Annotated in this window: 49 protein-coding genes (1 of these 49 cut by a window edge); 16 read left to right on the forward strand and 33 right to left on the reverse strand. The window is 67.5% G+C overall.

The features are described from left to right. Positions 1-157: 157 nt before the first annotated feature. Both purU and aceE read right to left on the reverse strand, forming a co-directional pair. Positions 158-1,009, reverse strand: a complete 852-nt coding sequence (gene purU / locus ABE546_RS03395) for a formyltetrahydrofolate deformylase (RefSeq protein ID WP_313219882.1) — start codon at positions 1,007-1,009, stop codon at positions 158-160. 74 nt (positions 1,010-1,083) lie between these two features. Further along, positions 1,084-3,756, reverse strand: coding sequence for a pyruvate dehydrogenase (acetyl-transferring), homodimeric type (gene aceE, locus ABE546_RS03400; RefSeq protein WP_346462706.1), 2,673 nt, complete (start codon positions 3,754-3,756; stop codon positions 1,084-1,086). A gap of 223 nt (positions 3,757-3,979) precedes the next feature. Here aceE and ABE546_RS03405 point away from each other — a divergent pair, with 223 nt between their 5' ends. Further along, positions 3,980-4,912 carry a LysR substrate-binding domain-containing protein gene (locus tag ABE546_RS03405; RefSeq protein WP_313208891.1) on the forward strand — a complete coding sequence of 311 codons (933 nt, stop codon included), beginning with the start codon at positions 3,980-3,982 and terminating at the stop codon, positions 4,910-4,912. Positions 4,913-4,962: 50 nt separating this feature from the next. Here the strand turns inward: ABE546_RS03405 and ABE546_RS03410 are convergent, their stop codons facing one another. The 5 genes from ABE546_RS03410 to ABE546_RS03430 all read right to left on the reverse strand — a co-directional run bounded on the left by ABE546_RS03410 (position 4,963) and on the right by ABE546_RS03430 (position 11,478). Beyond that, a complete protein-coding gene (locus ABE546_RS03410) occupies positions 4,963-6,111 on the reverse strand; it encodes an NADH:flavin oxidoreductase/NADH oxidase (RefSeq protein WP_313208892.1) in 1,149 nt (382 codons plus the stop codon). Between the two features lie 58 nt (positions 6,112-6,169). After that, on the reverse strand, positions 6,170-6,988 hold the full coding sequence (locus ABE546_RS03415; RefSeq protein WP_346462707.1) for an NAD-dependent protein deacetylase: 819 nt from the start codon (positions 6,986-6,988) through the stop codon (positions 6,170-6,172). A 46-nt stretch (positions 6,989-7,034) separates the two neighbouring features. Then, positions 7,035-7,448 carry an acyl-CoA thioesterase gene (locus tag ABE546_RS03420; protein ID WP_019184839.1) on the reverse strand — a complete coding sequence of 138 codons (414 nt, stop codon included), beginning with the start codon at positions 7,446-7,448 and terminating at the stop codon, positions 7,035-7,037. A 515-nt stretch (positions 7,449-7,963) separates the two neighbouring features. Then, entirely contained in the window at positions 7,964-8,983 is a 1,020-nt protein-coding gene (locus ABE546_RS03425; RefSeq protein WP_313208894.1) for a ribonucleotide-diphosphate reductase subunit beta, read from the reverse strand. A 110-nt stretch (positions 8,984-9,093) separates the two neighbouring features. After that, positions 9,094-11,478, reverse strand: coding sequence for a ribonucleoside-diphosphate reductase subunit alpha (locus ABE546_RS03430; protein WP_346462708.1), 2,385 nt, complete (start codon positions 11,476-11,478; stop codon positions 9,094-9,096). Positions 11,479-12,057: 579 nt separating this feature from the next. Here ABE546_RS03430 and ABE546_RS03435 point away from each other — a divergent pair. Further along, positions 12,058-12,888, forward strand: coding sequence for a DUF2884 family protein (locus ABE546_RS03435; protein ID WP_346462709.1), 831 nt, complete (start codon positions 12,058-12,060; stop codon positions 12,886-12,888). A gap of 92 nt (positions 12,889-12,980) precedes the next feature. Here the strand turns inward: ABE546_RS03435 and zapE are convergent, their stop codons facing one another. Both zapE and ABE546_RS03445 read right to left on the reverse strand, forming a co-directional pair. Continuing rightward, positions 12,981-14,081, reverse strand: a complete 1,101-nt coding sequence (zapE, locus tag ABE546_RS03440) for a cell division protein ZapE (protein WP_313208897.1) — start codon at positions 14,079-14,081, stop codon at positions 12,981-12,983. Further along, a complete protein-coding gene (locus ABE546_RS03445) occupies positions 14,078-14,752 on the reverse strand; it encodes a CocE/NonD family hydrolase (protein WP_346462710.1) in 675 nt (224 codons plus the stop codon). The genes zapE and ABE546_RS03445 overlap by 4 nt, the downstream gene beginning before the upstream one ends. A gap of 55 nt (positions 14,753-14,807) precedes the next feature. Here ABE546_RS03445 and ABE546_RS03450 point away from each other — a divergent pair, with 55 nt between their 5' ends. Further along, positions 14,808-15,674, forward strand: coding sequence for an EamA family transporter (locus ABE546_RS03450; protein WP_346462711.1), 867 nt, complete (start codon positions 14,808-14,810; stop codon positions 15,672-15,674). Between the two features lie 83 nt (positions 15,675-15,757). Here the strand turns inward: ABE546_RS03450 and ABE546_RS03455 are convergent, their stop codons facing one another. The 3 genes from ABE546_RS03455 to ABE546_RS03465 form a co-directional block, all read right to left on the reverse strand. After that, positions 15,758-17,203: an ExeM/NucH family extracellular endonuclease gene (locus ABE546_RS03455; RefSeq protein WP_346462712.1), complete on the reverse strand. Its 1,446-nt coding sequence runs from the start codon at positions 17,201-17,203 to the stop codon at positions 15,758-15,760. Positions 17,204-17,297: 94 nt separating this feature from the next. After that, a complete protein-coding gene (locus ABE546_RS03460) occupies positions 17,298-17,816 on the reverse strand; it encodes a c-type cytochrome (protein WP_070474313.1) in 519 nt (172 codons plus the stop codon). A gap of 114 nt (positions 17,817-17,930) precedes the next feature. Continuing rightward, a complete protein-coding gene (locus ABE546_RS03465; RefSeq protein WP_121044348.1) occupies positions 17,931-18,536 on the reverse strand; it encodes a TetR/AcrR family transcriptional regulator in 606 nt (201 codons plus the stop codon). Positions 18,537-18,682: 146 nt separating this feature from the next. Here ABE546_RS03465 and ABE546_RS03470 point away from each other — a divergent pair, with 146 nt between their 5' ends. From ABE546_RS03470 to ABE546_RS03480, 3 genes are read left to right on the forward strand one after another with little or no spacing between them, the layout of a single operon-like run. Then, positions 18,683-19,846: an isovaleryl-CoA dehydrogenase gene (locus ABE546_RS03470; protein ID WP_121044350.1), complete on the forward strand. Its 1,164-nt coding sequence runs from the start codon at positions 18,683-18,685 to the stop codon at positions 19,844-19,846. A gap of 10 nt (positions 19,847-19,856) precedes the next feature. Next, positions 19,857-21,467 carry a carboxyl transferase domain-containing protein gene (locus tag ABE546_RS03475; protein ID WP_070426393.1) on the forward strand — a complete coding sequence of 537 codons (1,611 nt, stop codon included), beginning with the start codon at positions 19,857-19,859 and terminating at the stop codon, positions 21,465-21,467. A gap of 55 nt (positions 21,468-21,522) precedes the next feature. Beyond that, positions 21,523-23,511 carry an acetyl/propionyl/methylcrotonyl-CoA carboxylase subunit alpha gene (locus tag ABE546_RS03480; RefSeq protein ID WP_346462713.1) on the forward strand — a complete coding sequence of 663 codons (1,989 nt, stop codon included), beginning with the start codon at positions 21,523-21,525 and terminating at the stop codon, positions 23,509-23,511. Position 23,512: 1 nt separating this feature from the next. Here ABE546_RS03480 and ABE546_RS03485 read toward each other — a convergent pair whose 3' ends face one another. Next, positions 23,513-24,781: a putative peptide maturation dehydrogenase gene (locus tag ABE546_RS03485; RefSeq protein WP_346462714.1), complete on the reverse strand. Its 1,269-nt coding sequence runs from the start codon at positions 24,779-24,781 to the stop codon at positions 23,513-23,515. A gap of 112 nt (positions 24,782-24,893) precedes the next feature. Between ABE546_RS03485 and ABE546_RS03490 the strand changes: the two genes are divergently transcribed. After that, complete coding sequence (locus ABE546_RS03490) at positions 24,894-25,202, forward strand: NHLP-related RiPP peptide (RefSeq protein ID WP_167390353.1); 309 nt, start codon at positions 24,894-24,896, stop codon at positions 25,200-25,202. A gap of 10 nt (positions 25,203-25,212) precedes the next feature. Here ABE546_RS03490 and ABE546_RS03495 read toward each other — a convergent pair whose 3' ends face one another. The 4 genes from ABE546_RS03495 to aceB all read right to left on the reverse strand — a co-directional run bounded on the left by ABE546_RS03495 (position 25,213) and on the right by aceB (position 31,976). Then, positions 25,213-27,702: a putative peptide modification system cyclase gene (locus ABE546_RS03495; RefSeq protein ID WP_346462715.1), complete on the reverse strand. Its 2,490-nt coding sequence runs from the start codon at positions 27,700-27,702 to the stop codon at positions 25,213-25,215. A 13-nt stretch (positions 27,703-27,715) separates the two neighbouring features. Further along, a complete protein-coding gene (locus ABE546_RS03500; RefSeq protein WP_313208905.1) occupies positions 27,716-28,762 on the reverse strand; it encodes a GGDEF domain-containing protein in 1,047 nt (348 codons plus the stop codon). 222 nt (positions 28,763-28,984) lie between these two features. Beyond that, on the reverse strand, positions 28,985-30,277 hold the full coding sequence (aceA, locus tag ABE546_RS03505; protein ID WP_346462716.1) for an isocitrate lyase: 1,293 nt from the start codon (positions 30,275-30,277) through the stop codon (positions 28,985-28,987). A 52-nt stretch (positions 30,278-30,329) separates the two neighbouring features. Then, the gene (gene aceB / locus ABE546_RS03510; protein ID WP_346462717.1) at positions 30,330-31,976 is read right to left on the reverse strand and encodes a malate synthase A; all 1,647 of its coding nucleotides are present in this window, start codon (positions 31,974-31,976) and stop codon (positions 30,330-30,332) included. Positions 31,977-32,084: 108 nt separating this feature from the next. On the opposite strand from aceB, the gene ABE546_RS03515 reads away from it, so the two are divergent. Together ABE546_RS03515 and ABE546_RS03520 are read left to right on the forward strand one after the other, a co-directional pair. Next, complete coding sequence (locus ABE546_RS03515) at positions 32,085-33,050, forward strand: LysR substrate-binding domain-containing protein (protein WP_346462718.1); 966 nt, start codon at positions 32,085-32,087, stop codon at positions 33,048-33,050. Between the two features lie 10 nt (positions 33,051-33,060). After that, positions 33,061-33,963 (forward strand): LysR substrate-binding domain-containing protein, encoded by a 903-nt coding sequence (locus ABE546_RS03520; RefSeq protein ID WP_346462719.1) that lies wholly within the window; start codon positions 33,061-33,063, stop codon positions 33,961-33,963. Here the strand turns inward: ABE546_RS03520 and ABE546_RS03525 are convergent. Both ABE546_RS03525 and lepB read right to left on the reverse strand, forming a co-directional pair. After that, complete coding sequence (locus ABE546_RS03525; RefSeq protein WP_346462720.1) at positions 33,953-35,224, reverse strand: MFS transporter; 1,272 nt, start codon at positions 35,222-35,224, stop codon at positions 33,953-33,955. The two genes, ABE546_RS03520 and ABE546_RS03525, sit on opposite strands and share 11 nt — an antisense overlap. A 132-nt stretch (positions 35,225-35,356) precedes the next feature. Beyond that, positions 35,357-35,986 (reverse strand): signal peptidase I, encoded by a 630-nt coding sequence (gene lepB / locus ABE546_RS03530; protein WP_313219868.1) that lies wholly within the window; start codon positions 35,984-35,986, stop codon positions 35,357-35,359. 178 nt (positions 35,987-36,164) lie between these two features. Between lepB and ABE546_RS03535 the strand changes: the two genes are divergently transcribed. Further along, the gene (locus tag ABE546_RS03535; protein ID WP_313208910.1) at positions 36,165-36,575 is read left to right on the forward strand and encodes a hypothetical protein; all 411 of its coding nucleotides are present in this window, start codon (positions 36,165-36,167) and stop codon (positions 36,573-36,575) included. A gap of 3 nt (positions 36,576-36,578) precedes the next feature. Continuing rightward, the gene (locus ABE546_RS03540) at positions 36,579-37,028 is read left to right on the forward strand and encodes a 3-dehydroquinate dehydratase (protein WP_346462721.1); all 450 of its coding nucleotides are present in this window, start codon (positions 36,579-36,581) and stop codon (positions 37,026-37,028) included. 260 nt (positions 37,029-37,288) lie between these two features. Here ABE546_RS03540 and dcp read toward each other — a convergent pair whose 3' ends face one another. The 3 genes from dcp to arfB all read right to left on the reverse strand — a co-directional run bounded on the left by dcp (position 37,289) and on the right by arfB (position 40,630). Continuing rightward, complete coding sequence (dcp, locus tag ABE546_RS03545) at positions 37,289-39,445, reverse strand: peptidyl-dipeptidase Dcp (protein ID WP_019184865.1); 2,157 nt, start codon at positions 39,443-39,445, stop codon at positions 37,289-37,291. 146 nt (positions 39,446-39,591) lie between these two features. Further along, complete coding sequence (locus tag ABE546_RS03550; protein WP_313208918.1) at positions 39,592-40,152, reverse strand: lysophospholipid acyltransferase family protein; 561 nt, start codon at positions 40,150-40,152, stop codon at positions 39,592-39,594. A gap of 46 nt (positions 40,153-40,198) precedes the next feature. Next, the gene (arfB, locus tag ABE546_RS03555) at positions 40,199-40,630 is read right to left on the reverse strand and encodes an alternative ribosome rescue aminoacyl-tRNA hydrolase ArfB (RefSeq protein ID WP_121044396.1); all 432 of its coding nucleotides are present in this window, start codon (positions 40,628-40,630) and stop codon (positions 40,199-40,201) included. A gap of 137 nt (positions 40,631-40,767) precedes the next feature. Here arfB and ABE546_RS03560 point away from each other — a divergent pair, with 137 nt between their 5' ends. Next, positions 40,768-41,316, forward strand: coding sequence for a DUF2059 domain-containing protein (locus ABE546_RS03560; protein WP_346462722.1), 549 nt, complete (start codon positions 40,768-40,770; stop codon positions 41,314-41,316). An 89-nt stretch (positions 41,317-41,405) separates the two neighbouring features. Here ABE546_RS03560 and ABE546_RS03565 read toward each other — a convergent pair whose 3' ends face one another. Genes ABE546_RS03565 through ABE546_RS03575 form a run of 3 tightly spaced genes read right to left on the reverse strand, consistent with a single transcriptional unit; the run spans position 41,406 to position 44,445 of the window. Then, entirely contained in the window at positions 41,406-42,152 is a 747-nt protein-coding gene (locus tag ABE546_RS03565; protein ID WP_346462723.1) for a pseudouridine synthase, read from the reverse strand. Then, positions 42,149-43,807: a ubiquinone biosynthesis regulatory protein kinase UbiB gene (gene ubiB, locus ABE546_RS03570; protein ID WP_346462724.1), complete on the reverse strand. Its 1,659-nt coding sequence runs from the start codon at positions 43,805-43,807 to the stop codon at positions 42,149-42,151. The genes ABE546_RS03565 and ubiB overlap by 4 nt, the downstream gene beginning before the upstream one ends. Beyond that, a complete protein-coding gene (locus ABE546_RS03575) occupies positions 43,804-44,445 on the reverse strand; it encodes an SCP2 sterol-binding domain-containing protein (RefSeq protein ID WP_019184871.1) in 642 nt (213 codons plus the stop codon). The genes ubiB and ABE546_RS03575 overlap by 4 nt, the downstream gene beginning before the upstream one ends. Positions 44,446-44,571: 126 nt before the next feature. Here ABE546_RS03575 and ddlA point away from each other — a divergent pair, with 126 nt between their 5' ends. After that, positions 44,572-45,678 carry a D-alanine--D-alanine ligase gene (gene ddlA / locus ABE546_RS03580; RefSeq protein ID WP_313208913.1) on the forward strand — a complete coding sequence of 369 codons (1,107 nt, stop codon included), beginning with the start codon at positions 44,572-44,574 and terminating at the stop codon, positions 45,676-45,678. 81 nt (positions 45,679-45,759) lie between these two features. Here ddlA and ABE546_RS03585 read toward each other — a convergent pair whose 3' ends face one another. From ABE546_RS03585 to oleC, 3 genes are all read right to left on the reverse strand, one after another. Then, complete coding sequence (locus ABE546_RS03585) at positions 45,760-45,915, reverse strand: DUF1328 domain-containing protein (protein ID WP_019184873.1); 156 nt, start codon at positions 45,913-45,915, stop codon at positions 45,760-45,762. Positions 45,916-45,978: 63 nt separating this feature from the next. Then, the gene (gene oleD / locus ABE546_RS03590; protein WP_313208914.1) at positions 45,979-46,989 is read right to left on the reverse strand and encodes a 2-alkyl-3-oxoalkanoate reductase; all 1,011 of its coding nucleotides are present in this window, start codon (positions 46,987-46,989) and stop codon (positions 45,979-45,981) included. Continuing rightward, entirely contained in the window at positions 46,986-48,641 is a 1,656-nt protein-coding gene (gene oleC / locus ABE546_RS03595) for an olefin beta-lactone synthetase (protein ID WP_346462725.1), read from the reverse strand. The genes oleD and oleC overlap by 4 nt, the downstream gene beginning before the upstream one ends. Before the next feature lie 117 nt (positions 48,642-48,758). On the opposite strand from oleC, the gene ABE546_RS03600 reads away from it, so the two are divergent. Beyond that, entirely contained in the window at positions 48,759-49,187 is a 429-nt protein-coding gene (locus tag ABE546_RS03600) for a YkgJ family cysteine cluster protein (protein WP_152154128.1), read from the forward strand. A 114-nt stretch (positions 49,188-49,301) separates the two neighbouring features. On the opposite strand, the gene ABE546_RS03605 is transcribed toward ABE546_RS03600, so the two are convergent. The 4 genes from ABE546_RS03605 to ABE546_RS03620 form a co-directional block, all read right to left on the reverse strand. Then, the gene (locus tag ABE546_RS03605; RefSeq protein WP_346462726.1) at positions 49,302-50,192 is read right to left on the reverse strand and encodes an alpha/beta fold hydrolase; all 891 of its coding nucleotides are present in this window, start codon (positions 50,190-50,192) and stop codon (positions 49,302-49,304) included. A gap of 81 nt (positions 50,193-50,273) precedes the next feature. Beyond that, a complete protein-coding gene (locus ABE546_RS03610) occupies positions 50,274-51,290 on the reverse strand; it encodes a 3-oxoacyl-ACP synthase III (protein ID WP_346462727.1) in 1,017 nt (338 codons plus the stop codon). A 114-nt stretch (positions 51,291-51,404) separates the two neighbouring features. Further along, positions 51,405-51,722, reverse strand: coding sequence for a DUF4156 domain-containing protein (locus ABE546_RS03615; RefSeq protein ID WP_137191338.1), 318 nt, complete (start codon positions 51,720-51,722; stop codon positions 51,405-51,407). Positions 51,723-51,824: 102 nt separating this feature from the next. Then, on the reverse strand, positions 51,825-54,689 hold the full coding sequence (locus ABE546_RS03620; protein ID WP_346462728.1) for a pitrilysin family protein: 2,865 nt from the start codon (positions 54,687-54,689) through the stop codon (positions 51,825-51,827). A 404-nt stretch (positions 54,690-55,093) separates the two neighbouring features. Here ABE546_RS03620 and ABE546_RS03625 point away from each other — a divergent pair, with 404 nt between their 5' ends. Continuing rightward, a complete protein-coding gene (locus ABE546_RS03625; protein ID WP_137191340.1) occupies positions 55,094-55,561 on the forward strand; it encodes a hypothetical protein in 468 nt (155 codons plus the stop codon). Between the two features lie 43 nt (positions 55,562-55,604). After that, on the forward strand, positions 55,605-56,081 hold the full coding sequence (trmL, locus tag ABE546_RS03630; RefSeq protein ID WP_038691218.1) for a tRNA (uridine(34)/cytosine(34)/5-carboxymethylaminomethyluridine(34)-2'-O)-methyltransferase TrmL: 477 nt from the start codon (positions 55,605-55,607) through the stop codon (positions 56,079-56,081). A gap of 180 nt (positions 56,082-56,261) precedes the next feature. Here trmL and ABE546_RS03635 read toward each other — a convergent pair whose 3' ends face one another. Further along, a protein-coding gene (locus ABE546_RS03635; protein ID WP_038691220.1) for a hypothetical protein crosses the window boundary here: on the reverse strand, positions 56,262-56,503 show its 3' portion. The gene runs 223 nt beyond the window's last position; only the last 242 of its 465 coding nucleotides appear in the window; its start codon lies beyond the right edge, outside the window — the gene reads right to left on this strand; it ends in the stop codon at positions 56,262-56,264.

A 56,503-nucleotide genomic window follows, 5' to 3' on the forward strand; every position in this document is an offset into this window, starting at 1 on the left:
TCAGGTTTTTGTTTGGTGGAGTTTGTGGGCCCCCCCCCCCCGCCCCCCACTACCGGAGCGTCGTACCCACCAACGGTGGGTACCTACAGTCAGTCGTACCCACCAACGGTGGGTACCTACAGGTCAGTCGTACCGACCAACGGTGGGTACCTACCGATCAGCGGAAGACGACGGTGCGATGCCCGTTGCGCAGGATGCGGTGCTCCACATGCCGGCGTACCGCGCGGGCCAGTACCTGCGATTCGGTGTCGCTGCCCAGCCGCACCAGGTCGCGTGGCGTCATCGCGTGATCCACGCGCGCCACGTCCTGTTCGATGATCGGGCCTTCGTCCAGATCCGGGGTCACATAGTGCGCGGTCGCGCCGATGATCTTGACCCCGCGCGCGTGCGCCTGGTGATACGGCTGCGCGCCCTTGAAGCTGGGCAGGAAGCTGTGGTGGATGTTGATCGCCCGCCCGGCCAAGGCCTCGCACAGGCGCGGCGACAGAATCTGCATGTAACGCGCCAGCACCACCAGGTCGATCTGCTCGCGCTCGACCAGATCGATGATCTGCTGCTCCTGCACGGCGCGGTTGTCCGCGTTGACCGGCAGGTGATGGAACGGCACGCCATAGGAGCCGGCCAGGGCAGCGAAGTCCTCGTGATTGGAGGCCACCGCCGCGATATCCACCTGCAGCTGCCGGCTGTGCGCGCGGAACAGCAGGTCATTGAGGCAATGCCCCTGCTTGCTCACCAGCACCAGCAGCCGTGCGCGGCGGCGGGCGTCATGCAGCTGCCAGTCCATCCCGAACTCGGCGGCCAGGGTGGCCATGCGGGCTTCCACATCGCCCAGTGACCGCTCGGCGGCACGATCGAAATGCACGCGCAGGAAGAACCGGCCGCTCTCGTCGTCGCCGAACTGCTGGGCATCGAGGATGTTGCAGCCCAGCTCGAACAGCAGGCCGGACACACGGTAGACGATCCCGGTACGGTCCGGGCATGAGAGGGTGAGGATGGAATCGGGGCGCATCCGGCCAGTGTAAGCGAGCACCGCCGGGCTGCGGTCGATGCTCTCAGATGCAACCAAGGGCAGTGGCCCAGCCCCTACACCGCCGCCGGGTCCACCTTCTCCACATCAATGCCGTACCGGTCGATCGCCACCTGCAGCTGGCCGCGTTCGATCCGGCCGTCATCGGCCAGCGACTTGAGCGCGGCGAGCACGATGAAGTGGCGGTCCACTTCAAAGAACGTACGCAGTGACTCGCGCGTATCCGAGCGGCCGAAGCCATCGGTGCCCAACGCAGTGAAGCGGCGGCCGTCGATGAAGGGCCGGATCTGGTCGCCGACGATCTTCATGTAGTCGGTGGCCACGATCACCGGGCCCGGGTGCGCGGCCAGGCATTGCTGCACATACGGCACCCGCGGCTCCTCCACGGGGTGCAGCAGGTTCCAGCGCTCGGCCGCCAGGCCATCACGGCGCAGTTCGGTGAGGCTGGTGGCGCTCCACACGTCGCTGGCGATGCCGAAATCCTGCTGCAGCAGGGTGGCGGCGGCTTCCACTTCGCGCAGGATCGCGCCACTGCCCATCAGCTGCACGCGCAGCGCCGGGTCGCTGTCGGCGGCAGCGGGGTGCAGCAGGTACAGGCCCTTGAGGATGCCCGCTTCGCTGCCTTCCGGCAGTGCCGGGTGCGGATAGGCCTCGTTGAGCACGGTGATGTAGTAGTAGATGTCCTCCTGGTCCACGTACATCCGGCGCAGGCCGTCCTGGATGATCACCGCCAGTTCGAAGTTGTAGGTGGGATCGAAGGACACGCAGCTGGGGATCACCGAGGACAGCACGTGGCTGTGGCCGTCATCGTGCTGCAGGCCCTCGCCCATCAGCGTGGTGCGGCCGGAGGTGGCGCCGAGCAGGAAGCCGCGGGTGCGTGCATCGGCAGCCGCCCAGGCTAGGTCACCGACGCGCTGCAGGCCGAACATCGAGTAGAAGATGTAGAACGGAATCGTGGCCAGGCCGTGGTTGCTGTAGGCGGTACCGGCGGCGATCCACGAGCAGATCGCGCCGGATTCGTTGATGCCTTCCTGCAGGATCTGGCCGTCCTTGGCTTCCTTGTAATAGCTCAGCTGGCCGGCATCCTGCGGCGTGTACAGCTGGCCGAGGTAGGAGTGGATGCCGATCTGGCGGAACAGGCCTTCCATGCCGAACGTGCGCGATTCATCGGGCACGATCGGAATGATCAGCTTGCCCAGTTCCGGGTCCTTGAGCAGCGTGGTGAGGATGCGCACGAAGCCCATCGTGGTGGACTGGCCGCGTTCGCCACTGCCCTGCAACTGGGTGGCGAACGCCGACAACGCCGGCACCGGCAACGGATCGACGTGGGTCACCCGCGCCGGCAGCTGGCCGCCCTGGGCCTGGCGGCGCTGTGCGAAATAGCGCGCCTCTGCACTGCCCGGCGCGGGGCGCAGGTACGGCATGTCTTCCAGCTGGTCGTCACTGACCGGCAGATCAAACCGATCACGGAACGCACGCACGGCATCGGCGCTCATCTTCTTGAGCTGGTGATTGATGTTCTGGCCTTCACCGGCCTCGCCCATGCCGAACCCCTTGACCGTCTTGGCCAGGATCACGCTCGGCCGGCCGTTGCCGGCGACGGCCTGCGCGTAGGCGGCATAGACCTTCTGCGGGTCGTGACCGCCGCGCGCAAGCGCCCAGATCTCGTCATCGCTCATCTCCGCGACCAGCGCCAGCAGTTCGGGATACTTGCCGAAGAAATGCTCGCGCACGTAGGCACCGTTCTGCGACTTGAAGGTCTGATAGTCGCCATCCACGCATTCCATCATGCGCTGGCGCAGCAGGCCGGTGCGGTCCTTGGCCAGCAGCGCATCCCAGCCGCCGCCCCAGATGACCTTGATGACGTTCCAGCCGGCGGCGCGGAAGATGCCTTCCAGTTCCTGGATCACCTTGGCGTTGCCGCGCACCGGGCCGTCCAGCCGCTGCAGATTGCAGTTCACCACGAACACCAGGTTGTCCAGGCGCTCGCGGCCGGCCACGGAAATGGCGGCCAGCGATTCGGGCTGGTCCATTTCACCATCGCCAAGGAAGGCCCAGACCTTGCGGCCCTGGTGCTCCTTCAGCCCGCGGTATTCCAGGTAGCGCATGTAACGCGCCTGGTAGGCGGCGGTGAGCGGGCCCAGCCCCATCGAGACGGTGGGGAACTGCCAGAAGTCCGGCATCAGCCGCGGGTGCGGATAGGAGGACAGGCCATCGCGATCGGATTCGCGGCGGAAGTTGTCCATGCGTTCGGGCGCGATACGGCCTTCGACGAATGCGCGGCCGTAGATGCCGGGCGCCGAGTGGCCCTGGATGTAGATCATGTCGCCATCGAAGGTGTCGGTACGGCCACGGAAGAAGTGATCGAAGCCGACGTCGTACAGCACCGCCGCGGACTGGTACGTGGCGATGTGGCCACCCACGTTGGAGTGCTTGCCGGCGCGCAGCACCATGACCATCGCGTTCCAGCGGATCATCGCGTTGAGGCGGCGCTCGATGCCGAGATCGCCCGGATAGGCCGGCTGGCGCTCGACCGGAATGGTGTTGGTATACGCCGTCCAGACGCGGCCATGCAGATCCCCATGGCGGGCCGTGTCCAGCTCGGTCAGCTGGTCCATCAGGTAATGCGCGCGCGGGCGGCCGGCGGCGTGGATGACCGCCTCCAGCGACTCACGCCATTCCTGGGTTTCCTGCGGGTCGGTATCGAGGGGGGCGAGCGCTGGGTTCATGTCATCTCCGGGGAAGGCGGCCAGGCCGTGCGCAGGACGCGACGGCAGCGGGGGCGGCACAGCGCGGAAGCGGCGTCGCCCGGGCAACAGAGCCGGGCGAGCGGGCAACCTGGCGGTTGCGGGACAGGCACGATAAGCAGGGGGCCGCAGGGCGGGTAGACCGGATGGACTTGGCGCTTTATAAAGAAATTCTTTCCAATGGAGCGCGAGAATGGCGGCCAGCATGAACATTCTCCAGTCAATCCGCAGCTTCATCCGGACCGCCGACGCCGGCAGCCTGGCTGCGGCCGCGCGCACGCTTGGGGTGAGCCCGGCGGCGGTCGGGCAGAACATCGCCCGGCTGGAGGCGCATCTGGGGGTGCGCCTGCTCAACCGCACCACCCGTACCCTGGCCCTGACCGAGCGCGGTGCGCTGTACCTGGCCCAGGTGCGCCACATCGAACGCGACCTGCAGCGCGCCCAGGCCGCCGTGACCGACCTCGATGCCACGCCTGAAGGACGGTTGCGGATCGCCAGCAGCACCGCGTTCGGCCGCCACGCGCTGGCCCCGTTGCTGCCCGCGCTGCAGGCCCGCTTCCGCCGCCTGGCGATCGAGCTGCTGCTCACCGACCGCAGCGTGGACCACGCGCACGAAGACGTGGACGTGAGCATCCGGATCGAACCGCAGCTGGAGGAAGGCCTGGTGGCGCGGCCGATCGCGCAGGTGCCGTTCGTGTTCTGCGCGGCACCGTCGTATCTCGCGCGGGCCGGGATTCCGCTCACACCGGAGGCGCTGCGCGAGCATCGTTGCCTGCTGCTGCGCTACCCGCTGGACGGGCGCTATCTGCCGTGGGGCTTCGTCCGCGACGGCATGCGCTTCGATGCCGAGGTGGCCCCGGCGCTGGTGAGCGATGACGTCGATGCACTGGCCGCGATGGCGGTGGCCGGCGGCGGCATCACCCGGCTGGCGGCGTTCGTGGCCGCGCCCTATCTCGCGCGCGGCGAGCTGCAGGCGCTGTTCGAACCCGGCGATGCGCAGAGCACCCAGGCCTCACCGGAGCCGATGCGGTTGTTCCTGTGCGTCAGCGATCGCCGCGATCTGACCCCGAAGGTGCGGGCGCTGATGCAGCACATCATCGAGGGGCTGCCGCCGGCGTGGCGGGTGGATGTCGGCTGAGCACAGGGTCACCCGGATGCCGGCCAACGGCCGGCACTACCGCCAGCGTGTCAGCGTTCCGGCGCGATGAACACACCGCGGGCTTCGCGCGGTTCGCAGCGCAGGTACTGCGGTGCCGGAGCGACCGAATCGCCCAGTGCGGCGGCGGCATGCCACGGCCAGCGCGGGTCGTAAAGGATGCCGCGGGCCAGCGCGATCGCATCGGCATGGCCATGGCGCAGGATCGATTCGGCCTGCGAGGGCTCGGTGATCAGGCCCACCGCGATGACCGGCATGCGCAGCTTGTGCGCCTTGATCGCCTGCGCGAACGGCACCTGGTAGCCCGGCGACAGCGGAATCTGCTGGCGCGGGTCGTTGCCACCGCTGGAGACGTGCAGGAACTGGCAGCCGCGCGCATCCAGCACGTGCGCCAGGGTCGTGGTCTGTTCGATATCCCAGCCACCGGCCACCCAGTCGCTGGCGGAGATGCGCACACCCACCGCGATGCGGTCCGAGACGGCCTCACGCACGGCATCGAACACGCGCACCAGCAGGCGCATGCGGTTTTCCAGCGAGCCACCGTAGTCGTCCTCGCGGCGGTTGCTCAGCGGCGACAGGAACTGGTGCAGCAGATAGCCGTGCGCGGCGTGCAGTTCGATCAGGTCCATGCCGACGCGCTCTGCGCGACGGGCGGCGGCCGCGAAAGCCTCGACCACGGCATCGATGCCGGCCAGATCCAGTTCGGTCGGGGTCGGGTCGGTCTTGGCGAACGGCAGCGCGGACGGTGCGACCGTGGGCCACGCACGCGGATCGGACGGGTCCATCGCACCGCCGCCTTCCCAGGGCTTGTTGACCGAGGCCTTGCGCCCGGCATGGCCCAACTGCACGCCCAGCGGCATCGGCGACCACTGCTTGACCGAGGCCACGACCGAGGCCAGCGCGGCTTCGGTGGCGTCATCCCACAAGCCCAGGTCGGCCCAGCTGATGCGGCCTTCCGGCAGCACGGCGGTGGCTTCCAGGATCAGCAGGCCGGCGCCGGACTGCGAGAGCTGCCCGAGATGGATGCGGTGCCAGTCGTTGGCAAGGCCGTCGACACAGGAGTACTGGCACATCGGCGCGATCACGATGCGGTTGGGCAGGGTCAGCGGACCGAAGGGGATGGAGGAGAAGAGCTGGCTCAAGGGGGGAACTCGGGAAGAGGAAATGGAACCGGGCGCCATTGCACTCCTGTGCGGCGGCGGAGGCAACCGTGCCAATGGATCAGTGTTTCGTAGCGGCTCAGGCGGCGGCGGTTCCTGGCAGCAGGAAGGCCAGCGCGTCGGCGCAGGATTGGTCGACCTTCAGGCTCAACAGCGCGTCCGCGCGGGTAAGGCCGCGGTTGAGCGCGGCGATCGGCAGCCCGGCCTGGGCCGCGGCCTGCACGAAGCGGAAGCCGGAATAGACCATCAGCGAGGAGCCGACCACCAGCACCGCATCGGCCCGCTGCAGATGGTCGTGGACGGTGGCGACCCGCTCGCGCGGCACGCTTTCACCGAAGAACACCACGTCCGGCTTGAGCACCCCGCCGCATGCCGGGCAGGCCGGCACCTGGAAGGCGGAGAAATCCATCTCCAGATCGGCATCGCCGTCGGGCGCCTGTCCGGCCTCCAGATGCTCCCAGCCGGGGTTGAGCGCCAGCAGCCGGTGCTGGAACGCCTCGCGCGGGGTGCGCGCTTCGCAGCCCATGCAGCGCACCTGGTCCAGCCGCCCATGCAGGTCGATCACCGCCTCGCTGCCCGCCCGCTGATGCAGCCGGTCGACATTCTGGGTGAGCAGCAGCTCGACCTGGCCACGGGCCTCCAGCGCGGCGAGCGCGGCATGCGTGCCGTTCGGCCGGGCCCAGCCGAACCGGGGCCAGCCCAGCAGGCTGCGCGCCCAGTAGCGCTGGCGGGTGGCCAGCTCGCCCATGAAGGCCTGGTAGGTGACCGGCGGCGTCCGCTTCCACTGGCCATCGGCATCGCGGTAATCCGGGATGCCCGAATCGGTGCTGCAGCCCGCGCCGGTCAGCACGAACAGGCGCTGGGCGCGGTCGATGAACTCGGCGAGGGGTGTGCTCATGATCAGCAGATGGGGGCGCAGGTGCGGAGAGGCAATCGCGGGCCGCTTACGGGCCCGGGATGTCACCCGGCAGCGACGGGACGCTGGTCGGATGGCCGTCGGCATCCAGCGCGATCATCACGAAGTGTCCGCGCGTGCACAGCTTGCGCTCACCGGTGTGGAGGTCTTCGGCGATCAGTTCAACCTCCACCTTCATCGAGCTGCGGCCGACTTCGACGATGCGGCCGACGGTTTCCACCATCTGGCCGATGCGGATCGGCAGCTTGAAATCGACCTGGTCCGAGCGCGCGGTGACCACGGTGCGGCGCGAGTAGCGGGCCGCGGCCAGGAACGCCGCCTTGTCCATCCATGCCAGTGCCTGGCCACCGAACAGAGTGCCCAGGTGGTTGGTGTGGTTGGGGAACACGATCTCGGCCATGCGGACTTCGATGGGCGGGATGGTTTCGGGGATGGGGGTCATGGCGGGGGCCGGGAATGCTGTGGGATGGCGCGGATGATACGACAGGGGGGCATCCATGCCGCTTAACGGTCCTGCAAAGGGACCCCCGACCTCCTCTAGATAGTTTGCTTATGCGCGGTGGGGAGAGCGGCTTTGGCGAGTGCTTACGCGACGTGGTGTGGGAGAGGAAGAGCAGCCGAGCATGGCTCGGCTCTACACGACGTGTTGATACCAAGGTCCTCATTGATAGTCAGCGCACGTTGGTAGCAACCGCCTTTCCAACCGCAATGGAAGATCCATGGGACGTGACCCGGGTAGGCGAATGCAGGACGGTTGGGCCGCTTGGTTGCGCCCCACGAGCCTACACGGACGTATTTACGGCGGGTCCAGCATTCGCCTGCCCGGGTCACTTCTACTCGCAGCATCCGGACGCCAACGCTGTTGCCTCAACGCTTCAACGCTCAAGCAAGCAGAGCGCAAACAAAAAGCCCCGGAACATGTCCGGGGCTTTTCGAAATCACGACGTGAGCGTCAGATCAGAACGACATGTCGAACGACACTTCGCCCTTCACGCCTACCTGGTAGGCCGAGGAACGGCGCTCGAAGAAGTTGGTCAACTCCTGCACGTCCTGCAGCTCCATGAAGCTCAGCGGATTGCGCACGTTGTACTTCTTCTCCATGCCCAGGCGATGGAAATGATTGTCCGCGCAATGCTGCAGATACTGGCGCATATCACGCGTCGAAATGCCCGCCACACCACCCGACAGCACGTCCTCGGCGAACTGCACTTCGCACTCGATCGCGTCGGCCAGCATGTCGTAGACCTCCTGCTTCATCGCATCGTCGAACAGGTCCGGCTCTTCCTCGCGGATCACATCCACGCACTCGAAGGCGAACTCCATGTGCGCGCTCTCGTCGCGGAACACCCAGTTGGTGCCCGAGGCCAGACCGTTGAGCAGACCGCGCGAACGGAAGTAGTACACGTACGCGAAGGCCGCGAAGAAGAACAGACCCTCGATGCACGCCGCGAAGCAGATCTGGTTGAGCAGGAACTGGCGACGCTCGTCACGGGTCTCGATGCGCTTCAGGTTCTGGATCGAGTCGATCCACTTGAAGCAGAAGTCCGCCTTCTTCTTGATCGAGTCGATGTTCTCCACCGCGTCGAACGCCTTGGCGCGCTCGTCCGGATCGGGCAGGTAGTTGTCGAGCAGGGTCAGGTAGAACTGCACGTGCAGCGCTTCTTCGTACAGCTGGCGCGACAGGTACATGCGCGCTTCCGGCGCGTTCAGATGCTGATACAGGTTCAGCACCAGATTGTTGGACACGATCGAATCGCCGGTGGCGAAGAACGCGACCAGGCGGTGGATCAGGTGGCGCTCGCCCGGCGACATCTTGCCGTGCAGGTCGCTGATGTCGATCTGGAAGTTGATTTCCTCGACCGTCCAGGTGTTCTTGATCGCGTTGCGATACATGTCATAGAACTGCGGGTAGCGCATCGGGCGCAACGTCAGTTCAAAACCTGGATCGAGCAGCATTTGAGTCGGCTTGTCGGCCATGGTGTTTCGTCCTTCTTGGCGACTACCGACCAACGGTCGGTAGCTACCGAATGTGTGATTTTCCGTCCGTGCACCCGGCGGGGCCGGCCCGGTGGGCCGGCACGCCTTGGTTACTGGCACGCCTCGCAGCTTTCCGGGTTTTCCAGCGAGCAGGCGACGGCTTCGACCGGGGTGTAGCTGCTGACGGTCGTCTTGGCGATCTTGGTCGCCGGGCGCGAACGCAGGTAGTACGTGGTCTTGATGCCCTGCTTCCAGGCGTACATGTACATGGAGGACATCGCGCCGATGTTCGGGCTTTCCATGAACAGGTTGAGCGAGGCGGACTGGTCGATGAACGCGCCGCGGTCGGCGGCCATGTCGATCAGCGAACGCATCGGCAGTTCCCAGGCGGTGCGGTAAATGTGGCGCAGCGTTTCCGGGATCTGGGTGATGCCCTGGATCGAGCCTTCGGCCAGCTTGATCGCGTCGCGCATTTCCGGGGTCCAGTGGCCGAGCTTCTTCAGCTCGTTCACCAGGTAACGGTTGACCTGCAGGAAGTCGCCGGACAGCGTTTCGCGCTTGAACAGGTTGGAGACCTGCGGCTCGACGCACTCGTAGCAACCGGCGATCGAGGCGATGGTCGCGGTCGGGGCGATCGCGATCAGCAGCGAGTTGCGCAGGCCGTGTTCCTTGATGCGCTCACGCAGGGCGTCCCAACGGGCGGTGTCTTCGGGCACCACGTTCCAGGCATCGAACTGCAGCTCGCCGCTGGCCGCACGGGTGTCGACGAAGGACGGGTGCTTGCCGCGTTCCTGGGCCAGCTCGCACGAGGTTTCCAGCGCGTGGAAGTAGATCGTTTCGGCGATCTGCCTGGACAGCGCGCGGGCTTCGGCACTGTCAAAGGCCAGACGCTTGCGGAAGAACACGTCCTGCAGGCCCATGCAGCCCAGGCCGACCGGACGCCAGCGCAGGTTGCCGCGGCGGGCGGTTTCGATCGGGTAGAAGTTCAGGTCGATCACGCGGTCGAGCTGACGCACGGCCAGGCGCACGGTGTCGGCCAGCTTCTCGAAATCGAACTCGCCGTGGCCGTCGAAATGATTGCCCAGGTTGATCGAGCCCAGGTTGCACACCGCGGTCTCTTCGGCCGAGGTGATTTCCAGGATTTCGGTGCACAGGTTGGACAGGTGGATCACGTTGCCCGGACGCAGGGTCTGGTTGCTGGCGCGGTTGCACTTGTCCTTGAAGGTCATCCAGCCGTTGCCGGTCTCGGCCAGGGTACGCATCATCCGCGAGTACAGCTTGCGTGCGGAGATGGTGCGCTGGGCCTTGCCCTGGGCTTCGGCCTGCAGGTAGGCCTGCTCGAACGCTTCGCCGAACAGATCGGTGAACTCGGGCACCACGCTCGGATCGAACAGCGACCATTCCTGGTCGGCCTCGACGCGCTGCATGAACAGGTCGGGGATCCAGTTGGCCAGATTCAGGTTGTGCGCACGGCGCGATTCGTCGCCGGTGTTGTCACGCAGTTCGAGGAAGTCCTCGATATCGGCGTGCCAGGTTTCCAGGTACACACAGGCCGCGCCCTTGCGCTTGCCGCCCTGGTTCACCGCGGCCACGGACGAATCCATGGTCTTGAGCCACGGCACGATGCCGTTGGAATGGCCGTTGGTCGACTTGATCAGCGAACCACGCGAACGCACGCGGCTGTAGCTGACGCCGATGCCGCCGCTGAACTTGGAGAGCTGGGCGATATCGCCGTACTTGGCGTAGATCGACTCCAGCGAATCCTGCGGCGAATCCAGCAGGAAGCACGAGGACAGCTGCTCGTGGGTGGTGCCGGAGTTGAACAGGGTCGGGCTGGAGGGCAGGTAATCCAGGTTGCCCATGCGCTTGTACAGCGCGAGGGTTTCCGGCACGTCTTCGCTCAGCGCGCTGGCGATGCGCAGGAAGAACTGCTGCGGGGTCTCGATCACCTTGCGGGTGTGCGGATGACGCAGCAGGTAACGGTCGTACAGGGTACGCAGGCCGAAGTAATCGAAATGCAGGTCCAGCGACGGATCGATCGCGTCGTTGAGCTTGCGGGCGTTGACCTGCACGAACTCCAGCAGGCGTGCGTTGATCAGGCCGACTTCGTGGCCGCGGCCGACCGACTGCGAGAACGCATGGATTTCCTGGCCGGACACTTCCTTGGCGATGAAGTTGGCCAGCAGGCGCGCGGCGAGGCGGCCGTATTCGGGTTCTTCACCGATCAGCAGCGCCGAGGTGCGGATGGACAGTTCGTCCAGCTCCTGGGTGGTCGCGCCGTTGTACAGGCCGGAGATGGTGCGGGTCGCAACGCGCATCGGATCCACCGCATGCAGACCTTCGCAGCAGCGCTGTACGGCGCGCACGATCTTGTTCAGGTCCACCAGTTCGGTCGTGCCATTGCGCTTGGTGACGCTCATGGCGGTCGCCGTGGGCGGCGAGGTCAGCAGGAATTCGCTTTCCTTATCGATAGCTGCGCTGGTTTCGGTGCTCACGGCGTTTTCCTCTTGGCGTGATTTGGGGTGGTGCAGCGTGGGTCTGCCTGGCAGGCGCCGGAACCGATGCAGAGATGCTCAGGGTGGACTATCGGCGTCGCAGGAGCCGCGACCCGGGCAGGCAAGCCTGCGGGCGGTTCCCCTGCGTCACCGGTCCTCTCCCCCCGGAGAATCCTGCGACCGGCACCACACGCTGTACTTCGTGCGGTTGTCAGTAGGTCTTCAGGCCATCGGCGTGAAGGCGATACGCCCGTCGACTTGTGGTCGGCGGTACCGACGGCCACAAGATAGTGGGGGTACCAGGTGTCGTCAACGCCAAATGTAGTGAATTTCCCTAATCCCTTGCGGCGCAAGGACCGGGCCGGAAAGGCGTCCGACGAACGGTCTGGACCTGTCGAAAGCGAGTGCGCAGTCAAGGCCAAAACGCCGGTGCCGGATGCGACGCAGGGGCACGAAAAACGGAACAGCGGCCTCACATGGCCCTAACGAATGGCCGCCGGTCAGGGTGACTTCCGACCCGCGCCGGGGCCGCCCCGGGGTGCGACGCTCCAACGCGTCTCCTTTCATATGAACGCGACCATGCGCCTGCCCCTGACTGGATGTCTGTTGCTGGGCCTGACCCTGGCCGGCACCGGCACCGCCGCCGCCGATGGCCAGACCAAGGCGCCGGCCCTCTCCTCGCGCCAGTGCGGGGTGAGCACGCCCTACAACGTGCTGGTGGACAGCGGCGGGATCTGGCTGCGCAACCGCGAGCAGGTGCCGGCGGAGATTTTCTTCCACGATGGCGAGCTGAACATCGATCGCCAGCCGATCCCGGTCAGTGACGCCGATGCCCAGCGCCTGCGCCAGCTCGAGTGGGGCACCCGCCAGCTGGTGCCTGCGGTGGCCGGGGTGGCCGGCGAGGCCACGGACATCGCCTTCGATGCGCTGGGGGCGACGGTGGAGATCATGACCGGCAGCGGCCGCAAGGCGCGCGAAGTGGAAGGGCTGCGCAGGGATGCCCACGAATACGTTGGCCGTACGCTGGGCCGCGGGATCTGGGAGCAGGACCTGTTCGGCGAGCAGTTCGAGGCGCGCATCGAGCAGGCGGCCGAGTCGATGTCGGCCTCGCTTGCCCGCGGGGTGATGTGGACGATGCTGACCGGCGGCTCTGGCCGGATCGAGGCGCGCGCCGAGAAGATGGAGGCCGACCTGGAGCACCGCATGGAGTTGCGTGGCAAGGCGCTGGAGGCGCAGGCCCAGTCGCTGTGCACGCAGGTGCTGGCGCTGGACGCGATCCAGCAGTCGCTGGAGGTGCGCTACCAGGGCAGGCCGCTGGCAATGATGGTGATGGACCGCAACGAGGACGCGGCCGCGCCGATCGCGCACGAACAGCCGCGCGGGGACGCGTTGGTGTTGCCGCCGTTGTAGAGAGCATCCACGCATGGCGTGGATCTACGTTGCACGGCCTATCCACGCATGGCGTGGATCTCCATCACGGCCTGTCCAGGCCCGGCGTGGATTTACGCGCGGTGCGGGGTGCCCAGGTACTCGGCGCTCTGCATTTCGATCAGGCGCGAGGCGGTACGTTCGAACGCGCCCTGCAGGCGGATGCCCGAATACAGCCCGACCGGTGAATCGGTCGCGGTGCAGACCAGGTTGACGTGGCGGTCGTACAGCTCGTCGATCAGGTTGACGAAGCGGCGCGCGGCATCTTCGTTGAGTGTGTCGAAGTGCGGGATATCGCCGAGCAGCACGGTGTTGAACTCGTGCGCGATCTCGATGTAATCCGACGGGCCGCGTGGGCCTTCGCATAGCGCCTTGAAATCGAACCAGACGATGCTCTTGCCGCGGCCGCGCACCGGAATCTTGCGCGCCTCGATCTCGATGTTGCCCGCTTTGGCCGGTTGCCCACCACTGAGCTCGGCCCAGCGGCCGGCCAGCCAGGCATCGCTGCCGGCATCGATCGGGGACTGGTACACCGGCGAGCGGGTCAGCGCGCGCATGCGGTAGTCCTCGGTGCCTTCGGCGTACAGTTCCACGCAGTAGGTCTGCAGCAGCCCGATCGCGGGCAGGAAGCTGTCGCGCTGCAGGCCGTTGAGGTACAGGTTTTCCACCGCGGTGTTGGAGGTGGTCACCAGGGTCACGCCCTCGGCGAACATGCGTTCGAGCAGGCGCGCCAGCAGCATCGCATCGCCGATGTCAGTGACGAAGAATTCGTCCAGCACCAGCACGCGCAGTTTGCTGCGCCACTCCTGGGCGATCTTCGCCAGCGGATCGCTCTGCCCCTGGTGCTCGCGCAGGCGCTCGTGGATGCCGCGCATGAAGCGATGGAAATGGGTGCGGTACTTCTGTTCGATCGGCAGGCCGTCATAGAACAGATCGACCAGGAAGGTCTTGCCGCGCCCCACCCCGCCCCAGAAGTACAGGCCCTTGACCGGCTCGGGCTTCTTCCAGAATGCGGAGAGGCGGTCCAGCCAGCCGTCCTGGGCGCTGTCGACCAGCGCCAGATGGATGCGATCCAGCTCGGCCAGGGCGGCGTGCTGGGCCGGGTCGTTCTGCCATTCGCCCCGGGCCACGCCATCGGCGTAGCGCTGCGACGGGGTCATCACGGTGTCGCTCATGCCGCGTCGGGGGCGGGGTTGGGCAGCCACTGCTTGACGCCATGGATGAGCGCGCCGCGCAGGTCGACGATCTTGCGGTGGAAGAAGTGGCTGGTATCGGGCATGCGCACCAGTTCATGCGGTGCATCCATACTGTCCAGCCAGTCATAGACCGCCTGCGGGTCGACGATCTCGTCTTCCTCGCCCTGGATCACCAGCCACTGGGCCGGCGGCTGCATGCCCTCGAAGTCCCAGCGCCTGGCCGGCGGCGCGATCGAGATCAACGTGGTCGGCTGCAGGTCGCCCGCCGCGCGCAGCGAGACGTACGCGCCGAAGCTGAAACCGGCCAGCCACAGGGCCTGGCCCGGCCGCTGCGCACGGACCCAGGCGGCGACGGCCTTGAGGTCGTCCTGTTCGCCCACGCCGTTGTCGAACGTGCCGGCCGAGTCGCCGACGCTGCGGAAGTTGAAGCGCACGGTGGCGATGCCCAGGTCGCGCAGCGAGCGCGCGGCCATGGTCACCACCTTGTTGTGCATGCTGCCGCCCTCGGTGGACAGCGGATGGCAGACGATCGCCACCACCGGCTGCACCGCGACATCGGCCTCGGGCAGATCAACCACGACATCCAGCGGACCGACCGGTCCGTCCAGCGTCAGCGCACCGCTTTCTTGGGGAAATGGGGGATTGTGCATGGCGTCATAATACCGTCCCTCCGCGTGCTTCACCGCCGCCCCGCCGGATCCGTACATGCACTTTCTGGTTTTCAGCGTTCTCTGCAGCGTGCTGGTCTCGGTCCTGCTGAAGCTGGCGCCGCGCCAGCGGCTGGACATGCCGCAGGTGGTGACGTGGAATTATCTGGTCGCCAGCGTGCTCAGCGCGGTGCTGCTGCAGCCCTCGCTGGCGTCACTGCAGACCGCGCATGCGCCGTGGGCCGCCCTGCTCTGCCTGGCCGTGGCGCTGCCGGCGATCTTCCTGATGATGGCCCGCGCGGTGACCCGCGCCGGGATCGTGCGCAGCGACGTGGCCCAGCGGTTGTCACTCCTGCTTTCGCTGCTGGCCGCGTTCCTGGTGTTCGGGGAGACCGCCAACGGCTGGAAGCTGGCCGGCCTGGGGTTGGGCCTGCTGGCGATCCTGGGGATCAGCGTGCGCCCGCGCGCCGGTGCGGCCGAGCCCACTGGCGGGCGGGCCTGGCCGTGGCTGCTGGCGGTGTGGGTGGGCTATGCCCTGGTGGACATCCTGCTCAAGAAGGTGGCGTTGTCGGGCACGCCCTCGATGGCCGCGCTGCTGGCCAGTTTCAGCCTGGCCTTCGTGCTGATGCTGGCGTTGCAGCTATGGCGTCACCTGCGCGGCATCGCCCGCCTGCAGTGGCGCAACGGGGTCGGCGGCGCCCTGCTCGGGCTGCTCAACTTCGGCAACATCCTGTTCTACGTGCGCGCCCACCAGCATCTGCCGGACAGCCCGGCGGTGGTGTTCGCCGGCATGAACATCGGCGTGGTGGTGCTGGGCGCGCTGGTGGGCATCGTCGGTTTCGGCGAGCGCACCAGTGTGTGGAACCGGGTGGGCCTGGGGTTGGCCGTGGTGGCGATCGGGTTGATCGCGTGGGGCACGTGGTAACTGGTTGATGCGGTGCCGGCCAGCGGCCGGCACTACCCGGGCAACGCGACGGTGGCCGGGCGTGCCGGCGCACCCGTGCGGTATCAGCGATCAAACCCCAGCAGCAGCGGATCATGGTCCGAGCTGCGCCACGGGCCCGCTTCGTTGCGGTCGCGGTAGCCGACATCGTCGGCCTCATCGGCATTGATGTGCCACTCCGCGGCCGCGCGCAGGCGTTTGGCCATGCCCGGGCTCAACAGCGCATGGTCCAACCGGCCGGTCATCCCGTTGTAGACATAGCTGTAAGGCCGTTCGACCTTCGCCACCGCGAACGCATCCCGCCAGCCGGCCGCGTGCAGGGTGCGGATCGGGTCTTCCATCGCGTAGGCGTTGAAGTCACCCAGCAGCACTGCATCGCGGGTGCCCGCAGCGGTGGGATCGGTCGCCAGCCACTGGTCCAGCAGCGTGGCCGAGGCGACCCGGGTGGCATTCCAGCAGGCCTGGCCGTCCTTCTGATCGGCATCGGCGCCGGTCGCTTCGGAGCAGCCCTTGGATTTGAAGTGATTGGCCACGACCACGAACGGCGCGCCCTTGCCCGCACGGAAGGCCTGCGCCAGCGGCACGCGGCTGCGCTCGCCGAAGGGCTCCTTCTCCAGCACGGCGGGGGCGCCGTCCGGGGTCACGCGCGAGGCGCGATAGATGATGCCGACCCGGATCGGGTTGTCACCCGGGCCCTGCCGGGCATCGATGAAACGCCAGTCGGCACCTTGGCCCCGGTCCGCATTGAGCGCATCAACCAGCTGGGCGATCGCCGACTGCGGTCCGTAGCCATCGTTCTCCAGTTCCATCAGCGCGGCGACATCGGCGCCGAGCGCGTTGATGGTGGCGACCAGCTTGGTCTTCTGCGCCTGGTGTTCGGCCAGGGTACGGGCGCCACGCAGGGTCGGGAAACCGCCGCCCTGGCCGTCGCCATTGAAGAAGTTCTCCAGGTTGAACGCCGCCACATGCAGAGCCCCGGCCACCACCGGTACGGCCGGGCGCTCCAGCGCCGGCAGGTTCAGCGGGCGGGTCACCTGCAGGCGGGTGTTGCCCTTGGGATCGACGCGGACGATGCCTTCGATATTGCGCAGGACCATGCCGGTGCGCAGGTTCGCGGCCGCCGGCAGGTAGGCCACCGGGCCGGGATCGCGGGCGTCGCTGCCATCGTCCAGCACCAGCCGGCGATGCAGGTTGTCGGCCACCACCTGGGCATGCCCGGCGGTGCCGGGTGCGGCCACTTCGCTCGGCTGCCACAGGCGACCACCGAAGGCCACGGTCAACTCACCGAAGCGCGACAGGCCATCGGTGCCGGCCAGGGTCAGCGGCGCGGCGATGCGGACCTGCTGGCCATCCAGCGTGCGCCAGTCGGTGGGCGGCGCGGTCAGGGTGACCGTGGCCGACGTGGTCGGCGCCGGACGCACCTGCGGCGAGGTGGCGGGCTGCGGCTGGGCGGCATGGACCGCGCCGGACAACGCCAGCGCGAGAGCGAACACGAGGGGGGTACGGCGCATCGGAAGCGGGACTCCAGGGAAGTGCGACAAGGCTAACCACATAAAGTGAAACGCCGCCCTTCGGCGGCGTCGGTGGCCTGATCCGGCAAAGCCGTCATTTCAGGTTGGCGAGCATCCAATCGACCGTGGCATGGATCTGCTCCTCGGTCAGCGCCGGATTACCGCCCTTGGGCGGCATGATGCCACCGTCCGGGCCCGTATAGCCCTCCACTGCGTGCTTGTAGAGCGTGTCCTTGCCCTGGGCGATGCGCGCATCCCAATGCCCGTGATCCAGCGTCGGCGCCTTGCCGACGCCATTGGTATGGCAGGCGGTGCAGAGGTTGTCGTAGATCACCTTGCCGTCGGTGGTGCCACCGTAGGCGACCTGCGAGGCGGCTTTGACCAGCGCGGCGGCATGGGCGGCGGCCTGCGCGGCGGCACCGGTGCTGCCGGCGTACACCGCACCGGCCGGCGCGATGCGCTGCTCGGTACGTTTGGCCGCCATCGGCGAGACTTCAGGGGGAATGCTGGTATGCAGGTAGGCCGCAAAGATGATGAGGCCGAGTGTGATGGCCATCAGCAGCGCGATGACCATGGAAAAGCGTTTCAGGAACTCGAGGTCGTAATTCCGCACTCTCTATACCCCTGGCTGGTAGTCGTTGGACCACGGCTTGTCGGCCGAGTATGACCAGCGTCGGCGGCGCTGCGCAAGCGACCGCCGGGTGTCGCAATGCAGCATCGGCGCAGCTCAGGCGCCCGCGGCACGCAGGCAGAAAACACAGATCGACTCGACCAGCGCATCTTCGTCGCCGTGCGCGTCGCGGCTCAGTGCGGTCGGGCCGACCAGCGCCTCGGTGAACGCGCCGACGATGCAGGCCGCTGCGACATGGGTGTCCTGCGGCGGGAAGGTGCCTGCCTCCACGCCATCAGCGACGATGCGCCGGAACACATCGCCGAACAGACGGCGGCAGCGGATGCGCTCGGCTTCCACTTCCGGATCGACCGGCTCGGCGATGAAGGCATAGGCCAGCCCGGGCCCGGCCAGCGCGCGGCGCACGAAGGCGGTGATCGCCCGGCGCAGGCGCTCCGGCGCGGGCAGCGGCTCGGCCGCGATCGCCTCGAAGATGCGCAGCTCGTGCTCGACGGCGGCGGTGAGCACCTCCACGAACAGTTCGGCCTTGGAGGGGAAGTGCCGGTAGATCAGGCCGGTGGAGACCCCGGCTTCGGCCGCCACGGCGGTCACCGGGGCGTTGCGGTAGCCGCCGGCCGCCACCAGCACACGGGTCGCCAGCAGGATGCGTTCACGGGCGCCGGCAAGGCGTTCTTCCATCAGGGCGGAGCGTTTATAGGCCATTTGTTGATTCTATGTTCAATTTTTGAATTTGTGTTCACTTCTTTGTCGAACCCGGCTACGCTGGGGGTACATCGCCCGCGGGACGGCCCTGTCAGCCCGTCCATCCCTCCCGGCGCGTCCCATCCCTTGTTGTTGCGGAGTCGCCCATGCACGTCCCGACCATGAACTTCGATCTCGGCGAAGAGATCGACCTGCTGCGCCAGAGCGTGGCCCATTTTGCCTCCGCTGAAATCGCCCCGCTGGCGGCCCAGGCCGACGAAGAGAATCTGTTCCCCAATGCGCTGTGGCGCAAGCTCGGCGAACAGGGCCTGCTCGGCCTGACCGTGGAAGAGGAATACGGCGGCAGCGGCATGGGCTACCTCGCGCATGTGGTGGCGATGGAAGAGATCTCGCGCGCCTCCGGTGCCATCGCGCTGTCCTACGGTGCGCACTCGAACCTGTGCGTGAACCAGCTGCGCAAGAACGGCAACGAAGATCAGAAAAAGCGCTACCTGCCCGGCCTGTGCAGCGGCGAGCTGGTCGGCGCGCTGGCCATGAGCGAACCGGGCGCCGGCTCGGACGTGGTCTCGATGAAGCTGCGGGCGGACAAGCGCGGCGATCACTACGTGCTCAACGGCAACAAGATGTGGATCACCAACGGCCCGGATGCCGATGTGCTGGTGGTCTATGCCAAGACCGATCCGGATGGCGGCGCCAAGGGCATCACCGCGTTCCTGATCGAAAAGGGCATGAAGGGCTTCTCCACGGCGCAGAAGCTGGACAAGCTCGGCATGCGCGGCTCCAACACCTGCGAGCTGGTCTTCCAGGATTGCGAAGTACCCGAAGCCAACGTGCTTGGCGTGGTCGGCGGTGGCGTCAAGGTGCTGATGTCCGGTCTGGACTATGAGCGCGTGGTGCTGTCCGGTGGCCCGCTCGGCCTGATGGCCGCCGCGATGGATGTGGTGATGCCGTACGTGCACGAGCGCAAGCAGTTCGGCGAGGCGATCGGTACCTTCCAGCTGATCCAGGCCAAGCTGGCCGACATGTACGTGGGCCTCAATGCCTGCCGCGCCTATGTCTACGCGGTGGCACGCGCCTGCGACCAGGGCCGCACCACGCGCCAGGACGCGGCCGGCGCGATCCTGTATTCGGCCGAGAAGGCCACTTGGCTGACCGGCCAGGCGATCCAGATCCTGGGCGGCAACGGCTACATCAACGAGTACCCGACCGGGCGGTTGTGGCGCGATGCCAAGCTGTATGAAATCGGCGCCGGCACCTCGGAGATCCGCCGCATGCTGATCGGCCGCGAACTGTTCCAGCGCACCAAGTAAGGGCCCTGCCATGACCGTATTGAGCACCCAGCTGCAACCGGGCAGCGACACCTTCGAGGCCAACCGCGCCGCGCTGCAGGCGGTGGTCGACGACCTGCGCGCCACCCTGGCGCAGACCGCGCTGGGCGGCAGCGAAGCGGCACGCGCCAAGCACACCGCACGCGGCAAGCTGCTGGTGCGTGACCGCATCGATGCCCTGCTCGACCCGGGCAGCGCCTTCCTGGAAATCGCCCCGCTGGCCGCGCACGGCATGTATGGCGACCCGATCCCCAGCGCCGGCGTTGTCGCCGGTATCGGCCGGGTCTCGGGCGTGGAGTGCGTGATCGTGGCCAACGATGCCACGGTCAAGGGTGGCACCTACTACCCGATGACGGTCAAGAAGCACCTGCGCGCGCAGGAAGTGGCCGAGCAGAACCGCCTGCCCTGCATCTACCTGGTGGATTCCGGCGGTGCGTTCCTGCCGCTGCAGGACGAGGTGTTCCCGGACCGCGACCATTTCGGCCGCATCTTCTACAACCAGGCCAACCTGTCCGCGCAGGGCATTCCGCAGATCGCCTGCGTGATGGGCAGCTGCACCGCCGGTGGCGCCTACGTGCCGGCGATGAGCGATGAAACGGTGATCGTGCGTGAGCAGGGCACCATCTTCCTCGGCGGCCCACCGCTGGTGAAAGCGGCCACCGGTGAAGTGGTCACCGCCGAAGAACTGGGCGGTGCCGATGTGCATACGCGCATCTCCGGCGTTGCCGACCACATGGCCGACAACGACCTGCAGGCGCTGGCCCGGGTCCGCGCGATCATCGCCCAGCTCAACTGGCGCAAGCCCGAGCCGGCGCTGGCGGTGCAGGCCCCGGTGGAACCGCGGCATCCGGCCCACGAGCTGTACGGCGTGATCCCGGCCGACACGCGCAAGCCGTACGACGTGCGCGAAGTGATCCTGCGCCTGGTCGACGATTCGCGCTTTGATGAGTTCAAGCCGCGCTACGGCAACACCCTGGTCACCGGCTTCGCGCACCTGCATGGCTACCCGGTGGGCATCATCGCCAACAACGGCATCCTGTTCTCCGAGTCCGCGCTGAAGGGCGCGCACTTCATCGAACTGTGTACCCAGCGCGGCATTCCGCTGGTGTTCCTGCAGAACATCACCGGCTTCATGGTCGGCCGCAAGTACGAGCACGGCGGCATCGCCAAGGACGGGGCCAAGCTGGTCATGGCCGTGGCCTGCGCCAAGGTGCCCAAGTTCACCGTGGTGATCGGCGGCTCGTTCGGTGCCGGCAACTACGGCATGTGCGGCCGCGCCTACTCGCCCAACTTCCTGTGGATGTGGCCGAACGCGCGCATCGGCGTGATGGGCGGCGAGCAGGCCGCCAGCGTGCTGGCCACGGTCAAGCGCGACGGCATCGAAGCCAAGGGCGGGCAGTGGTCGGCCGAGGAAGAAGACGGCTTCAAGTCGCCGATCCGCGCGCAGTTCGAATCGCAGGGCCACCCGTACTACGCCAGCGCCCGCCTCTGGGATGACGGCGTGATCGATCCGGCCGACACCCGTCGTGTGCTGGGCCTGGCGCTGTCAGCCAGCCTCAACGCCCCGGCGAAGAAGACCGACTTCGGCGTGTTCCGCATGTAATGCACGGGCGGTGCCGCCTGGCACCGCCGCCCCTGGCCCGCGCAACGAGACCACCATGTTCACCAAGATCCTGATCGCCAACCGTGGCGAAATCGCCTGCCGCGTCATCGCTACCTGCCAGCGCCTGGGCATCGCCACCGTGGCGGTGTACTCCGACGCCGACCGCAACGCGCGCCACGTGCGCCTGGCCGACGAGGCCATCGCGATCGGCCCGGCGCCGGCGCGCGAGAGCTACCTGCGCGGCGACGCCATCCTGGCCGCCGCCCGCCGCACCGGCGCGCAGGCGATCCATCCTGGCTACGGCTTCCTCTCGGAGAACGCCGGCTTCGCGCAGGCCTGCGCCGAGGCGGGCATCGTGTTCATCGGCCCCTCTGCGGCGGCGATCCGCGCGATGGGCGACAAGAGCGCGGCCAAGGCGCTGATGCAGCAGGCCGGCGTGCCGCTGACCCCGGGCTACCACGGCGACGAGCAGATCCCCGAGTTCCTGCGCAAGCAGGCCGACAGCATCGGCTACCCGGTGTTGATCAAGGCCAGCGCCGGCGGCGGTGGCAAGGGCATGCGCCGCGTGGATGACAGCGCCACCTTCACCGAGGCGTTGGCCAGCTGCCAGCGTGAAGCGCAGTCCGCCTTCGGCAACGCACACGTGCTGGTCGAAAAGTATGTCGAGCGTCCGCGCCACATCGAGATCCAGGTGTTCGGCGACAGCCACGGCAACGTGGTGTACCTGTTCGAGCGCGACTGCTCGGTGCAGCGCCGCCATCAGAAGGTGCTCGAAGAAGCGCCTGCGCCCGGCATGACGCCCGAGCGCCGCGCCGCGATGGGCAAGGCCGCCGTCGATGCCGCGCGCGCGGTCAACTACGTCGGCGCGGGCACGGTGGAGTTCATCGCCGGCCCCGATGGCGATTTCTACTTCATGGAAATGAACACCCGCCTGCAGGTGGAACACCCGGTCACCGAGTGCATCACCGGCACCGACCTGGTGGAATGGCAGCTGCGCGTGGCCAGCGGTGAGCCACTGCCGCTGCAGCAGGATCAGCTGCAGATCCGCGGGCATGCACTGGAAGCCCGCCTGTACGCCGAAGATGCCGACCGCGGTTTCCTGCCCTCCACCGGCACCCTGCGCCACCTGCGCCTGCCGGCCAACACCGCGCACGTGCGCGTGGACGCCGGTGTCGAGCAGGGCGATGCGATCACCCCGTTCTACGACCCGATGATCGCCAAGCTGATCGTCTGGGATGTCGACCGCGACGCCGCGCTGCGCCGCATGCAGCAGGCCCTGGCCGAGTGCGAAGTGGTCGGCGTGACCACCAATGCCGCCTTCCTGCGCCGGCTGGTGATGACCGATTCGTTCACCCAGGCCAAGCTGGACACCGCGCTGATCGAGCGCGAGCAGGCCGCCCTGGCCCCCAACGACGGCGACAGTGATCCGGCGCTGTTGGCGCTGGCCGCGATTGCCGGCGTGGCCACCAGCGAAGCCGCCCGCCGTGATGCGCGTGACCCGCACTCGCCGTGGCAGGCCCAGGACGGCTGGCGCCTCGGCGCGGCCGCTGCACGCGCGCTGACGCTGGAGCACCGGGGCGCGCAGCGCAGCGTCACCGTGCAGGGCGCGGGCGCGGGCGAACAGTGGACCGTCCACATGGACGGCAACGCGCTCGCGGGCAGCGGTGGTTTGGACGGTGATGCACTTCGCGTACAGATCGGCGTGCAGCTGCACCGCGCCACCGTCATCCGCGACGGCAACGAGCTGTACCTGTTCGGCAGCGAAGGCGTGCAGCGCTTCACCCTGCATGATCCGGTCAGCGAAGCGGACCAGTCCGTTGCCGATGCTGGCAGCCTGGTCGCGCCGATGCCGGGCCGTATCGTCGCCACACTCGTGTCACCGGGCACGGCGGTCAAACGCGGCGCGCCGCTGCTGGTGCTGGAAGCGATGAAGATGGAGCACACGCTGCAGGCACCCGCCGATGGCACCGTGCAGGGCTACCGGGTGAAAGCCGGAGACCAGGTGGGCGATGGGGCGGTGCTGGTGGATTTCGAGGCGGGGTGAGTCACCCGGTTGGCGGCTCGGCAGTGAGTACCGGCGTCCACACCTGGCCGCCGGGGTCGAACTCAGAGGTCGACATCTGCTGTGCGCGCCAGCCTACGCCACACACGGCGAGCGGGCTGAGCTGCATGGGATCCATGCCGAGCACCTGCTCGATATCCTGTTCGTTGATCGCGGCCGTAACAAAGGCCCCCAGGCCCTGTTCGGTCGCGCAGGTCAGCAGCAGCTGCGAGATGTGGCCAACATCCAGGATCACCGCGCGGTAGGCCTTGGGATGGTGGCGGTACTTCCAGTAGGTGCGCGCGAACCGGGGGGCCAGCACGATCAGCACCGGCGCATCGGCAAACCAGTGTTGGCCTGCGGTGAACAACGCCGCCAGCTCTGCCATGGACCGCGCATCGGAAGGCAGGGCGGACACGCCGTGCGAGGCAGGATCGTAGTGATACAGACCCGCCTGGAGACCCTCGACATGCTGCACCAGCAGATACGCTTCGGTGGGATGCAGGCCCCCGGCGGACGGTACGTTCTTTTTGAGAAACACCGCGTCTTCTTCGACCACCTGCCGTCCAGTTTCAGCCAGGGTGCGCTGCAGCAGTCGTGACAGCTCGGCCAGCGGCAGTGGCTGCGCCGTATCGAAGTTGCGGCAGGTGCTGCGCTCGCGCAGGCTGCGGTCGAACGCCTCCTCGGGCTGGCGTGGCAGGCGACGAGGTTCTCCTGCGTGGGGAGCCAACGCGGGCGGTGGCGGCCCAAGGTGTGCACGCAGCCCCGCCGCGGTGTGCAGTCCCGCCGATTCCAGGGCTTTCACGCTGTCCTGGCCCTGCCAGCGGCCCTGCCAATGGAGCATGGCGGCCGGTCCCCACCACGGCACCTGCCGCAGCTGCGCTTCACGTTCAGCCAACGCGTCGCGATCTGCGCCCTGTGCCTGGACCAGCCCGTGCGCCAGCAGGTAGCGCAGATCGCTGTCATCTCCCCCGGCGGGCCGTGGCTCCCATCGCTCCGGGTCGAGACGTCCCAGCAGCAGCACCTGTGACTCATTGAGCTCGACCGGCGCCGGCAGGTGCGGTGCCAGCGCCGTCCAGACACTGCGCAGAGTCATGCCCGTACCACCGGATACCAGCGCGCGCAGATCGAAGGAGGTCTGCTGTCGGGGCTCGAGGTAGAGGGTGCGGCATCGGCGCAGGTGGAGGGTATCGTGCATGGGCAGCCAGAAAGGGAAGCATCGCGTGTTCCAGTGTGTCGGCCGGGATCGCCAAAGATGAAGGCCGATGATCATCGGGCGACTCAAGCGCTTCACGCGCCGGCCGCTATCGATCGCGGCTGTAACGTCACACCCCGGCCTGCGCGTACGCCCCCTCCTTCCCTCCGCTATCTCCGAGACATCCCACATGACCAGCACTTCTCCGCCGCTTTCCTCCAACGATGCCGTACAGCTGCTGGATCTGCTCAGCAGCGACGATACGTTCCGTACCCTGTTCCAGGCCGATCCCGCCGCCGCGCTGGCGACCATCAGCGCCGAGGCGGGCGCGGCATCGTGCGACTGCGAATCAGGCGGTCCGCTGGCCAGCAAGGAAGAATTCCTGGCCGCTCGCACGCGCCTGCTCGCCCACCTGACCGCCACCAGCTCCTTCAGCTTTCCGCACTGTTTCGTCAGCGGTGACATCGACTCACAACTGCAGCGCAAGCCGCAGCCCTGAGGTCTGGCGGTTACTGCAACGACGTCGCGTCCAGACGTCGTTGTGCGGCCCGGCTGTCATGGACATTCAGCGCCTGCAGGAGATAGGAACCGGCGTTCTCCGCGTAGGCCCTGCCGCGTTGTGTCGCCAGCCAGCGTTGCTCGGCGGCGGCAGCCACCTGGTCCCCGGCGGCCACCAGGCTGTCCTGCAGGGCGACGTGGACCTGGAACAACTCGCTGCCGTCGATGAGCGCGCGCAAGCGCTGCACCGATTGCGCAGCCCGGCCATCCACGCGATCCTGGTTGGCCACCAGCACCGCCACCATCTGCGTTCCACGCGGGTCATCCAGTGCCTTGGCAAGTCGCTGCAGATGCGGCAACTGGCGACGTGCCACGTCATAGAGCTCGGCGCGTTGCGCGAGATAGGCCGAGGCAGCGGCCATGTACAGCCACTCTCCCCGCTCGCCTGCCGCAGGATCGGCCGCCTGCGCGATCATGGTGGCGATAAGCTGCTCATATTCGTGTGCGCCGGCCTTTCGCACGGCAATGCTGGCCAGCGAAAGCGACTGCGCCTGGAACATTCCGCAGATCCGCGCATTGTCACCACAGTGGCGCAGCGCACCTGCATTGGCCCGCAGTGCCGCCGCCGGCTCGCCTGCGTCCAACGCGACGGCGGTGCCCTCCAGGTGCATGGCAAGATCATCCTCCCGAGCGGCGGCAAGCATGCGCTGGGCGCCCACCAGGTCGCCATGAGCGGCGAGCGCGGCGACCATGTGGCGGTTCACTGACCATTGACCGATCCGTGCGGATTGACGATAGCTGCGCAGTGCCGCATCGGCGTGATTCTGCGCCAGCTCGGCGCGACCGAGCGCCTGCAACGCCATGGCCTGCAACGGGTTCTGTGCGACAGCGGCCTTGCGTGCAGCCTGCTCGGACTCGCTATACCGCCCCACGCTCAGCATGGACCAGGCGTAGTTGGCATGGGCGCCGTGGTAATCGGGATAGAGATCGCCCAAGAGCTTCCACTTTTCGGCCGTGGCGAGTGTTCCGGCGCCGTTGAGATCGGCATCCCAGGCGTCCATGTACAGCCGATCCCGCCCTGACAAGCGACCGGCAGCGCGTTTTGCCGCGGCCAGCGATTGCCGGGCCCCTTCAGGATTGCCCCGGCCCCACTGGATGCGCAGCTGTGCCAGGTAGGCGAACGCGAAGTCCGGATCGAAACGCACCGCCTGCCCGAAAAACCGCTGCGCGTCGTCATAGCGTCCATCGCCGTATGCTTTGACGCCCATCGCGTAGGCATGCAGCGCATCCAGGCTGGCCGTCGCCACCTTGGGCAGCGGCATCGAGTCCCGCGAGATGTCATGCATGGCCTCGCCGAGCTCCACGCGCATCTGAGCCACGACGTCATCGGTGGATCCCAGCAGGGATTCCATGCCGCGGCCATCGGCATGGTCGGACCACGCCGTATTGCCGGTGTTGGGATCGATCAGTTCCAGTGAAACACGCAGCCGCCCATGCACTTCGGCCACGGTGGGTACGATCACGGCTCTGGCACCCTCACGCAGCGCGACCTCGATCGCCGCGTCGCGGTCCAGCGCTCCACCTTCGCGACGCATCCGCTCCAGCGTTTCCTGCACCTTCATGTCGCTGAGCACATTGACGTAACGCGACTGCTCCAGAGAAATGCGGAACGCCTGTTGAAGACTGTCGTCCAGCAGTGCATTGCCGGTCAGGTTATGGAGGTTGCCCAGTACCACCCAATCCCGTTCGCCGAAGGCAATGGCCGGCGTCGGGCGTAGAAAGGCCCAGGTACCGAAGACCATGCCTGCCACCAGCGCCACCTCGGCCAGCAGTGTCATCGGCCGGCGCCACAGCGGCACGGCACGGCGGGCCTTGGGGCTGCCGCGTGGGGCACGCAGCGGCGCAAACTCCGGTTCGCCCACTTCATGGATGTCCTGGCGACCGGGCATGCCCTTGAACCGCCAGCCGCCGTGCGATTTCCACACCAGTCGCTCGCCACGCTCCCCCAGCTCGCCCACCGCGCGATGGGTCAGCGATTCGGCCACGGCCGAGAGCAGGATCTGCCCGGGCCGGGCAAGGGCCATCAGGCGCGCGGCCATCGGCTTGGCCAGGCCCTCGACCTCCAGCGATTTGGCCCCAACCTTGATCGCCTCGGGGCTGTTTTCCCAGGTCAGCACTTCGCCGACGTGCAGGCCCGCGCGTGCGCGCAGCACGATGTTGCGTTGCTTGCCGATCTCCTGCAGGCCGCGCTGGTAATCCAGCGCAAAGCCGAGACCATCGATGGCGCGCTCGAACAACAGCAGCAGGCCATCGGAACGATCGATCAGGCGACCATTCCACTGTTGCTGCAACACCAGCACCAGCCGGTCATGCGCCTGGAACAGCTCGGCCGCCGCCGCATCGCCAATCCGCTCCACCAGGATCAACGAGTCGCACAGATCGGTGAACAGCAGCGCCCGCATCTGCGGGGCCTGGGTCGACGTTCCGTTGTCGCCGTTCATGCCGATCTCCCGATCAGGGTGTGGCGGTCGCTGATCGCGACCAGTGCAATCGGTTGCCGCCCAGCCGTTTGGCCTGGTACAGCGCATTGTCGGCGCGGGCGTACCACTCGCTCCAGTCGGTCTGCGGGTCGATCAGACAGACCCCGATGCTGACCGGGCACACATGCGGCACGCCATGCGCACGGCCGATCAGGCCATGCACCGCGCTGAGAATGAACTCGGCGGCGTGCTGCAGGCTGTCCTGGTCGGCGCTGCGCAGCAGCAGGCAGAATTCGTCGCCGCCCAGCCGGCAGGCCACGTCCGGCTCGGTGGCCACCGAGCGCAGGATGTTGGCCACGCTCTGCAGCACGCGGTCGCCGGCCTGGTGGCCGTGCACATCGTTGACCTGCTTGAACTGGTCGCAGTCGATCAGCAGCAGGCCCTGCGGCGCGCTGTTTTCCTGCGCACGGCAGTCCTGAAGGTAGAGCGCGAGGCCACGCCGGTTGTGCAGGCCGGTCAGCTCGTCGGTGCGCACCAGCTCGCGGGTGTGGGTGAGCTGGTGAGTGGTGACGTAGAGGTTGTCCAGCGCGGTTTCGAGATCGTGGTTGCGGCGGCGCAGCTGGCGGATCAACACCTGCTCGTTGCTCACCACCCGCATGATCGTGCGGCGCAGGAAGTAGGCCAGCAGACCAGGGTCGCGGTCGACCAGACGCTGGAAATCGTCGTGGTCCAGTTCCAGCACGATGCTGTCCTCGACCGCACGCGCGCCGGCCGTGCGCTGGTGGTCGCCGATCAGCAGGCCCAGCTCGCCGAAGAACTCATTGGGACCGAGTGACTTCACGACGAGGTCTTCGCCGAAGTCCAGTTCGATGCAGCCGCTGACGATCACGTACATCGTGTTGCCGGCGTGGCCGCGATGGAACAGATGGGTGCCTGAGGGCAGCTTGCGTTGCCGGCCGAATTCGGAGAACAATGCGGACTCGCCGTTGCTCAGGATGGCGTGCACGATCTCAGCCATCGCCTTGCGGTCGATGTCTGGTTCCTGTTCGCACATGATCGCCGCCGCACCCTTGCCGGTCATTTCCGAACACCCGCTTTTCAGCGTCCCCCTGGTGAGCGATGGAGGATAGCACTCCTCAAAACTGTGCGCCCTATCCCATTTCCGACTTTTACCCCCCAAGATCGTGAAAACACGCGTGTTCTACCGCGTGTGACGATGTGAAGAGGCGGGTCCCGAGACGACGCAGGGCGGCCGATCCCCGACCGGCCGCCCTGTGGGCCTTCCTTGGCCGCCCTTCCTGGATCAGGCCGCCCGTTCGGCGTTGAACTGCTCTTCCTCGGTGGACCCGCTCAGGGCGGTGGTCGAGGACTGGCCCTGCTGGATCGCCTGGGTCACCGCGTCGAAGTAGCCGGTGCCGACCTCGCGCTGGTGCTTGACCGCCGTGAAGCCGCGGTCGGCGGCGGCGAACTCGGCCTCCTGCAACTCCACGAAGGCGCTCATCTGGCGGCGGGCGTAGCCGTGGGCCAGGTTGAACATCGAGTAGTTCAGGGCGTGGAAGCCGGCCAGAGTGATGAACTGGAACTTGTAGCCGTATTTGGCGATCTCCTTCTGGAAGGTCGCGATGGTGGCGTCGTCCAGGTTCTTCTTCCAGTTGAAGCTGGGCGAGCAGTTGTAGGCCAGCAGCTTGCCCGGGAACTTGGCATGGATGGCCTCGGCGAACTGGCGGGCGAACGCCAGGTCCGGCTTGCCGGTCTCGCACCAGATCAGGTCGGCATAGGGGGCGTAGGCGAGGCCGCGGCTGATCGCCTGGTCCAGGCCGTTGCGGGTCTTGTAGAAGCCTTCCACGGTGCGTTCGCCGGTGGTGAACGGCTGGTCGTTGCCATCGACATCGCTGGTCAGCAGGTCGGCGGCTTCGGCATCGGTACGGGCCACCAGCAGGGTCGGCACGCCCATCACGTCGGCGGCCAGGCGCGCGGCGTTGAGCTTCTCGATGGCCTCGCGGGTCGGCACCAGCACCTTGCCGCCCATGTGCCCGCACTTCTTGACCGAGGCCAGCTGGTCTTCGAAGTGCACGCCCGCCGCGCCGGCCTCGATCATCGCCTTCATCAGTTCGAAGGCGTTCAGCACGCCGCCGAACCCGGCTTCGGCATCGGCCACGATCGGCTGCAGGAAGTCGATGTCATCCTTGCCTTCGGCATGGTGCAGCTGATCAGCACGCAGCAGGGTGTTGTTGATGCGCTTGACCACCGCCGGCACCGAATCGGCCGGGTAGAGCGACTGGTCCGGGTACATCTGGCCGGCCAGGTTGGCATCGGCGGCGACCTGCCAGCCGGACAGGTAGATCGCGTTCAGGCCGGCCTTGACCTGCTGCATGGCCTGGTTGCCGGTCAGCGCGCCCAGCGCGTTGACGAAGTCCTTTTCCTGCAGGTACGTCCACAGCTTCTCCGCGCCCAGCCGCGCCAGCGAGTGCTCCACGTGCACGGTGCCACGCAGGCGCACCACGTCGGCGGCCGTGTAGTTGCGGGTGATCCCGGCCCAGCGCGGGTCGGTGTTCCAAGCGTGCTGGATCTGTTCGGCGGTCTGCAGGGTGCTCATGTCGAATCTCCAAAGGGAACGGATGCGGTAACAGCAGGTGGATGGCGGGTGGTCAGTCGAGGCGGTCGTAGGCGGGCAGAGTCAGGAAGTCGGTGAGCGCTTCGCGGCGGCTGAGGTCGGCCAGCAGCGCGATGGACTCGGGGATGCGGGCGCTGCCGGGCAGCGCGGCGGTATCGCCCAGCCGCGCCGGCAGCTGGGCCAGGGTGGCGTCGAGCAGGGCCAGGTCGATGGCGGTGCCGTCGTCCAGGTGCTGGCCGGCGGTATGCAGCCACTGCCACAGCTGGCTGCGGCTGATCTCGGCGGTGGCCGCGTCTTCCATCAGGTGGTGGATCGGCACGCAGCCGTTGCCGTCCAGCCAGGCGGCCAGGTAGCGCACACAGACCTCGACGTTGCCCTCGAAACCGGCGCGGGTGATGGTGCCGGTGGGCGCGGCGATCAGATCATCGCGGCCCACCTGCACATCGTTGCGCAGCACGCGGTGCTGGTTCGGTCCGGGCATGTGTTCGTCGAAGATCGCCTGCGCGACCGGGATCAGCGCGGGGTGCGCGACCCAGGTGCCGTCATGGCCGGCGGTGACTTCGCGCAGCTTGTCCGCCCGCACCCGCGCCATCGCCTGCTCGTTGGCGGCCGCGTCATGGTTGATCGGAATCTGCGCGGCCATGCCACCCATCGCATGCGCGCCACGGCGATGGCAGGTGCGGATCAGCAGCTCCGAATACGCCTTCAGGAACGGCTGGGTCATCGTCACCTGGCCGCGCTCGGGCAGCACCTTTTCGGCGTGCCGGCGGAAGGTCTTGATGTAGGAAAAGATGTAATCCCAGCGGCCACAGTTCAGGCCGACGATGCGATCGCGCAGCGCATGCAGGATCTCATCCATCTCGAACACCGCCGGCAGCGTTTCGATCAGCACGGTGACCTTGATCTGCCCATGCGGCAGGCCGAGCATGCCCTCGATGTGCGACAGCGCGGTCTCCCACAGTGCCGCCTCTTCCATGCTCTGCAGCTTGGGCAGGTAGAAGTACGGCCCCCGCTGCCTGCACATCAGCGTACGGGCGTTGTGGAAGGCGAACACCGCCGCATCGAACAGGCCACCGGCAATCGGCTGGCCATCGATGCGCACGTGCTTCTCATCCAGGTGCCAGCCACGCGGGCGGACGATCAGCACGGCCTGCTCGTTGAACGGCCGCAGCGTGTACTGCTTGCCCGGCTTCCCATCGACGGACGGGCCGGTGTAGGTCAGATCGCCCCGCACCGCGCCGATCAGCGCCTGCTGGCCGGCCAGCAGGTTGCGCCAGGCCGGGGCGGTGGAATCCTCGAAGTCGGCCATGAACACCTTGGCGCCGGAGTTCAGCGCGTTGATGACCATCTTCGGGTCGGTCGGGCCGGTGATCTCCACCCGACGGTCCTGCAGCGCCTCCGGCAGCGGGGCGACGTGCCAGTCGCTGGCACGGATCTCGGCGGTATCGGCACGGAAGTCCGGCAGGCCGCCGCCATCGAAGAAGGCCTGGCGGGCCACCCGTGCCTGCAGCCGGCGCTGACGCTCCGGCTCCACCGCCCGGTGCAGCGACACCAGCAGCGCCAGTACCCCCGCTGGCAGCAGCGCGGACTGGCCGGCCAGCTGGGTGGTCAGGGCAATGCCGGGGGTGGCCGGTGCATCGGCGGGGGTGGGCTGGGCGGTGGCGTAAGCGACGGCGGACATGGCGGGCTCCTGCGGTGCGGTTGAGCTCCACCGTGCGCCGCCGCGCCGATATTTGACAAAGCAGTTATTGCAATGGCTTACATAAGGTGGGCTTATACTCATGACGCCATGACCACGCCGCGCACGCTAAGCCCCCGGTTTTCCTATAAATCCGACCGGCTCAAGCCGCTGCGGGCGTTCTGCCAGACGGTCCGCCTGGGCTCAGTCTCACGGGCAGCTGAGGCTTTGTTCGTCAGCCAGCCGGCCATCAGCCAGCAGTTGCAGGCCCTGGAGCGCGAACTCGGGGTCAATCTGTTCGAGCGCAGCGGCCGCCGCCTGGTGCCCAGCCGCGAAGGCCAGCTGCTGTACGAGATGGCGCTGCCGCTGGTGGAGAACCTGGACGGGCTCGAGGCCAGCTTCCGTGACAAGGTCAAAGGGCTGGACGCCGGAGAACTCAACATCGCGGCCAACAGCTCGACCATCCTGTACCTGCTGCCGCGCATCGTGGAGCGCTTCCGCCAGCGCCACCCGGATGTCCGCCTGACCCTGCACAACGCGATCAGCGCCGACGGCACCGATCTGCTGCGCAGCGATGCGGCGGACCTGGCGGTGGGCTCGATGACCGACGTGCCGGCCGACCTCAGCTACGCCCCGGCCTACCGCTTCGAGCAGGTGCTGATCGCCCCGCCCGAGCACCCGCTGGCGCACGGCGAACTGAGCCTGGAGGCGATCTCGCAGTACCCGCTGGTGCTGCCGCCCAAGCGCCAGATCACCTACCGGCTGGTGGACCAGGTGTTCCAGCGGCATCGGCTGCCCTACACCGTGGCGCTGGAGGTGGGCGGCTGGGAAGTGATCAAGCAGTACGTGGCGATGGGCATGGGCATCTCGATCGTGCCGGCGCTCTGCCTCCACGATGCTGATCGCGAGAAGCTGGTGACGCGCTCGATGAGTGCGTGGTTCCCGGAGCGCAGTTACGGGGTGATCGTGCGGCGTGGACGTTTTCTGTCACCGCAGGCGCGGGCGTTCATCGAGCTGATCCAGCCGGATTTGTTCAGTCCGCGCAGCTATGATGAAAGTGGTCATTCCGAGCGCTGACGCACGCCCCATGTCCATCGAACTCCGCCACCTGCGCTACTTCCTGGCCGTCGCCGAGACACTGCACTTCGGCCGCGCGGCCGAGCGGCTGGGGATGTCGCAGCCACCGCTCAGCCAGCAGATCCGTCAGCTGGAAACGCTGCTCGGCGCGCGGTTGTTCCTGCGTGCGAACCGCCGCGTGGAACTGACCGACGCCGGTCGAGTGCTGCAGGAACAGGCGCGCGAGGTGCTGGCGCGGGTGGATACCGCGATCGATCTGACCCAGCGCGCGCAGCGCGGGGAAACCGGCGAACTGCGCATCGGTCTGACCCGGGCCACCCCGCTGTCCACGCAGATTCCGAGCGCGATCTTCGCCTACCGCCAGCAGTTTCCGCAGGTGCAGTTGAAGCTGCGCGAGATGAACACCCTGCAGCAGATCGATGCGCTGATGGCCGGCGAACTGGATGTCGGGTTGATCCGCAAACGTGCCCTGCCCGCGCCGCTGATGTCACGCAAACTGTTCAGTGATCCGCTCGCGCTGGTGGTGCACGACCAGCATCCGCTGGTACGTGAGTTGCCGGCCGATGCGGCGGTGGCGCTGCGGCTGTTCGCGCATGAGCCGTTCGTCGGGTTCCTGCGCGAGGTCGGCGCGGGCATCCACGATCACTTCATCGCGTTGTGCCGGGGCGCCGGCTTCACGCCGCGCATCGTGCAGGAAGCCGGGGAAGCCTCGACACTGATCAGCCTCGCGGCCTCAGGGTTGGGGGTAACGGTGCTACCCGCCTCGTGCAGCCATATCCAGGTGGACGGCGCGCGCTTCGTCGCACTCAGTGATCGAGCGGCCAGTTCGGAAGTGCACGTGGCTTGCCGCCGCGGCACAGCGTCGCCGTTGATCGGTCACTTCACCCGGCTCCTGCAGGGCGTCAGCGGCTGAGCGCAAGCGCGGCGGCGGCCGGTTGCACGCGCTGGCCGAGTCGCCACGCGATCACGCCACCGGCCACGGTCAGTACGCCGACGAAACCGCACACGCCCAGCCAGTCCCAATGCGTGTAGAACACACCGCCAAGCACGCCGGCCACGCTGGAGCCCAGGTAGTAGGCGAACAAATACAGGGCGGACGCTTCGGCGCGCATCGCACCGGCGCGGCTGCCAACCCAGCTGCTGGCCACCGAGTGGCCGCCGAAGAAGCCGAACGTCACCAGCGCGATGCCGGCCGCCATGCAGCCCAGCCACGGCATCGCCAGCAGCACGATGCCCAGCGCGATCAATCCGTAGCAGATCGCCAGCACGCGGCTGCGGCCATGGCGGTTGGCCTGCTGCCCCATCCACGCCGAGCTGAAGGTGCCGACCAGATACACGCTGAAGATCAAACCGACCACGGTCTGGCTGAGGCCATACGGCGGCGCCAGCAGGTGGAAGCCGAGGTAGTTGTAGAGGGTGACGAACACGCCCATCAGCACGAAGGCGGTCGCGAACAGCCACGGCAGACCGGGATCGCCGAACAGGCTGCGCCAGCGCGCCGGCAGTTCGCGCAGTCCCCCGCGACGGCTCTGGAAGTGGCGTGACGGCGGCAGCTGGATCCATAGCAGCACGGTACTGAGCAGCGCGATCAACGAGACCACGCCAATGCCCCAGCGCCAGCCCCAATGGTCGGCGACGATGCCCGCGATGAGACGACCGCTCATGCCACCGATCGCGTTGCCGCCGATGTACAGGCCCATCGCCAGGCCCAGCGCGCGGCTGTCCATTTCTTCGGCGAGGTAGGTCATGCCCACCGCCGGTACGCCACTGAGCGCGATGCCGAGCAGCGTGCGCAGCACCAGCAGCGTAGTCCAGTCATCCACCATCGCGGTGGCGACAGACAACACGCTGGACGCCAGCAACGCCGCGACCATCACGCTGCGGCGCCCGATGCGGTCGGAGATCAATCCCGCGATCAGCATCGAGACCGCCAGCAGACCGGTGGTCAGCGACAGGGTCAGCGCACTGTTGGCTGCGGAGACGCCGAAGTGGCGACTGAATTCGGGCAGCAGCGGCTGCACCGTGTAGAGCAGCCCGAAGGTGGAGAAGCCGGCCAGGAACAGCGCGGCCGCCGTGCGCCGGAAGGCCGGGGTGCCCTGCTGGATCTGATCGCCGTCCGCCGCTGCGGTGGCCGGGGAGCTGCGATCGGGGACCGCTGCGGTGTCGCCATTCATGCCGGTAAGGCCCGCGTGGACGGGCCGGAGCGAGGAGTCAGCGCTCAGGATAGGCAGCGCCTGCAGGTCGATCCATAACCTGATAGGTCTGAATCGAGACGATCCAGATATCGATTTAGATCGTGGCCGGGATTACAGCGCCTGCCAGGTCAGGCCTTCCCCACGGCGGTAGTAGACGTGCGACGCCTTGCCATACAGCGCGCTGGCCTGGACCAGGCCGAAGAAGCGGCCGTCGGCGCTGTTGCCGCGGTGGTCGCCGAGCATCAGCACCTCGCCCGCCGGGACGGTCAGCCCGGTGATATCGGGCCCGCCGCCCTGGCCCAGATCCAGCTGCGCCAGATGCTGGCCGAAGTCTTCGATCTCGCCGACGCCGGCCTGGGCCAGCGGATGGCCATTGATGCTCAGGTGACCATCGTGCAGCTCGACCCGATCCCCGCCGACCGCCGCGATGCGCTTGATCAGGCGGGTGCCGTCCTGCGGTGAATCGAACACCGCCACGTCACCCCGCTGCGGCTGGCCGGTGTGCAGCAGCTCCATCGAGGTGAACGGCAGGCGCACGCCGTAGGCACGCATGTCCACCACCACCCGGTCGCCCGGCATCAGCGTGTGCTGCATCGAGCCGCTGGGCACCTGGTAGTGATTGGCCAAGGTGTCGCGCGCCGCGGCGAGCAGGCCGAGCATCACCAGCAGCGGCAGGGCTTCCTTCTTCAGCCAGCGCAGCAGGCGATGGTCGGTGGGGGCAGCGGCGGCGGGGGTGTCCATACGGGCGCTCCAGGAAGTGTGTGGCTGTGACCGGATGGACGGCGGGCAAGTTCCCTGCCCCGCGCTGAAAAAGCTACGCACTGTTTACGCAGGGGCCGCCCGGTCGGCATCGCGGTTTTACGGGGCGCGGCCGCATCGTGGCGACACCGCGCCAAAGGGCGCTTCGAAGAGACGTTCCATGACCATCCTGCTGATCCGGCACACACCGTCGAACGCCGTGCCGGACGCGTCGCCGCTGCCTGCGCGGGTCGCCGGGCACCGCCTGGCCTGCCGCGACTGCGACTCCCTGCCGGCCCTGGTGCGCTGTCTGCAGCGTGCCCAGCGCAGCCGCCCGGCGCTGGTCCTGATCGCCACCGCAGCGGTCGATGCACCGCAGTGGGCTCGTTATGGCCAGGCGCTGCGCACCGCGCTGGAGGACCTGCCGGCGCCGTACATCGAGATGGCCAGCAACGACGACGACGCGCTGGACGAGCACCTGCATCCGCAGCACGCCCCGGCCGCTCGGGTGGTGTGCAGCAGCGGCCGCCAGGATGCGTGTCGCCTGTCGCTGGCGATCGCCGCCCATCGCCTGCACGCCGTGGAGGGCTGAGCCATGTCGATCTTCATCATCCGCGGGCCGGAAGCGGCCGGGCAGCTGATCCGTACCGCGCAGCCGCTGCCGCCGCTCGTTCTCAAATCCCTGGTGCACCGTGCGATCGATGCGGGCACCTCGGTGGCGATCCGCGCGTGCGGCTCGGAGCAGGAGTTGCTGGACGCCCTGCGCGTGGCCGATCACAGCCGTGGCGAAGTCACCCTGCTCGATCCGGGTGCTTGGGTGGACAGCGCGCGCCTGCAGCGCCTGCTGCCGCATCTGCACAACGCCTACGTGGAAGTGCACGACGACGATGCGCGCGCACCGGAAGCGTGCCTGCCAGCGGATGTGGGCCAGCGCATCGGCGTGGCGCGTGGCTACTGCGCGCAGAGTTACATGCACGCGCTGGAGATCGCGCTGGATCACCTGGGGTGCAGTGAGATCGCCGAAGGCGTGCACGTGGGGACGTGATGCGCGGAGTCGGTGGGGCGGGTGCTGGGCCCCTATGCCCTTGGAGGCGAAATAAAGGGGGAGGCGGCGGCCGCAGGCCGACGCCGGAGGACATTCGCCGGAAAGGGCATAGGGGCCCAGCGCCCGCCCCAGCGGAGCCGCAACCAAAAAAAACGGCAGGGTTTCCCCTGCCGTTTTCGTTTCAGCGTGTACCGGTGGCAGGCGTATCGGCCAGTCACCGGCGTACCGACCAACGGTCGGTACCTACCGGGATGCCGCGATTATTTCAGGCCACGATTGACCAGCAGCGGCTCCACCGACGGATCCTTGCCGCGGAACTCGCGGTACAGATCGGCCAGCTCCACGCTGTTGCCGCGCGAGAGGATCTTGTCGCGGAAGACCTGGCCGTTCTCCGGGGTCAGGCCGCCGTTCTCCTTGAACCACTCGAAGGCATCATGGTCCAGCACCTCGGCCCAGAAGTAGGCGTAGTAACCGGACGAATACCCGCCACCCCAGATGTGATCGAAGTAGCTGGTGCGGTAGCGCGGCGGCACCTGCGGCAGGTCGACCTTGAACTTCTTCAGCGCGGCCGCTTCAAACGGGGCGACGTCCTGCAGCTTGGCGTCGGCCGGCTGGGTGTGCCAGGCCAGGTCGAGCAGGGCCGCCGAGAGATACTCGGTGGTCGCATAGCCCTGGTTGAAGGTGCGGGCCTTGAGGATCTTGTCGACCAGCGCCTGCGGCATCGGCTCGCCGGTCTTGTAGTTCTTGGCGTAGTTGGCGAAGACCTTCGGGTCCAGCGCCCAGTGCTCGTTGAACTGCGAGGGGAACTCGACGAAATCGCGCGAGGTGCTGGTACCGGCGATGGACGGGTACTTCACCTTCGAGAACATGCCGTGCAGCGCATGGCCGAACTCATGGAACATCGTGGTCACGTCATCGAAGCTCAGCAGCGCGGGCTGGCCAGCGGCGGGCTTGGTGAAGTTGCACACGTTGTAGACCACCGGCTTGGCACCGGTCAGGCCGTCCTGTTCGACGAACACGTCCATCCAGGCGCCACCGGACTTGCTGTCACGCTTGAAGTAGTCGGTGTAGAACAGGGCCAGCGAGGTGCCGTCCTTGTCGAACACTTCGTAGACCTTCATGTCCGGGTGGTAGGTGGGGATATCGGTGCGCGGCTTGAAGGTGATGCCGTACAGCTGCGTGGCGGCGTAGAAGACGCCGTTCTGCAGCACGTTGTCCATCTCGAAGTACGGCTTGATCTGCGATTCGTCCAGGTCGTACTGCGCCTTGCGCACCTGTTCGGCGTAGAAGTCCCAATCGGAGGCAGCGAGCTTGAAACCGCCCTTCTGCGCATCGATCACCTTCTGCATTTCGCTGATCTCGCCACGCGCCTTGGCGGTGGCGGCCGGCACGGTGTCGGTCAGCAGCTTGAGCGCGGCGGCCGGGGTCTTGGCCATCTGGTCGGCCAGGCTGTAGGCGGCATAGTTCTCGAAGCCGAGCAGCTTGGCCTTCTGCGCGCGCAGCTGGGCCAGGCGCTGAATGGTCTCGCGCGTGTCGTTGGCGTCGCCCTTTTCAGCACGGGTTTCCGACGCCTTGAGCACGGCGGCGCGCTGCTCGCGGTCGCTCAGCGAGCCGAGCACCGGCTGCTGGGTGGTGTTCTGCAGCGGCAGCAGGTACTTGCCATCGAGGTTGCGGGCCTTGGCATCGGCGGCGGCGGTGTTGATCGCATCCTCGTCCAGGCCGGCCAGCTTGGCCTTGTCATCGACGACCACGGCACCGGCGGCGGTCGCAGCCACCAGACGGGTGTGGAACTGCGTGGCCAGCGTGGTTTCTTCCACGTTGAGCTTGCGCAGCGAGGCCTTGTCGGCATCGTTCAACTGCGCGCCGGCGCGCACGAACTCCTGGTAGTCACGTTCGACCAGGCGCTTCTGCACCGGGTCCAGGCCCAGCGCATCGCGCTGGTCGTAGATGGTCTTGATGCGGGCGAACAGCTTCGGGTCGAGGTTGATCTCGTCCTGGTGTTCGGCCAGCTTCGGGGCGACTTCTTCCTGCACCTTCTGGCGTGCATCGTTGGTGTCGGCCTGGACCAGGCCGAAGAAGATGCGCGACACGCGGGTCAGCGTCTCGCCACTGCGCTCCAGCGCTTCGATGGTGTTGTCGAAGGTGGCCGGCTCGGGGTTGTCGGCGATCTTGCGGACTTCAGCCAGGTGCTGCTTCATGCCTTCGTTGAAGGCCGGCAGGTAGTCACTGTCCTTGATCCTGTCGAACGGCGGCGCCTGGAACGGCAGCGTGCTGGCGCTCAACAGCGGGTTGGCGGACGCATCGGCCGGCTGCTGGGTCGGGGCGGGCTGGGTATCGGTCACGGGGGTGGACTCCTTTCCGGAACAGGCCGCCAGCGCCAGGCTGATGGCAGCGGCCAAAACTACGGTACGCGACATGAAACGGGCTCCTTGGATGAGGGCGCGGGACGGAAAATCCCGCAGCCGGTCACCCTACTCCCAAAGCCCGCAGGCGGCATGTGCCGGTCGTGGCGCGTGGCTGTGCGGGCCGTGGGGGCTACTCCGCCCGACCCGCCCGGCGGCGCTCAGACGGTGCCGCGGGTCTTGCCCTGCCAGGGGCGATAGTACGCGCGGATCGCGGCCATGTCGGCCACGTCGTTGCCGGTGGGATGGAACAACGGGCCGATGCCGATGGTCTTTTCCGGGTAGTGGAAGTACGCCGCCAGCACGGGTACATCGGCCATGCGCGCGATCTTGAGGAAGCCGGCCTTCCAGTGCTGCACCGCCTTGCGCGTGCCTTCCGGCGTGATCGCATACCACAGGCGGTCCGAGCCCCGGATCAGGCTGACCGCCTGCTCCACGGTGCCCTGCGGTGAGCTGCGGTCCAGCGGGATGACGCCGAGCTTGCGCAGCAGCGGGCCCAGCGGCCACCAGAACAGCGAGGCCTTGCCCAGCACCTTGACCTGCATGCCCAGCGCGATCTTCGCCGCCATGCCCCAGAAGCCATCCCAGTTGGACGAATGCGGGGCGATGATGAACACCACTTTGGGCACATCGGGCAGGGTGCCGGTCACTTTCCAGCCGCCCAGGCGCAGCGTGCAGCGGGCCAGCCAGCGGAGGAAGCGGTTCGGTTTGACCTGCGGCATGTTCGGCGGAACCACCGGCAACAACGGACTTCGGTTGTTCAAGCAATCACTCCCAATTGCGTGTGGTGCGCCCGCGCTTGATCTGCGCGCGCCCCTTTTTGGCGTCCAGACGACGCAGTTTCGACCCGTAGGTCGGCTTGGTGGCCACGCGTGCCTTGGGCACGCTCAGCCCCGCCTGGATGAAGGCGGCCAGTCGATCGCGCGCGTCCTCGCGGTTACGGTCCTGGGTACGGAAACGCTGTGCATCGATGACCAGCACGCCTTCGCCGGTCATGCGCCGGTCGCGGCGGGCCAGCAGGCGCGCGCGCAACGGCTCGGGCAACGAAGGCGAGCCGGCCACGTCGAAGCGCAGCTCGACGGCGGTGGAGACCTTGTTGACGTTCTGGCCACCGGCGCCGCTGGCGCGCACGAACCGCTCGACGAGTTCCGTATCCGGAATCGTCAGGTGCGCGCTGATGGTGACTGGCCCGTTGCCCATGGGCGGCATTGTAAGGGGAGGACCGCCGGTCGGGTGACTGCAACGTGCGTGGATGTCGCCGATAACGTCCTCAATTACGGCCTGATGACGCCATCGCAGGTATTCTCCGGAGTCCACGCAACGCAGGATGCTCCGCCATGTCCCTGATCCGCCCGTTGGCCCGCCGCGGCCTGACCCGCCTCACTCTGGCCCTGGCGCTGGGCCTGGCCGCGATCGCGCCGGCCTTGGCCGCGCCGCCGTCGGATGCCGACATCAACCGCCTGCTGGCCGCCTCGCGCGCGCAGAGCATGCTCGATACGATGCTGCCGCAGATCGAGGCGATGCAGCGCCAGCAGTTCCAGCAGGTGGCGCAGCAGCGTCAGCTGGATGCGACACAGCAGGCCCAGCTGCAGCGGATCGAGCAGCGGACCAGCCAGACCGTGCGCCAGGCGCTGTCCTGGAAGGAGCTGCGGCCGATGTACGTGGATCTGTACAAGCAGACCTTCAGCAAGGAAGACGTGCTGGCGATGGCGGAGTTCTATGAGAGCTCGGCGGGGCAGAGCCTGCTGGACAAGACGCCGGCACTGATGCAGAACGTGATGGTGGCGATCCAGGCCAAGATGCAGCCGCTGTTCGTGGATCTGCAGAAGGACCTGGAAGCGATCGTCAATGAGCCGGCGCCGGCGGCCGCGCCGGCGAAGAAATAACCGGTAGAGCCGACCGTTGGTCGGCTATCGCACGACGTATGTCCTCCGGTAGAGCCGACCGTTGGTCGGCTGTCGCACAACGTGCGGCGTCAGCCCACGACCCAACCAAACAGATCCATCGCCTTGCGGAATTCGCCGTCCACCGGCGCGCTGATGTCCATCGGCGTGCCGTCCGGATGCGGGAAGCGCAGGCGCTCGGCGTGCAGGAGCATGCGGTGGATGCCCTGCATGCGGAAGCTGCGGTTGTGGCGACCGTCGCCGTGGCTGGTGTCGCCGATCAGGTGATGCGAGAGGTGCTTGAGGTGGCGGCGGATCTGACGGAACCGACCGGTCTGCGGCTGGCAGCGCAGCAGGGCGTAACGTGAGGTCTCGAACTCGCCCATCGGAATGGCGATCTCGCCCACGGCGACGCGCTGGAAGTGGGTGATCGCCTGCTTCTTGACCGGCTTGCCGGGGCCGCCATCGAGGTCATGGTCGACGGTAAAGGCCTCGTCGGCCGGCCAGCCGCGGCAGATCGCGAGGTAATCCTTGGTGACGTCGCCGCCCATCAGCGATTTGCCGAGCACGCTGGCGCTTTCGCGATCAAAGGCGAGCAGCAGGCAGCCGCTGGTGGCGCGGTCCAGGCGATGGACGAGGAAGATCGGCTTGCCGAGCTGTTCGCGCAGGCGGTCGGCGAGGAAGTCGTCTTCGCCCCGGGCGAGCTTGCTGTCGTGGACCATCAGCCCGGCGGGCTTGTTGACCACGGCAAGCTGGTCGTCCAGGTGCAGCAGTTGCAGGGGCGGAAGCGCAACAGGCGCCTCGGCGATGGCCTCTGCCTGCAGCTCGATCGCGCTCATCGGCGCCACCAGGCACTGGCCAGCGAGAACACGCCCGCCGCGCCGGTCACCCAGCTCCACACCGGGGCATCGCCGAAGTACCAGCCACCTGGCTGCAGGCCATACAGCACCGCAGCGACGATCATCAGGCCGACGCCGGCGATCGCGGCCACCGCGCGCTTCTGCAGCTTCTGCACGCTGACGTTCAGCGCCGCCAGATCGCGCGAGCGCATCGACAATTCGTGGTCGCCGTCCACCTGCTGGCGCAGCCAGGCGTGGACCAGGCGCGGCATGTCCGGCGTATGCGTCATGATTTCAGGCAGGCGCTTGCGCACTTCCTTGAGCACGCGGCGCGGGCTGTAACGCTCGCGCAGGATGCGTTCCAGCACCGGCCGCGCGACCGCCCAGATGTCCAGTTCCGGATCGAGCTGACGGCCGACACCTTCGATGTTGAGCAGTGTCTTCTGCAGCAGGATCAGCTGCGGCTGCAGCGTGAGCTCGTAGCGCTGGGCCACGCGGAACAGCTTGATGAGCACCTCGGCCAGCGAGATCTGCGACAGCGGGCGGGTGAAATAGGGTTCGCACACCGAACGCGCGGCCGCTTCGAGTTCATCGATGCGCACGTTGTTGGGCATCCAGCCGGCCTCGACATGCAGCGCGGCCATGCGCCGGTAATCCTTGTTGAAGATGGCCATGAAGTTCTCGGCCAGGTAGTACTGATCTTCTTCGGACAGCTGGCCCATGATGCCGAAATCCAGCGCGATGAAGCGCGGGTTGTCGCGGCGCGCCGGATCGGTGTCGACCCAGATATTGCCGGCGTGCGCATCGGCGTGGAAGAAGTTGTCGCGGAACACCTGGGTGTAGAACACCCGCACGCCCTTGGCGGCCAGCGCCTTGCGGTCGATGCCGGCCTTGTCCAGCGCGACGATGTCGTCCGAGGGAATGCCCCACACGCGCTCCAGGGTCAGCGCGCGCTCGGCGGTATGGCTCCAGATCACTTCCGGTACGTACAGATCGTCCGAGTCGATCCAGTTGCGGCGCAGCACGCTGGCATTGGCGCCTTCGCGCTGCAGGTCCAGCTCGGCGGCCAGGGTGTTTTCGACTTCGGCGACCACCTCGCGCGGGCGGATCTTGTCGGCGCGCGGGTGCGCGCGCTCGATCAGCGCGGCGGCCGACTTGAGCAGCGCGATGTCGGCGTCGATCTGCTTTTCGATGTCCGGGCGCAGCACCTTGACCACCACCTGGCGCCCATCGGCGAGCGTGGCCGCGTGCACCTGCGCGATCGAGGCAGAGGCCAGCGGCTGCAGATCGAAGCTGGCGAACGCTTCGCTGACCGGGCGCCCGAGCGCACGCTCGACGATGGCCTGCGCGGCGGCGCCATCAAACGGTTTGACCCGGTCCTGCAGCAGGGTGAGTTCGTTGGCGACATCGGCCGGGATCAGGTCACGGCGGGTGGAGAGGATCTGGCCGAACTTGACGAAGATCGGGCCCAGGTCCTGCAGCGCCAGGCGCAGGCGCGCACCGCGCGACTGTGCGGCGATGTCGGCCGAGGCGCGTGGCACGAACGGCTTGGCCAGGCGCAGCCAGCGTTCGGCCGGGGTGCCCTGGAGCAGATCGTCGAGGCGGTAGCGCAGGATGATGCGGCCGATGCGGCTGGCCCGGAAGATCGCCTTCATGCGCCCACCTGCCGCAGGCGCTGGACGCGCACGGCCATGCGTTCAACGTCGTCGCGCATCACGTCCACATCGTCGTGGAAGGCATCCAGTTCTGCTCGGGGTACCACGTCGCGCGACTCCTCGGTGACAAATTCAGCGGCGCTGTGCGCCAGGTCGGACGCGCCGCGGCGGGCGTGCTGCAGTGCCGAGCGCAGGGTATTGGCGATCTGCACGCCCATGACCTCGCCGAACACGCGCACGAACGGCTGCTGCCAGTCCGGATCGAAACGGGTCGCCAGCTGCTGCAGGCGGCGGGCCAGCTCGGCATCGCCGGAGACCTTGACCCGCCCGGCCGGCGCATCACCGCCACGGCGTGCATTGGCCAGGAACGGCAGCTGGGCCAGCACCCCGCCCAGCGTGCTGCGCACGGCCAGGTCCGGCTCCTGCTGCGGATCGACCGGGCCGACCGTGAGCCGCTCACCGTCCACCCCGATCCGCATCGCCAACGCAGGCGATTCCAGGGTCAGGGCGATGTGGCGGCCATCCAGCGCGGCCAGCGCGCTGCGGGTGTCCGGGTCCAGCGCCAGCGCGCGGTTGAGCGTGAGCTGCAGCGCATTGCCAGCCAGCGGCTTGAGGGAAGAGAGCAGGGAACGGGCCATCACCGCATTCTACCGTGCCCCCTTGAACGGCGGGCGTCCGCGGGCATCACGCGTTGCGCGTTTTGCCATGCACCGCGCGCCGGTCCATCCTGTGTGGTTCCAGAAGAGGCAGGAGCGGCAACAGGCATGGGCAAGACCCGGGTAGGCATCATCTTCGGCGGCCGTTCGGCCGAGCACGAGGTCTCGCTGCAATCGGCGAAGAACATCCTCGATGCACTGGACAAGGACCGCTTCGAGGTCAGCCTGATCGGCATCGACAAGCAGGGCCAGTGGCACGTCAGCGACCCGCGCGACTTCCTGCTCAATGCCAGCGACCCGGCACGGATCGCGCTGCACCGCTCGGGCAATGCGGTGGCGGTGCGGCCGGGCCTGGAGCGCCAGCAGCTGGTCCCGACCGATCCGGCCACCGCGCTGGAGCAGATCGACGTGGTGTTCCCGATCGTGCACGGCACGCTGGGCGAGGATGGCTCGCTGCAGGGCCTGCTGCGCATGGCCAACCTGCCCTTCGTGGGCTCGGGCGTGCTCGGCTCGGCGGTGGCGATGGACAAGGACGTGGCCAAGCGCCTGCTGCGCGATGCCGGGCTGGCGGTGGCGCCGTTCGCCTGCTTCAACCGGGTCACGGCGGCCCGGGCCGATTACCCCGCGCTGGTCGCCGCGCTGGGCACGCCATTGTTCGTGAAGCCGGCCAACCAGGGCTCCTCGGTGGGCGTGAGCAAGGTGCGCACTGAAGCGGAATTCCATGCCGCGCTCGCGCTGGCACTCTCGTTCGATCACAAGGCGCTGGTGGAATCGGCGATCGACGGCCGCGAGATCGAATGCGCGGTGCTGGGCAACGAGCACCCCGAAGCCAGCGTCTGTGGCGAGGTGGTCGTGCACGATGATTTCTATTCCTACGACACCAAGTACATCAGCGAAAGCGGTGCGGACATCGTGGTGCCGGCGGCCATCACCGATGCGGAGCAGTCCCGTATCCGGGAAATCGCCGTGCAGGCCTACCAGGCACTGGATTGTGCCGGCCTGGCACGCGTGGATGTGTTCCTGACCTCGGCTGGCGAGGTGGTGATCAACGAGATCAACACGCTGCCCGGCTTCACCCGGATCAGCATGTACCCGAAGTTGTGGGCGGCCAGTGGGCTGGATTACACCGCGCTGATCACGCGGCTGCTGGAACTGGCGATGGCGCGGCACGCGCACGAGCGCGATCTGCGCAGCTCCATCGCAACGACGGCCTGAACATCGTTGCCGATGTCAGGCCGTCGTGATTTCCGCAGCGCGTCCCACGCCGGAGAGAGGTGGCGCGGGACGCGCCGGACACTAGGTCCGCTTGCGGAACATCGACACCACCGCCAGGATCAGGAAGACGACGAACAGGATCCAGGCAACGTTGCTGGCAGCGCCGGCAATGCCCGAGAAACCCAGTACCGCCGCGATGATGGCGATGACAAAAAAGATGACGGCGTAATGCAGCATGTCGACCCTCGCGTTGATGCGTGCCGGAGTTGGCGTGGGGCCATGTTCACCAACCTGCGGTGTTCAGGGAGTGATGGAATCCTGTGCGTTCGATGAAGATGCCAGCCGGGCCAGCCCTTCTTCGATGCTGACCCGGGGCACATAACCGAAGTCGCGGCGCGCCGGTTCCATGCTGTACCAGTGCGGGGTGCACAGCTGCTCGGCCAGGAAGCGCGTCATCGGCGGTTCGCCGCGCAGGCGCAGCAGCGGCCACAGCCGCTCGCAGACCGCGCCGATCCGGTAGGCCGCCTTGAAGCTGATCGACTTCCTCACCGGCGGGGCCTCCACGGCGGCCAGCAGCTTGTTGAGCAGCTCGCGCATCGGCAGCGGCTCGCCGTTGGAAATGAAGTACGCCCTGCCGGCGCAGGCCGCGCCCGGGGCCAGGTGTTCCAGAGCCAGGAAGTGGGCGAGTGCGGCGTTGTCGATGTAGGTGGTATCGACCTTGTTCTGCCCATCACCGACAAAGCGCAGGCGGCCGGCCCGGGCGCGCTCGGCCAGGCGCGGCACCAGCTGCTGGTCACCCGGGCCCCAGATCAGCCGGGGCCGCAACGCGACGGTGGCCAGCTGCGCATCGTTGGCGGCCAGCACGCGCTGCTCGGCGATGGCCTTGGTGGCCGCATACGGTGCCTGGAAGTTTTCGCCATACGGCACCTCGTCCGCGCCCAGGCCCTCGACCGGATGGGTGGCGCGATGGGTCACGCTGGGCGTGGAGGTGTAGACCAGCTTGCCCACGCCGTGCGCGCGGCAGGCCGCGATGACGTTGTCGGTGCCGACCACGTTGGCCTGGTGGTAGCTGTCATAGCTGCCCCACGCACCGGCCTTGGCCCCGTTGTGGAGGACCGCATCGACCCCGGCCACCGCATGCATTACTGCCTGCGCATCGGCCAGATCACCGCGGATCTGGCCCACGCCCATCGCCTGCAGCGCGGGGTAATGGCCGCGGTTGAACGCCAGCACCTGGTGACCGCGCTCGATCAGCCCCTTGCACAGGGCCTGGCCGAGGAAGCCGCCGCCACCGGTCACGAGGATCTTCATGCGTGCTGCTCCAGTTGCGCGGTGGCCCAGACCGCGAGCTTCTCGCGGCCGATCTTGGCGTTGTGGCGGATGTCGACCGGGAAGCCCGGGTGGAGCAGGAAGCGCTCGATGCGCGCGGTATGCGCGTGCGCGGCGGCCTCGCGGCGCAGCCGCTCGACCAGCGCGGGGGAATCGACGGTACCGGGCAGCAGCTCGTAGCACAGCACCGGCACCTGCCGGCCCGGTGCACCCACGCCGACCAGCGCGGTGCGGGCGAGGCCATCGAGCGCGTTGAACACCGGCTCGACCTGCTCGGTGTAGAGCGGGCCCTGCGCGGTTTCCACGCGCTGGGTCTTGCGCCCACAGAACCACAGCCGGCCCTGCGCATCGAAGTAGCCGACATCGCCCATCCGGTGCACGACCCGCGTGCTGCCATCGGCCAGGGTTTCGGTGATCTTCGCCGCGGCGGTGGCCTGCGGGCGGTTGAAGTAGCTGTCGGTGGCGGTCGGGCCGGCCACGGTGATCTCGCCCACCTCGCCGGCGGCCAGCACGCGCGCCTGCGACCAGCCCGGCAGCGGCGCGTCATCGATGGCGATGATGCGCACCTCGTTCGGCGCGACCACGCGGCCGACACAGGTGCCCGCGCCGGCCTCGGTGGCCTGGCGGGTGTTCTCCAGCTCGCGGCCTTCGATCACGGCCACCGGCAGGCACTCGGTGGCGCCGTAGGGGGTCCAGAACTGGGCGTCATCGGGCAGCAGGCGGCGGATGCGCGCGACCACGTCGGGCGGCACCGGCGCACCGGCCGAGGTCACCCGGCGCACGCTCGGCAGCGGCTGGCCGTGATCGGCCAGCACCCGCATCAGCGCCGGCGAGCCGAACAGCTGGGTGACGCCGAAGCGGTTGATGGCGTCATGCAGCTTGCGCGGATCGGCCTGGGCCGGGCGGGTCGGGTCCATGTCCGGGATCACCGAGGTCAGCCCCAGCGCCGGATCGAACAGCGCGAACGGCGGGAAGGTCGGCAGGTCCACCCCGCCCGGCGCCATCCCGAAGGCGGCGCGCAGCAGCTCGACCTGGCCGACGAAATGACGGTGGCGGTAGACCACGCCCTTGGGCACGCCGGTGGAGCCGCTGGTGAACAGGATCGCCGCGACATCCTCGCCATCGGTCGGGGCCAGCGCAGGTGCCGCCGTGGCGCCTTGGGCTTCCAGCCGGGCCAGGGTGGTGCCACCCCAGCCCCAGCGACGGCCGACGGTCACCAGCAGGCGCGCAGAGCGGCACCAGCGCAGCACCAGGCGCGCCATGTGGGCCAGGCCGATGCCGATGAAGGCCTCCGGCTGGGCCTCGTCCAGGCATTGCTTCAGCGCGCGCTTGTCGATGCCCGGGTCGACCAGCACCGGGACCGCGCCGTTCTTGAACAGCGCGAACATCAGCAGGAAGAATTCCGGCGAGGGCCGCACCATCACCACCGCGCGCACGCCGCGGCCGATGCCGTGCGCGGCCAGCCCGGCCGCCATCGCATCGCTGCGGGCGTTGAGGGTGCGGTAATCCAGGGTGACGTCATAACGCGCCATGCCGCCGGGCCCGGGCTTGCCGGGGCAGCGGATGGCGATCTGGTCGGGGCGTTCACGGGCCAGCTCGGGCAGGCGCGCGGCGATATTGATGGCGCTGTTCATCCGTTCATTGTCGCCGCTGCAGAAAAATCTTGCGCGCCGGCCAAGGGCGTGGAAAATTCGCGGCCTTCCCACCCATCCACGCATGGCGTGGATCTACGTGTATTCAGCCGGTGCCCCATGCCCCATCCCTGCCTCACCTGCGGCGCCTGCTGCACCCAATACCGTGTGGCCTTCCACTGGATGGAATCGGACGAGGTCACCCCCGGTGGCGTCCCGCACGAGCTCACCCAGGTGCTGGACCCGCACCGGCTGTGCATGCGCGGCACGCTGTCCAAGCCGGTGTACTGCGTGGCGCTGGATGCGGAGATCGGCGTGTACTCGCGCTGCAGCATCCACCCCAACCGCCCCAGCGTCTGCCGTGAGGTGGATGCCTCGTGGGAGTACGGCAAGGCCAGCCCCCAGTGCGACAAGGCGCGCGTGGCGCACGGCATGCCGGCGCTGACCCTGGCCGATTGGCGCTGGCGGGACGAGGCGGACAATGACGATGATCATCCCGATGACAACGGCAATTCCCCGGCACCGCCGCAGGCACCGATCGCAGCGTAGTTGGGGGCGCCGGGTGTTATGACGCCGGGGCAGAAGCAGCCGACCAGAAAGCAGCCGACCAACGGTCGGCTCTACCGACGGGGTCGGATGCGACCCAGCGTCAATACCAACGGCTCAGATCGGGTTCGCGTCCAGAAACGCGCGGATCTTCGGCACCAGCACCTCGTGCTTGTCTTCCAGCACGTAATGCCCGGCATCCTCGAAGGCATGCACCTGCGCCTGCGGCAGTGCGGCCTGGAAGCCGGCCAGGAAGTGGTGGTCGAACACGAAGTCACGCAGGCCCCAGCCGATGAAGGCCGGGCGGTCGGCGAACGAAGGCAGCGCCTCACCGGCGCGCGCCAGCAGCGACCAGGCCTTGTCGGCCGGTGACAGCGGGATGTCCTGCATGAAGCGGATGGTGCTGATGCGGTTGGCGTAGCTGTTGTACGGCGACACGTAGGCGCGGCGCACCTCGGCCGGCATCTTCCGCTCCACGCCCAGCCACGAGGCACCGGACGAGAAGGCGTTGAAGGTGCGGATGATCCACTCACCCACCGTCCAGTGGCGGCCCAGCGCGATCTGCCACGGCATCTTCTTCGCGGCCGGCATCGGGAAGGCGGCGGTGTTGAGCACCACCAGGCGCTTGACCTGCGCGTGGTGCGACAGCGCCCAGCCGAAGCCGATCATGCCGCCCCAGTCGTGCACGGCCAGGGTCACCGGGCCGGTGATGCCCAGGTGCGCGAGCAGCGCGTCGAGGTCATCCACGCGCGACTGCAGGGTGTAGTCGTAGTGCGCGTCATCGGGCTTGTCCGACAGGCCCATGCCGATATGGTCCGGCACGATGCAGCGGTATCTGTCCGACAACCCGGCCACCAGGGTGCGCCAGTAATAGCTCCACGACGGATTGCCGTGGACCATCACCACCACCTCGCCATCGCGCGGGCCTTCGTCGAGATAGTTCATCGACAGGCCGGGGCGCACCTCGAAGCGGTGCGGATGGGCGGGGTAACCGGGCAGCTGGGGCATGCAAACGCACCTGTGAAAAGGGCCGGCAGAACCGGCCCTTGATGTTCAATTCCAACGCCGCAGCAGCCTGCGGCGACTGGTTTACCAGACCACTTCGGCCATCGAGCAGTTCAGGCCCGAGCCGATGCCGAGCAGCGCGATGCGATCGCCCTTCTTCAGCTTGCCCAGCTGCTTGAGCTTGCTCAGCACGATCGGCACCGAAGCCGGGCCGATGTTGCCGTGCTCGCCGAAGATCGTCATCACCTTCTTCGGGTCGATGCCGAAGTTCTTGATGAAGGCGGCGGTGTGCGGCTGGCTGACCTGGTGGATGACGAACTGGTCCAGTTCCTCCACGGCCCAGCCCAGCGCTTCACGGGCGGCCACGAAGGTCTTCTGTGCCAGCTTGATGCCTTCGATCAGCAGCATGCGGGTGTCGGTGACCATGCGGTCCAGGTTGCCCCGGCACAGCTGGTTCCACTCGGTGGCCGAGCGGGTCACGCCACCGCGGTAACGCGGGGCATCGGGCACCAGCTCGGTGCGCGCCATGACCATCGCCGCGGCACCGCAGCCCAGGGTCAGCGCGGCCATCTCGTTGCGGAAGTCATCGGCGGTCACGCCCGGCAGGGCCATGCGCTCGAGGGTCTTCTCGTACACCAGGTTGGCGGTTTCACCGTCGACGATCAGCGCGTAGTCGATCTCGCCGCGTTCGAGCATGCGGGCGGCGATGTCCATGCCGTTGATGAAGGCCAGGCAGGCATTGGCGACGTCGAAGGTCATGCATTCGTCGCCCACGCCCAGGTTGCCCGAGACGATGCTGGCCGTGGACGGCTCCAGGTAGTCGCGGCTGACCGAGGTGTTGACCAGCAGGCCGATCTTGTCGGCGCCGATGCCGGCATCTTCCAGCGCCTTGCGGGCCGCCAGGGTGGCCGCGTCGGAGGCGAGCATATCCGCGTCCCACAGGCGGCGGGCGTGGATGCCGGCGATGTCGCCGAGCACGTCGGTACGGATGCCCAGACGATCCAGCGTCGGCTGCAGACGTTCGTTGATTTCCTTGGACGTCAGCGTGTGCGGCGCGTCGATGTGCGCCAGGCCGGCGATAGAGACATTCTTGAAGAGCATCAGTTAGCGCCAAGGCTCAGGCAAAGGGGGCGCTATTGTAAGCCGGCGCTGCCTTCACCGCACCTTTACGAATTCACGCCCGGGCGTATGGTGCGGCCGGGCGGCCTGAAGGGTTCAGCGCGGCGGGCACTGGAAGGCCAGAAAGCGCTGGCTGCCATCGGCCGGCTGGCCGGCGGCCTGGACCGCATTGGCCCCGGCGCTGGGGGCTTCATTGCGTGCCAGGGTTTCCAGTTCTTCCTGCACGCGCAAGGGGTTGCGGTTGTAGAAGCCCACCTTGCTCTTGACCGTCACCACCACCTCGCCCTTGGTCTGGCAGCCGCTGGGCACCTGCCCGGCCGGCAGCACGCGCACGGTCTTGCCCACCGGTTCGATCGGCACCCAGGTGCAGGCGGTGGCGCTAAGGGTGAGCAGGGAAAGCAGAAGAACGCGCATGTGGGAGACCTGGCTGGGCGACGAGAAAGGAGTGTGCGGGAAACGGCTGAATCGGGGGTGATGGGGTGCCGGGCCGAAAGCCCGGCACCCTGCTTCGGCAGGTCAGCGAGGTTGCCGGCCAGCGGCCGGCAATACCTTGCCGTCGGCGTCGATCACGTGGACCTCGCCGATGTTCAGCGCGCGGACTTCCTTCTCGGTCTGCTTCAGGTCGCCGACCACCACCCAGGTGAGGGTGTTGGGGTCCAGCGTGGCCGCGGCCTGCTGCACCTGCGCCGGGGTCATCGCCTCGATCTCGGCCTTGCGCTTGAACACGTAATCGTCCGGGCGCTGGTAGCGCACGATGCCGCTGATGGTCCCGAGCACCGCGCTGGCGGTCTCATAGGCACCGGGCAGGCTGAGCGTCTGGATGTTGCGGATGCGCGCCACTTCCGCCGCCGTGGCCGGCTTGGCACCGCTGGCGAAGTCGCGGATGTCCTTCTGCAGTTCCTGCATCGACTCGGCGGTCTTGTCGATCTGCACCGGGGCACGCGCGCCCCACGGACGCTGGCCCAGCGTGGCCGGGGCGCTGCTGCCGGCGCCGTAGGACCAGTGCTTCTCCTCGCGCAGGTTCATGTTCAGGCGCGAGGTGAAGTCGCCGCCCAGCACGCCGTTGGCGATATCGAAGCGGGTGCTGCCCGGGTCCATCGCCGAGGGCACCAGCTGGCTGGCGAACAGGTTGGCCTGCACCGCGCCGGGCTGGTCGATCAGGTACACGCGGGCATGGGTGGGACGGGCCACGTCGGCCGGTGCCTTGACCTCCGGCGCGGTGCCGGTGCTCTTCCAGTCGCCGAACTGGCGCTCCAGCAGCGGCACGATGTCCTTCAGGGTGGTGTCACCCACCACGATCAGGGTGCCCTGTTCGGGGCGCAGCGCGTCACGGTGGAAGCTGACCAGGTCGTCGCGGGTCAGCGACTGGATGTCCGCCTCGTTGCCGCTGCCGGTGAACGGAATGGCATACGGATGCCCGGCGCCGTAGAGCAGGGTGGGCATGACCCGCATCGCGGCGGCGCTGGGGTTCACCTTTTCCTGCTGGATGCCGGCGATCCAGGTCGCCTTGACCCGGTCGATCTCGCCCTGCTCGAAGCGCGGCTGGCGCAGCATGTCCGCGTACAGGGCCAGCGACGGCGCCAGGTTTTCCTTCAAGGCCGACAGGTAGACGCTGGCACTGTCCAGCGACGCCGAGGCGCCCAGGGTGGCACCCAGTGCGTCGGCGGCGTTGGCGAAGGGCAGCGCGCCGAGCTTGCCGGCGCCTTCGCCCATCAGGTCCATGGTGAAGTTGGCGGTGCCCTGCTTGCGGCCCTGGTCGGCGGTGAAGCCACCGGGGAACTCATAGCTGAACTGCACCACCGGGATGTCATGGCGCTCGGCCAGGATCACCTGGGTGCCGTTCTTCAACGTGGCGCGGTGCAGCTGCGGGAACTTCAGTTCCGGGAAGGACTTGGTCTGCGGTACGCCGGTGCTGCGGTCGACCTGCTTGGGCAGGGTGGTGTACTTGGTATCCACGGCCGGCACGGTGAACGGCTTGGGCGACTGCGACGGCAGTTCGGCCAGCGCCACGCGCGCGCCCGGTTCCACCACGATGGTGTGGTCGCCCACGCCCAGCCACTTGGCACCGACCGCCCGCACGTCGGCGGCGCTGGCCGCATCGATGTTGGCCAGCGATCGGCGGAAGCAGCCCGGGTCACCTTCGAACACGGTGCATTCGGCCAGCGCGTCGGCCTTGCCGCCGAACCCGCCGATGCGCTCGATGCCGCGGATGAAGCCGGCGCGGAAGGCGGTCTTGCCGCGGCTCAGTTCGTCGGCGGTGGGACCGTCCTTGGCCAGGCGCTTGATCTCTTCATCGATGATCGCCTCCACCTTGGCCGGGTCCACGCCCTGCTTGACCGTGGCCATCACCACGAAGTTGGAGCCCAGCTGCGAGCTGTAGGCACCGGCGCTGATGTTGTCCACCAGCTTGTCCTGGTGCAGCAGGCGCTGGTCCAGGCGCGAGGACTTGGCCCCGCCCAGCACCTGGGCGAACAGCTGCAGCTGGTCGATGTCGGTGGTGCCGACCTGGGCCACGTTCCAGGCGCGGTAGATGCGCGCCTGCGGCACCTTGTCGGTCATCACCTCGCGGGTGCTCTTCTCGCGCTGGGCCACGTCCACCTTGGGCTGGGCCATGGTCGGGCCGGCCGGGATGTCACCGAAGTAGCGGGCGACCTTTTCCTTGGCGGTGGCCACGTCGATGTCGCCGGCCAGCACCAGCACCGCGTTGTTGGGGCCGTACCAGGTGCGGAACCAGGTTTTGACGTCATCCAGCGAGGCGGCGTTGAGATCGTTCATCGAGCCGATCACGCCGTGGTGGTACGGGTGGCCCTCCGGGTACATGGCGCGGGTCAGCTTGTCCCACACCTGCCCATAGGGCTGGTTCTCGCCCTGGCGCTTCTCGTTCTGGACCACGCCGCGCTGTTCGTCGAGCGCGGCCTGGTCGATCGCACCGACCAGGTGGCCCATGCGGTCGGACTCCATCCACAGCGCCATGTCCAGCGCGGTGGTGGGCACGTTCTCGAAGTAGTTGGTGCGGTCGGTATTGGTGGTGCCGTTCTGGCCGGTCACGCCGACCTGCTTGAAGGGCTCGAAATACTCGCCGTCGTGGTTTTCGCTGCCCTGGAACATCAGGTGTTCAAACAGGTGCGCAAAGCCGGTGCGACCGGCCGGTTCGTCCTTGCTGCCCACGTGGTACCAGACGTTGACCGCCACGATCGGCGCCTTGCGGTCGGTGTGCACCACCACGCGCAGGCCATTGGGAAGGGTGAACTGCTCGAACGGAATGTCGACCTTGGCCGGCGCGGCGGGCTTGGCCAGCGCAGGGGCCGGCACGACGCTGCCCAGAGCGGCGGAGAGCGCTACAGCCAGCAGCGCGGCACGCGGGCGAAATTGGACGGTCATTCCGGTTCCTTGGTCATGAAAGTGAAGGCCGATCCTAGCGCGTGACGGGCGCCTGCGGCATCGGCCAACAGTCACTGCGGGCGCCGTGGGCGTTTTCGGGGTTGAAGGCCCGGGCAGCGGTCCGTTCGGCGCTGCCTGAACGCCTGGGCGCGGACACCTGCGCACCGCCATCGGACAGGTGTCCGGACAGCGGACACCCCGTCACTGGCGAAAAACCCTTACGAATCAACGAGAAAAAGTTGGCACGGCACCTGCTTGGTACTGGCTGTGGCAAAGGCAGACACAGATACAACATGACTGCCCGCTGAACCGAATCGAGAAAGTTGAAATTGTTCTTGCATGCCCCGAATCGGTGTACTACATTACTACCACACCACTGACCACCAACACTAAATAGGCCCGCCATGAACACCAAGACTCTCGCCATTGCCATTGCCCTCGCCGCCGGCGCCGCGTTTGCTTCGAACGTGCAGGCCGCCACCATCACCACCCTGGACACCGTGCAGGTGCGTCCGTCGGCCGACCAGATCGCCCAGGCCGAGATCGAGCGCACCAGCGCCATTCCGACCCTGTCGCTGGTGGAAGTCCGCCCGGGCGCCGGCCTGATCGCCGACTACCGCGCCGAGCTGGCCGGCAGCCGCCGCGTGACCACGCTGGCCGCCGTCGAAGTCCGTCCGACCGCCGAGCAGTACCAGGCGCTGGCGGCCGAGCAGGTGACCCACCGCGATTACGTGGCCACGCTGGCCGCCGCTGCCACCGCCGTGGCCCGCGACGTGATCGTCAATCTGCCGGCCCTGCAGGTTCGCCCGTCGTCTGCCGATCTGCAGGCCCTGGCGCTGGAAACCGCTGCTCAGGTGCTGGTCCGTCCGTAATCGGTTGCTGCGGTAACACGCAGCAGCCGCGTAAACTGCGGCCATGACCGCGCCCACGTTCCACGTCATCCTGTTCCAACCCGAAATTCCGCCGAACACCGGCAATGTGATCCGCCTCTGCGCCAACACCGGCGCGCGGCTGCACCTGATCGAGCCGCTCGGTTTCGACCTGAGCGACAAGCAGCTCAAGCGCGCCGGCCTGGACTATCACGAATACGCTCGACTGCAGGTCCATCCCGACCTGGACACCGCCCTGCAGGCCATTGCACCCAAGCGTCTGTTTGCCCTGAGTACCCGCGGCAGCGTGCGTTACGACACCCCGCAGTTCGACGATGGCGATGCCTTCCTGTTCGGCCCGGAAACCCGCGGCCTGCCCCAGGACCTGCTCGACGCGCTCCCCGATGGCCGGCGCCTGCGCCTGCCGATGCAGCCGGACAACCGCAGCCTCAATCTGTCCAACACGGTCGCCGTGGTGATGTACGAGGCCTGGCGGCAGCGCGGGTTTGCCGGCGGGGTGTAGTTCGCGTTTGTGCGGCGCACCGGTACCCTGCGCTCCTCGGTCCGTCGGGGGGACGGCGCGGAACCGGCGGCGCTCATTCGCTCCGCCGGAACCGCGGTGCTCGGCTCGCTTCCAAGCGGGCCCGACAGCCGCACATTGGATGCCTTCTGCCTGGATCAATCAGGGGCTGGCACCATCGCCTCACCCAGAGTGTGTGAGCTTGCCCAGGGAAGAAAACTCCAGACCATCAATATCAGCATGTGCACCGCACATGCCCAAGCCAGTAGCAGTGGGATCAATGCCGCCGGATGAGACTCTCAGCGCATCCACATGTTTCTCGATAGCCACGACGCCTAGTTCGGACTCATAAATCAGCTTTCCGGCTACTGGCTTCATATGCAGCACAAATGTGCAGACATGCTGCATCGACTGGGTACTGTGCA

It is taken from the genome of Stenotrophomonas sp. TWI377 (assembly GCF_039674525.1).
GTDB lineage: Bacteria > Pseudomonadota > Gammaproteobacteria > Xanthomonadales > Xanthomonadaceae > Stenotrophomonas.

Coding starts and splice junctions, on each gene's coding strand:
- ABE546_RS03620 (WP_346462728.1), bottom strand. CDS start 54,689: ATGACCGTCCAATTTCGCCCGCGTGCCGCGCTGCTGGCTGTAGCGCTC.
- ABE546_RS03420 (WP_019184839.1), bottom strand. CDS start 7,448: ATGACCCCCATCCCCGAAACCATCCCGCCCATCGAAGTCCGCATGGCC.
- ABE546_RS03515 (WP_346462718.1), top strand. CDS start 32,085: ATGACCACGCCGCGCACGCTAAGCCCCCGGTTTTCCTATAAATCCGAC.
- ABE546_RS03615 (WP_137191338.1), bottom strand. CDS start 51,722: ATGCGCGTTCTTCTGCTTTCCCTGCTCACCCTTAGCGCCACCGCCTGC.
- ABE546_RS03445 (WP_346462710.1), bottom strand. CDS start 14,752: ATGCACAATCCCCCATTTCCCCAAGAAAGCGGTGCGCTGACGCTGGAC.
- ABE546_RS03450 (WP_346462711.1), top strand. CDS start 14,808: ATGCACTTTCTGGTTTTCAGCGTTCTCTGCAGCGTGCTGGTCTCGGTC.
- ABE546_RS03435 (WP_346462709.1), top strand. CDS start 12,058: ATGCGCCTGCCCCTGACTGGATGTCTGTTGCTGGGCCTGACCCTGGCC.
- purU (WP_313219882.1), bottom strand. CDS start 1,009: ATGCGCCCCGATTCCATCCTCACCCTCTCATGCCCGGACCGTACCGGG.
- ABE546_RS03475 (WP_070426393.1), top strand. CDS start 19,857: ATGACCGTATTGAGCACCCAGCTGCAACCGGGCAGCGACACCTTCGAG.
- aceE (WP_346462706.1), bottom strand. CDS start 3,756: ATGAACCCAGCGCTCGCCCCCCTCGATACCGACCCGCAGGAAACCCAG.
- oleC (WP_346462725.1), bottom strand. CDS start 48,641: ATGAACAGCGCCATCAATATCGCCGCGCGCCTGCCCGAGCTGGCCCGT.
- ABE546_RS03485 (WP_346462714.1), bottom strand. CDS start 24,781: ATGATCATCGGCCTTCATCTTTGGCGATCCCGGCCGACACACTGGAAC.
- ABE546_RS03465 (WP_121044348.1), bottom strand. CDS start 18,536: ATGGCCTATAAACGCTCCGCCCTGATGGAAGAACGCCTTGCCGGCGCC.
- aceA (WP_346462716.1), bottom strand. CDS start 30,277: ATGAGCACCCTGCAGACCGCCGAACAGATCCAGCACGCTTGGAACACC.
- dcp (WP_019184865.1), bottom strand. CDS start 39,445: ATGTCGCGTACCGTAGTTTTGGCCGCTGCCATCAGCCTGGCGCTGGCG.
- oleD (WP_313208914.1), bottom strand. CDS start 46,989: ATGAAGATCCTCGTGACCGGTGGCGGCGGCTTCCTCGGCCAGGCCCTG.
- ABE546_RS03585 (WP_019184873.1), bottom strand. CDS start 45,915: ATGCTGCATTACGCCGTCATCTTTTTTGTCATCGCCATCATCGCGGCG.
- lepB (WP_313219868.1), bottom strand. CDS start 35,986: ATGGACACCCCCGCCGCCGCTGCCCCCACCGACCATCGCCTGCTGCGC.
- ABE546_RS03550 (WP_313208918.1), bottom strand. CDS start 40,152: ATGCCGCAGGTCAAACCGAACCGCTTCCTCCGCTGGCTGGCCCGCTGC.
- ABE546_RS03405 (WP_313208891.1), top strand. CDS start 3,980: ATGAACATTCTCCAGTCAATCCGCAGCTTCATCCGGACCGCCGACGCC.
- ABE546_RS03535 (WP_313208910.1), top strand. CDS start 36,165: ATGACCATCCTGCTGATCCGGCACACACCGTCGAACGCCGTGCCGGAC.
- ABE546_RS03500 (WP_313208905.1), bottom strand. CDS start 28,762: ATGACCGGCAAGGGTGCGGCGGCGATCATGTGCGAACAGGAACCAGAC.
- trmL (WP_038691218.1), top strand. CDS start 55,605: ATGACCGCGCCCACGTTCCACGTCATCCTGTTCCAACCCGAAATTCCG.
- ABE546_RS03495 (WP_346462715.1), bottom strand. CDS start 27,702: ATGAACGGCGACAACGGAACGTCGACCCAGGCCCCGCAGATGCGGGCG.
- ddlA (WP_313208913.1), top strand. CDS start 44,572: ATGGGCAAGACCCGGGTAGGCATCATCTTCGGCGGCCGTTCGGCCGAG.
- arfB (WP_121044396.1), bottom strand. CDS start 40,630: ATGGGCAACGGGCCAGTCACCATCAGCGCGCACCTGACGATTCCGGAT.
- ABE546_RS03540 (WP_346462721.1), top strand. CDS start 36,579: ATGTCGATCTTCATCATCCGCGGGCCGGAAGCGGCCGGGCAGCTGATC.
- zapE (WP_313208897.1), bottom strand. CDS start 14,081: ATGAGCGACACCGTGATGACCCCGTCGCAGCGCTACGCCGATGGCGTG.
- ABE546_RS03520 (WP_346462719.1), top strand. CDS start 33,061: ATGTCCATCGAACTCCGCCACCTGCGCTACTTCCTGGCCGTCGCCGAG.
- ABE546_RS03470 (WP_121044350.1), top strand. CDS start 18,683: ATGCACGTCCCGACCATGAACTTCGATCTCGGCGAAGAGATCGACCTG.
- aceB (WP_346462717.1), bottom strand. CDS start 31,976: ATGTCCGCCGTCGCTTACGCCACCGCCCAGCCCACCCCCGCCGATGCA.
- ABE546_RS03605 (WP_346462726.1), bottom strand. CDS start 50,192: ATGCCCCAGCTGCCCGGTTACCCCGCCCATCCGCACCGCTTCGAGGTG.
- ABE546_RS03410 (WP_313208892.1), bottom strand. CDS start 6,111: ATGGCGCCCGGTTCCATTTCCTCTTCCCGAGTTCCCCCCTTGAGCCAG.
- ABE546_RS03525 (WP_346462720.1), bottom strand. CDS start 35,224: ATGAATGGCGACACCGCAGCGGTCCCCGATCGCAGCTCCCCGGCCACC.
- ABE546_RS03625 (WP_137191340.1), top strand. CDS start 55,094: ATGAACACCAAGACTCTCGCCATTGCCATTGCCCTCGCCGCCGGCGCC.
- ABE546_RS03575 (WP_019184871.1), bottom strand. CDS start 44,445: ATGGCCCGTTCCCTGCTCTCTTCCCTCAAGCCGCTGGCTGGCAATGCG.
- ABE546_RS03455 (WP_346462712.1), bottom strand. CDS start 17,203: ATGCGCCGTACCCCCCTCGTGTTCGCTCTCGCGCTGGCGTTGTCCGGC.
- ABE546_RS03425 (WP_313208894.1), bottom strand. CDS start 8,983: ATGGCCGACAAGCCGACTCAAATGCTGCTCGATCCAGGTTTTGAACTG.
- ABE546_RS03490 (WP_167390353.1), top strand. CDS start 24,894: ATGACCAGCACTTCTCCGCCGCTTTCCTCCAACGATGCCGTACAGCTG.
- ABE546_RS03415 (WP_346462707.1), bottom strand. CDS start 6,988: ATGAGCACACCCCTCGCCGAGTTCATCGACCGCGCCCAGCGCCTGTTC.
- ABE546_RS03480 (WP_346462713.1), top strand. CDS start 21,523: ATGTTCACCAAGATCCTGATCGCCAACCGTGGCGAAATCGCCTGCCGC.
- ABE546_RS03565 (WP_346462723.1), bottom strand. CDS start 42,152: ATGAGCGCGATCGAGCTGCAGGCAGAGGCCATCGCCGAGGCGCCTGTT.
- ubiB (WP_346462724.1), bottom strand. CDS start 43,807: ATGAAGGCGATCTTCCGGGCCAGCCGCATCGGCCGCATCATCCTGCGC.
- ABE546_RS03610 (WP_346462727.1), bottom strand. CDS start 51,290: ATGCTCTTCAAGAATGTCTCTATCGCCGGCCTGGCGCACATCGACGCG.
- ABE546_RS03600 (WP_152154128.1), top strand. CDS start 48,759: ATGCCCCATCCCTGCCTCACCTGCGGCGCCTGCTGCACCCAATACCGT.
- ABE546_RS03560 (WP_346462722.1), top strand. CDS start 40,768: ATGTCCCTGATCCGCCCGTTGGCCCGCCGCGGCCTGACCCGCCTCACT.